Annotated in this window: 50 protein-coding genes and 1 tRNA gene (1 of these 51 running past the window's edge); 32 read left to right on the top strand and 19 right to left on the bottom strand. The window is 62.8% G+C overall.

The genetic code is table 11. The features are described from left to right. The 10 genes from SO140_RS05280 to SO140_RS05235 all read right to left on the bottom strand — a co-directional run. Nucleotides 1-242, bottom strand: partial view of a YciI family protein gene (locus SO140_RS05280; protein ID WP_449378809.1) — the 5' portion only. Its footprint begins 46 nt before the window's first position; the window shows 242 of its 288 coding nt (coding positions 1-242); the start codon lies at nt 240-242; the stop codon falls past the left edge of the window. 67 nt (nt 243-309) lie between these two features. After that, nucleotides 310-1,281, bottom strand: a complete 972-nt coding sequence (locus SO140_RS05275) for a sugar ABC transporter substrate-binding protein (RefSeq protein ID WP_449378808.1) — start codon at nt 1,279-1,281, stop codon at nt 310-312. Between the two features lie 47 nt (nt 1,282-1,328). After that, a complete protein-coding gene (locus SO140_RS05270; RefSeq protein WP_449378807.1) occupies nt 1,329-2,306 on the bottom strand; it encodes an ABC transporter permease in 978 nt (325 codons plus the stop codon). Further along, the gene (locus SO140_RS05265; RefSeq protein ID WP_449378806.1) at nt 2,303-3,253 is read right to left on the bottom strand and encodes an ABC transporter permease; all 951 of its coding nucleotides are present in this window, start codon (nt 3,251-3,253) and stop codon (nt 2,303-2,305) included. The genes SO140_RS05270 and SO140_RS05265 overlap by 4 nt, the downstream gene beginning before the upstream one ends. Continuing rightward, nucleotides 3,246-4,748, bottom strand: coding sequence for a sugar ABC transporter ATP-binding protein (locus tag SO140_RS05260; RefSeq protein WP_449378805.1), 1,503 nt, complete (start codon nt 4,746-4,748; stop codon nt 3,246-3,248). The genes SO140_RS05265 and SO140_RS05260 overlap by 8 nt, the downstream gene beginning before the upstream one ends. Nucleotides 4,749-4,813: 65 nt before the next feature. Continuing rightward, complete coding sequence (locus tag SO140_RS05255; RefSeq protein WP_449378804.1) at nt 4,814-5,698, bottom strand: intradiol ring-cleavage dioxygenase; 885 nt, start codon at nt 5,696-5,698, stop codon at nt 4,814-4,816. Between the two features lie 15 nt (nt 5,699-5,713). Then, nucleotides 5,714-6,616, bottom strand: coding sequence for an NAD(P)-dependent oxidoreductase (locus tag SO140_RS05250; protein WP_449378803.1), 903 nt, complete (start codon nt 6,614-6,616; stop codon nt 5,714-5,716). A 20-nt stretch (nt 6,617-6,636) separates the two neighbouring features. Continuing rightward, nucleotides 6,637-8,010, bottom strand: coding sequence for an amidohydrolase family protein (locus SO140_RS05245; protein ID WP_449378802.1), 1,374 nt, complete (start codon nt 8,008-8,010; stop codon nt 6,637-6,639). 4 nt (nt 8,011-8,014) lie between these two features. Continuing rightward, nucleotides 8,015-9,094 carry a maleylacetate reductase gene (locus SO140_RS05240; RefSeq protein ID WP_449378801.1) on the bottom strand — a complete coding sequence of 360 codons (1,080 nt, stop codon included), beginning with the start codon at nt 9,092-9,094 and terminating at the stop codon, nt 8,015-8,017. Further along, nucleotides 9,091-9,414, bottom strand: coding sequence for a Dabb family protein (locus SO140_RS05235; protein ID WP_449378800.1), 324 nt, complete (start codon nt 9,412-9,414; stop codon nt 9,091-9,093). The genes SO140_RS05240 and SO140_RS05235 overlap by 4 nt, the downstream gene beginning before the upstream one ends. A 106-nt stretch (nt 9,415-9,520) precedes the next feature. On the opposite strand from SO140_RS05235, the gene SO140_RS05230 reads away from it, so the two are divergent. After that, nucleotides 9,521-10,465, top strand: coding sequence for a LysR family transcriptional regulator (locus SO140_RS05230; protein ID WP_449378799.1), 945 nt, complete (start codon nt 9,521-9,523; stop codon nt 10,463-10,465). Nucleotides 10,466-10,589: 124 nt separating this feature from the next. Further along, a complete protein-coding gene (locus SO140_RS05225; RefSeq protein ID WP_449378798.1) occupies nt 10,590-11,498 on the top strand; it encodes an amino acid ABC transporter substrate-binding protein in 909 nt (302 codons plus the stop codon). 9 nt (nt 11,499-11,507) lie between these two features. On the opposite strand, the gene SO140_RS05220 is transcribed toward SO140_RS05225, so the two are convergent. Continuing rightward, entirely contained in the window at nt 11,508-12,734 is a 1,227-nt protein-coding gene (locus SO140_RS05220) for an MFS transporter (protein WP_449378797.1), read from the bottom strand. 92 nt (nt 12,735-12,826) lie between these two features. On the opposite strand from SO140_RS05220, the gene SO140_RS05215 reads away from it, so the two are divergent. Genes SO140_RS05215 through SO140_RS05200 form a run of 4 tightly spaced genes read left to right on the top strand, consistent with a single transcriptional unit; the run spans nt 12,827 to nt 16,414 of the window. Beyond that, nucleotides 12,827-13,300, top strand: coding sequence for a MarR family winged helix-turn-helix transcriptional regulator (locus tag SO140_RS05215; protein WP_449378796.1), 474 nt, complete (start codon nt 12,827-12,829; stop codon nt 13,298-13,300). Between the two features lie 2 nt (nt 13,301-13,302). Beyond that, the gene (locus tag SO140_RS05210) at nt 13,303-15,348 is read left to right on the top strand and encodes an FUSC family protein (protein WP_449378795.1); all 2,046 of its coding nucleotides are present in this window, start codon (nt 13,303-13,305) and stop codon (nt 15,346-15,348) included. Continuing rightward, nucleotides 15,345-15,551, top strand: a complete 207-nt coding sequence (locus SO140_RS05205) for a DUF1656 domain-containing protein (protein ID WP_254094511.1) — start codon at nt 15,345-15,347, stop codon at nt 15,549-15,551. The genes SO140_RS05210 and SO140_RS05205 overlap by 4 nt, the downstream gene beginning before the upstream one ends. After that, entirely contained in the window at nt 15,548-16,414 is an 867-nt protein-coding gene (locus SO140_RS05200; RefSeq protein ID WP_449378794.1) for an efflux RND transporter periplasmic adaptor subunit, read from the top strand. Before SO140_RS05205 ends, SO140_RS05200 begins: the two co-directional genes overlap by 4 nt. Before the next feature lie 106 nt (nt 16,415-16,520). Here the strand turns inward: SO140_RS05200 and SO140_RS05195 are convergent, their stop codons facing one another. After that, nucleotides 16,521-17,642: an asparaginase gene (locus SO140_RS05195; RefSeq protein ID WP_449378793.1), complete on the bottom strand. Its 1,122-nt coding sequence runs from the start codon at nt 17,640-17,642 to the stop codon at nt 16,521-16,523. A 284-nt stretch (nt 17,643-17,926) separates the two neighbouring features. Between SO140_RS05195 and SO140_RS05190 the strand changes: the two genes are divergently transcribed. The 3 genes from SO140_RS05190 (at nt 17,927) to SO140_RS05180 (ending at nt 21,542) form a co-directional block, all read left to right on the top strand. Continuing rightward, nucleotides 17,927-19,786, top strand: coding sequence for a flavin-containing monooxygenase (locus tag SO140_RS05190; RefSeq protein WP_449378792.1), 1,860 nt, complete (start codon nt 17,927-17,929; stop codon nt 19,784-19,786). A 5-nt stretch (nt 19,787-19,791) separates the two neighbouring features. Further along, complete coding sequence (locus SO140_RS05185) at nt 19,792-20,586, top strand: shikimate dehydrogenase family protein (RefSeq protein WP_449378791.1); 795 nt, start codon at nt 19,792-19,794, stop codon at nt 20,584-20,586. 152 nt (nt 20,587-20,738) lie between these two features. Beyond that, nucleotides 20,739-21,542, top strand: a complete 804-nt coding sequence (locus SO140_RS05180; RefSeq protein WP_449378790.1) for a lytic murein transglycosylase — start codon at nt 20,739-20,741, stop codon at nt 21,540-21,542. 507 nt (nt 21,543-22,049) lie between these two features. Here the strand turns inward: SO140_RS05180 and SO140_RS05175 are convergent. The 3 genes from SO140_RS05175 to SO140_RS05165 form a co-directional block, all read right to left on the bottom strand. Further along, nucleotides 22,050-22,523, bottom strand: a complete 474-nt coding sequence (locus tag SO140_RS05175) for a DUF3859 domain-containing protein (protein WP_449378789.1) — start codon at nt 22,521-22,523, stop codon at nt 22,050-22,052. An 85-nt stretch (nt 22,524-22,608) separates the two neighbouring features. Further along, nucleotides 22,609-24,204, bottom strand: coding sequence for a M14 family metallopeptidase (locus SO140_RS05170; protein ID WP_449378788.1), 1,596 nt, complete (start codon nt 24,202-24,204; stop codon nt 22,609-22,611). Between the two features lie 619 nt (nt 24,205-24,823). Continuing rightward, a complete protein-coding gene (locus tag SO140_RS05165; protein ID WP_449378787.1) occupies nt 24,824-25,327 on the bottom strand; it encodes a methyltransferase family protein in 504 nt (167 codons plus the stop codon). 582 nt (nt 25,328-25,909) lie between these two features. Between SO140_RS05165 and SO140_RS05160 the strand changes: the two genes are divergently transcribed. The 15 genes from SO140_RS05160 to SO140_RS05090 all read left to right on the top strand — a co-directional run bounded on the left by SO140_RS05160 (nt 25,910) and on the right by SO140_RS05090 (nt 44,839). Beyond that, the gene (locus SO140_RS05160; protein WP_474797057.1) at nt 25,910-26,191 is read left to right on the top strand and encodes a hypothetical protein; all 282 of its coding nucleotides are present in this window, start codon (nt 25,910-25,912) and stop codon (nt 26,189-26,191) included. Next, nucleotides 26,100-27,491, top strand: a complete 1,392-nt coding sequence (locus SO140_RS05155) for a condensation domain-containing protein (RefSeq protein ID WP_449378786.1) — start codon at nt 26,100-26,102, stop codon at nt 27,489-27,491. Before SO140_RS05160 ends, SO140_RS05155 begins: the two co-directional genes overlap by 92 nt. A gap of 245 nt (nt 27,492-27,736) precedes the next feature. Continuing rightward, nucleotides 27,737-29,092, top strand: a complete 1,356-nt coding sequence (locus SO140_RS05150) for a glycosyltransferase (RefSeq protein ID WP_449378785.1) — start codon at nt 27,737-27,739, stop codon at nt 29,090-29,092. A gap of 307 nt (nt 29,093-29,399) precedes the next feature. Continuing rightward, the gene (locus SO140_RS05145; RefSeq protein ID WP_474797058.1) at nt 29,400-30,419 is read left to right on the top strand and encodes a helix-turn-helix domain-containing protein; all 1,020 of its coding nucleotides are present in this window, start codon (nt 29,400-29,402) and stop codon (nt 30,417-30,419) included. A gap of 112 nt (nt 30,420-30,531) precedes the next feature. Next, nucleotides 30,532-31,257, top strand: a complete 726-nt coding sequence (locus SO140_RS05140) for a response regulator (protein ID WP_449378783.1) — start codon at nt 30,532-30,534, stop codon at nt 31,255-31,257. 307 nt (nt 31,258-31,564) lie between these two features. Then, entirely contained in the window at nt 31,565-32,071 is a 507-nt protein-coding gene (locus SO140_RS05135) for a hypothetical protein (RefSeq protein ID WP_449378782.1), read from the top strand. 258 nt (nt 32,072-32,329) lie between these two features. After that, complete coding sequence (locus SO140_RS05130) at nt 32,330-33,232, top strand: cytochrome-c peroxidase (RefSeq protein WP_498542381.1); 903 nt, start codon at nt 32,330-32,332, stop codon at nt 33,230-33,232. Continuing rightward, nucleotides 33,229-35,751, top strand: coding sequence for a two-component system VirA-like sensor kinase (locus SO140_RS05125; RefSeq protein ID WP_449384050.1), 2,523 nt, complete (start codon nt 33,229-33,231; stop codon nt 35,749-35,751). The genes SO140_RS05130 and SO140_RS05125 overlap by 4 nt, the downstream gene beginning before the upstream one ends. A gap of 595 nt (nt 35,752-36,346) precedes the next feature. Beyond that, entirely contained in the window at nt 36,347-36,802 is a 456-nt protein-coding gene (locus tag SO140_RS05120) for a DUF1127 domain-containing protein (protein ID WP_449384049.1), read from the top strand. Next, complete coding sequence (locus SO140_RS05115; protein ID WP_449384048.1) at nt 36,799-38,226, top strand: [protein-PII] uridylyltransferase family protein; 1,428 nt, start codon at nt 36,799-36,801, stop codon at nt 38,224-38,226. The genes SO140_RS05120 and SO140_RS05115 overlap by 4 nt, the downstream gene beginning before the upstream one ends. A gap of 102 nt (nt 38,227-38,328) precedes the next feature. Further along, complete coding sequence (locus SO140_RS05110) at nt 38,329-39,270, top strand: helix-turn-helix domain-containing protein (protein WP_449384047.1); 942 nt, start codon at nt 38,329-38,331, stop codon at nt 39,268-39,270. Nucleotides 39,271-39,407: 137 nt separating this feature from the next. Further along, nucleotides 39,408-40,121 carry an SDR family NAD(P)-dependent oxidoreductase gene (locus SO140_RS05105; RefSeq protein WP_449384046.1) on the top strand — a complete coding sequence of 238 codons (714 nt, stop codon included), beginning with the start codon at nt 39,408-39,410 and terminating at the stop codon, nt 40,119-40,121. A 10-nt stretch (nt 40,122-40,131) separates the two neighbouring features. Continuing rightward, nucleotides 40,132-41,244 (top strand): NAD(P)H-dependent flavin oxidoreductase, encoded by a 1,113-nt coding sequence (locus SO140_RS05100; RefSeq protein WP_449384045.1) that lies wholly within the window; start codon nt 40,132-40,134, stop codon nt 41,242-41,244. A gap of 1,708 nt (nt 41,245-42,952) precedes the next feature. Then, nucleotides 42,953-43,162: a hypothetical protein gene (locus SO140_RS05095; protein WP_449384044.1), complete on the top strand. Its 210-nt coding sequence runs from the start codon at nt 42,953-42,955 to the stop codon at nt 43,160-43,162. Between the two features lie 894 nt (nt 43,163-44,056). Continuing rightward, nucleotides 44,057-44,839, top strand: coding sequence for an acyl-CoA dehydrogenase family protein (locus tag SO140_RS05090; protein WP_449384043.1), 783 nt, complete (start codon nt 44,057-44,059; stop codon nt 44,837-44,839). Between the two features lie 243 nt (nt 44,840-45,082). Here SO140_RS05090 and SO140_RS05085 read toward each other — a convergent pair. Further along, a tRNA-Gln gene (locus SO140_RS05085) sits at nt 45,083-45,156 on the bottom strand. 312 nt (nt 45,157-45,468) lie between these two features. Between SO140_RS05085 and SO140_RS05080 the strand changes: the two genes are divergently transcribed. The 6 genes from SO140_RS05080 to SO140_RS05055 all read left to right on the top strand — a co-directional run bounded on the left by SO140_RS05080 (nt 45,469) and on the right by SO140_RS05055 (nt 50,721). Continuing rightward, the gene (locus SO140_RS05080; RefSeq protein WP_449384042.1) at nt 45,469-45,834 is read left to right on the top strand and encodes a DUF1428 domain-containing protein; all 366 of its coding nucleotides are present in this window, start codon (nt 45,469-45,471) and stop codon (nt 45,832-45,834) included. 267 nt (nt 45,835-46,101) lie between these two features. Next, nucleotides 46,102-47,355 (top strand): ABC transporter substrate-binding protein, encoded by a 1,254-nt coding sequence (locus SO140_RS05075; protein WP_449384041.1) that lies wholly within the window; start codon nt 46,102-46,104, stop codon nt 47,353-47,355. Nucleotides 47,356-47,416: 61 nt separating this feature from the next. Next, entirely contained in the window at nt 47,417-48,280 is an 864-nt protein-coding gene (locus SO140_RS05070; RefSeq protein ID WP_449384040.1) for a branched-chain amino acid ABC transporter permease, read from the top strand. Next, nucleotides 48,280-49,251, top strand: coding sequence for a branched-chain amino acid ABC transporter permease (locus SO140_RS05065; RefSeq protein WP_449384039.1), 972 nt, complete (start codon nt 48,280-48,282; stop codon nt 49,249-49,251). Before SO140_RS05070 ends, SO140_RS05065 begins: the two co-directional genes overlap by 1 nt. Then, nucleotides 49,241-50,005: an ABC transporter ATP-binding protein gene (locus SO140_RS05060; RefSeq protein ID WP_449384038.1), complete on the top strand. Its 765-nt coding sequence runs from the start codon at nt 49,241-49,243 to the stop codon at nt 50,003-50,005. The genes SO140_RS05065 and SO140_RS05060 overlap by 11 nt, the downstream gene beginning before the upstream one ends. Then, nucleotides 50,002-50,721 (top strand): ABC transporter ATP-binding protein, encoded by a 720-nt coding sequence (locus tag SO140_RS05055; RefSeq protein ID WP_449384037.1) that lies wholly within the window; start codon nt 50,002-50,004, stop codon nt 50,719-50,721. Before SO140_RS05060 ends, SO140_RS05055 begins: the two co-directional genes overlap by 4 nt. A 12-nt stretch (nt 50,722-50,733) precedes the next feature. Here the strand turns inward: SO140_RS05055 and SO140_RS05050 are convergent, their stop codons facing one another. From SO140_RS05050 to SO140_RS05040, 3 genes are read right to left on the bottom strand one after another with little or no spacing between them, the layout of a single operon-like run. Then, on the bottom strand, nt 50,734-51,312 hold the full coding sequence (locus SO140_RS05050; protein ID WP_449384036.1) for an invasion associated locus B family protein: 579 nt from the start codon (nt 51,310-51,312) through the stop codon (nt 50,734-50,736). A gap of 60 nt (nt 51,313-51,372) precedes the next feature. Then, nucleotides 51,373-54,516, bottom strand: a complete 3,144-nt coding sequence (locus tag SO140_RS05045) for a multidrug efflux RND transporter permease subunit (RefSeq protein WP_474797060.1) — start codon at nt 54,514-54,516, stop codon at nt 51,373-51,375. Beyond that, complete coding sequence (locus tag SO140_RS05040) at nt 54,513-55,685, bottom strand: efflux RND transporter periplasmic adaptor subunit (RefSeq protein WP_449383541.1); 1,173 nt, start codon at nt 55,683-55,685, stop codon at nt 54,513-54,515. Before SO140_RS05040 ends, SO140_RS05045 begins: the two co-directional genes overlap by 4 nt. A gap of 403 nt (nt 55,686-56,088) precedes the next feature. Here SO140_RS05040 and SO140_RS05035 point away from each other — a divergent pair, with 403 nt between their 5' ends. Next, on the top strand, nt 56,089-56,328 hold the full coding sequence (locus SO140_RS05035; RefSeq protein ID WP_449383540.1) for a hypothetical protein: 240 nt from the start codon (nt 56,089-56,091) through the stop codon (nt 56,326-56,328). A 241-nt stretch (nt 56,329-56,569) separates the two neighbouring features. Next, the coding region (locus SO140_RS05030) for a TonB-dependent receptor (RefSeq protein ID WP_498542380.1) at nt 56,570-57,671 on the top strand (1,102 nt) is incomplete at its 3' end.

Below are 57,671 nucleotides of genomic sequence, written 5' to 3'. Positions count from 1 at the left end.
ATGCCGGCCGCGGCGAAGGGATCGGCGCGGTTGAAGGCCTCGACCTCGGCCCGTCCGGGCGCCTCGATCAGGAACAGGCTGCCGATCATCTTCTCGCCGTCGTCGGAGACCAGCGGGCCGGACATCACGATTTTGACCCCGAAGCGCGAGGTGTCGCTCAGGAACGCCTTGTGCGCGTCGTAATTGGCGAGCCGGGTCGGCAATGCGTTGGCATGGTCAAGGGCGTGGATGGCAAACAGCATGATGTCTCCGCAGATGTTTTTGGGACGGCCGCATTGAACGGCCGTCCCGGTTTTCGACAGAGCGAGCCTATTTCGTGCCGAGCTTTTGCGCCTCTTCCCAGGTCGGGCAGGTGCGCTGCTCGAGTGGCACGTCGAACGGCCCGAAATTGTCCTTCGTGATGACGGTGGGCTTCAGCACGATCTCGGCGACGACGGGCTGTTCGCGCAAGTTGCGGATCGCCATCATGGTGCCGAGACAGCCCTGCGCAAACCCGTTATAGTCGCCGCTTGCGAGCAGCTTGCCGGACTTGATGGCATCGATGGCTTCCTTGGTGCCGTTGATACCGATCACCTGCGCTTTCCGGTTGGCGCCATCCAGCGCCTCGATTGCGCCGACCGCCATGGCGTCGTTGGCGGCGAGCACCCCGTCGATCTGCGAGTTCGATTGCATCAGGTTTTCCATCACCTGGAGCGCCTGGAGCCGCTGATAATTGCCGGGCTGCGAGGCCAGAAGTTTCGCGCCCGGGGTTTCCTTCAGCGCATCGTTAAAGCCGCGGACGCGGTCGACATTGGTCAGCGAGCCCTTGACGCCCTCGATGATGACGATGTTGCCCTTGCCACCGAGCGTCTTCAGCAGATAGCGCGCGGTCTCGAGCCCGAGGCTGTAGTCGTCGGCGCCGACGAAGGAGACGAACTTGCCTCCGGCGGAGCGATCGGTGATGTTGACCACCGGAATTTTGGCGTCGTTGATCTTCTCGACACCAGGCACCATCGCCTTGTAGTCGACGGGAATGAAGACGATCGCACTGGGCTTCTTCACGACGACGTCCTCGATCTGGCTGAGTTGCTCGGGGATGGAGTCCGGCTTGGTCGGAATATATTGCAACGTCTTGGCATTCAGCGCCTTGGCCGCTACTTCGGCACCGACGCGCACCGTCTGGAAATAGGGGTTGGTCTGGTTCTTTGTAAACACGGCGATGGTTTCGCCGTCGGCATAAGCCGGTGCCGCGAATGTGACCGCAAGAAGCGGCAGTGCAAGATAGCCCAGTCTCTGTTTCATATTGTCTCCATCCCTCATTTTGGTTTGTTGGATCGGTTGCGACGAACTCATTGCGTGCGGCGACGGGTCTTCATGTCGAGCCAGACAGCGAGAATGACGATGATGCCGGTAACGAGCGGCTGCCAGTTGGCGCTGACCGACAAGAGATTCATGCCGTTCAGCACCAGCGTCAGGATCAGCGCGCCGACGAAGGTGCCGAATACCGTGCCGATGCCGCCGAACAGCGAGGTGCCGCCGATCAGCACGGCCGCGATCGCGGGCAGCGTCAGGCTTTCGCCGATGTCGGCCTCGGCCGAATTGAGCCGTGACAGGAAGATGATCGACGCAAGCCCCGCCATGGTGCCGGAGACGGCATAGACCAGCAGCAGCCGGCGCGCGACCGGAATTCCGGAGAGCCGCGCAGCAACCGGGTTGGCACCGATCGCATAGATCTCCTGGCCCCAGATGGTCCGCTGCGCGAACAGCGTGCCGATCGCAAGGAAGATCAGCAGAAGGTAGAGCGGGATTGGCAGGCCGAGGAGATAGCCGCTGCCGATCTGCCGGAAGCCCGCGGGGAAGCCGTGAATGGTGTCGCCGGCCATGTACCAATAAGTGAGGCCGTTCAGCACCCAGAGCATGCCGTAGGTGGCGATGAAGGAGGGGATGCGCAGCGCCGTCACCATGACGCCGTTAAGGAGACCAACGACGCCCCCGACCACCAGCGCGGTGAGAACGCCCAGCACGGGAGAGCCGGTCTGATGGATCACGGTGCCGGCGAGACAGGCTGAGAGAGCGACATTGGCGCCAACGGAGAGGTCGAGGCCGGCGGTCAGGACCACCAGCGTCAGGCCTGAGGCAATGAAGAAGGTCAGGCTTGCCTGCCGCAGCACGTTGAGGATGTTTCCGAGGCTCAGGAAGGAGTCACTGAGGACAGCGAGCACCGCGCAGATCAGCAGTGCCGCGAGCAAGCGGTAGAACACCTGGATCGCGTCCTGCGACAGGAAGGAGCGGGGCGTCGAGAGGGCCTCCTTGGTGATGTCGGTCATGCGCGGTTCCTGATGCCGTCCAGGAACAGCGCGACGATGACGAGAACGCCGACGCTCGCGACCTGCACCGAGGACGGCAGCGAGATCAGATTGAGGCCGTTACGCAGGACGCCGACGGCGATGACGCCGAGCACGGTGCCGAGCAGCCAGCCATTGCCGCGCTCGAAGGAGGTGCCGCCAACCGCAACCGCCGCGATCGCATCGAATTCGAGGCCGAGACCGGCAGTCGGGTGGCCGGAATTCATGCGCGCGGTCATCAAGAGGCCTGCGACCCCGGCCATGGTGCCGCCGAGCGCGTAGACGGCGATCAGCAGCCGGTTCGGCGAGAGGCCGGCATATCTCAGCGCCTCTCGGTTTCCGCCGAGCGCGAAGATGTAGGTGCCGAAGCGGGTGTGATAGAGCAGGGCATGGAAGAACGCGTAGGTCGCGAGCGCCATCACGATCGGCAAGGGCACGCCAAGAAGCGTGGATGAGTAGATGTCACGCACACTGTGCGGGATGCCGACCACGCTCTGGCCGTCAGAGACGATCAGCGACAGGCCCTGCGCCATGCCGAGTGTGCCGAGCGTCGCGACGAAGGGCGGTATTCCGAGGATCGCGACCAGCCAGCCATTGATCGTGCCGAAGGCCGCACCGACCAGCACGCCGGCACCAAGACCCAGCAGCATCGACTTGGTCGCGAGCGACACGATGGCGACGCAGAGTGAGGTCAGCGTCAGCACCGCGCCCATCGAGAGGTCCAGGCCTTCGGTCATGATGATCAGCGTCATCGGCAGCGCGAGCATGGTCAGGATCGTCGACTGCACCAGCACGTTGGAGAGGTTGGCGACCGACAGGAAGCCGGGGGCGATCGCCCCGAACAGCGCGACCAGGAGCACGAGCACGATGGCGACGCCGGGAATGCGCTGGAGCGGATTTGGTTGCGAAATGACCGCGGCCTCATGCATGGTGCATCCCCAGTCGCACGATGTTCTCCTCGGTCAGTTCATTGCGCGCCAGATGCCCGGCGATGCGGCCCTCGCGCATCACGTAGGCGCGGTCGCAGACATGGCAGATCTCGACCTGCTCGGACGAGATCATCAGCGCAGCCGCGCCCTCGGCGACCAGCCGGTCGATCAGGGCAAAGATTTCGGACTTGGCGCCGATGTCGATGCCGCGTGTCGGCTCGTCGAAAATGAAGAGCTTCGCGCCGGCAGCCAGCCACTTGCCGATCACGACTTTCTGCTGGTTGCCGCCAGAGAGCAGGCCGACGGTCTGGCGGGCGCTCGGCGTCGCGATCCTGAGCTGCCGGATCAGGTTGTCGGACGTGCGTTGCGCGCTACGCTGATCGAACAGGCCGCTTGGAAACAACTTTCGCAGCGCCGAGACCACGAGATTGTCGCCGACCGAGCGGAGCAGTGCGAGGCCCTCGCTCTTCCGGCTTTCCGGGATCAGGGCGATGCCGCGGCGTGCCGCGACGTCGGGTTCGCCGGAGATGGTCTTGCCGTCAAAGATGATCTCGCCGGAGGTCACGGGATCGGCGCCGAAGATCGCGCGCGCGACTTCGCTGCGGCCCGAGCCGACGAGGCCGCAGAGACCGACGATCTCGCCCTGGCGTACCTCGATGTCGATCTCGGAAATACCGGTCGGTGAGGTCAGGCCCTTGACGCTGAGCAGCACCTCGCCGGGCTTGTCGGCGAAGTTGCGCGGATAGGTCATGTCGACGGTGCGGCCGACCATCATGCGCACGAGCTGGTCGGGCGTGACGTCGGCCGGCCTGACGCCGTCGATACGCCGGCCGTCGCGCAGGATGGTGATGCGGTCGCCAAGCGCGAACACCTCGGCCATGCGGTGCGAGATATACACGATGGCAACCCCATCGGCCTTTAGCCGTGCGATCAGCGCGAACAGGAGCTCGGTTTCGCGGTCTGACAGCGCCGCAGTCGGCTCGTCCATGACCAGGATGCGCGCATTCTGGCTGATCGCCTTGGCGATTTCGACCATCTGCTGCTGCGCGACGCCGAGCTTGTCGACGGTGACAGAGGGGTCGATCTCGAAGCCGATGGTGTCGAGCACGCGCTTGGCGTCGGCTAAAATCCTGCGGCGGTCGATGGTGCCGGGAATGCGACCCTTCGGCTCGCGGCCGAGGAAGATGTTTTGAGCGATGTCGAGATGGGGGACGAGCGAGAATTCCTGGAAGATGACGGCGATGCCGAGCATCTGCGCATCCGTGGTCGAGGCGATCGCGGCCTTTTGGCCCTTGTAGTAGAATTCGCCGGCGTCGGCTCGGTAGGCTCCGCACAGCACCTTCATCAGGCTCGACTTGCCGGCACCGTTCTCGCCCAGCAGCATATGGACCTCGCCGGGAAACACGGCAAAGGACACGTCGTCCAGCGCCTTGACGCCCGGAAACTCCTTGCTGATGCCGCGCAGCTCGAGCAGCGGTGTGTCAGCCTCCTCCATCGTCCGTCCTCTCCAAAAAGCTCGGCTTGCCGGACTCTTGTCGGTCCTTTCAGCCGTGATCCGGCTTAAGCAGCTCTTGCGCCGCTCGCAACCTGCTTCAGGCCGAAATCATAGTTGAGATGGAAATATTCGCTGTCCACCATGCGACCATCCGGCGCACGGCCGGCCGGATGACGGACGAACTCGCGGATCAGGCTATCCTTGACGCCGAACACCACGTCGCTGTCGAGGTACTGGTCGCCGGCGACGAACACATGCGTCACGAGCTGTTCGAAGCCGGGCGCGGAGATCATGAAATGCACATGCGCGGGACGCCAGGGATGTCGGCCCTGCGCCTCCAGCATTTCGCCGACTGGCCCGTCATGTGGGATCGGGTAGGCGGCGGGCTTGATCGACCAGAAATGGAAGCGGCCGTTCTGGTCGGTGTGGAAGCGCGCGCGCATCGCGAGATCGCCGATCTTGTCGAGCTGCTGCACGTCGTAATAGCCATCGTCGTCGGAGTGCCAGACATCGACCACGGCGCCCGCGAGCGGCCGGCCGTCGACGGCCGAGACCGAACCGGTGACCAGCATCGGATCACCTTCCATCTTGCCCGAGATGTTCTCGCCGCGGGTCTTCTCCGGAGCGGCTTGCACGAAGAAGGGGCCCAGCACCGTGGTCTCGGTCGCGCCTTCCGGCACTGGATGGTTGATGGCGTCGACCAGCATGGAGACGCCGAGCGTGTCCGACAGCAGGATGAACTCCTGGCGCTTGTCGTCGCACATGTGGCCGGTGCGGGTGAGGAAGTCGATGCCGTACTCCCATTCCTTCTGGGTGGGCCGGACCTCGCGCACGAAGGCATGAAGGTGGCGCACCAGCGCCTCGCTCACTTGCTTGACGCGCGGATCGGTCGCGCCCGTGATCCGCTCCAGCACGGCGTCGGTGATCGTGTTCTCGTTGAAGTTACGCAACGTTGCCTCCGTTGATCAGAGTTTTGGCTCGCCAAGCCCGGACAGCCGTTCCAGGTGCTTGACGGTCGCGATGAAGTCGGTCTCGCCGTCGCCCTGCGCGACCAGCGAGCCGTAGGTCTCGCGCACCTGCGCTGCGAGTTGCAGCGGGACGCCGACGGCATGGCCGGCACCAAGGATCAGATCGAGATCCTTGGCCATCTGCTTGCAGGAGAATGTCGACTCGAAATCGCGGGTCCTGAGCGGCGCGGTCTTGTACTTCACCATGGGCGAGGCAACCGCGCTGTCATCGAGCACCTTCAGAATGTCCTGCCAGGCGATTCCGCCCTTGCGCGCGAGCGCGAGGCTCTCGGCCATCATGGCGGCCGACACCGCAATCATCAGGTTGACAGCGAGTTTTGCGTAGCGCGCCTCTTCGCCGGGCCCGAGATATGACTGCGCACGGGTGAAAGTTGCGAACAGCGGCTTTGCGGCCTCGAAAGTGTCCTTCGGGCCCGAGACGAAGCAGGTCAGCGCGCCCGTGTGGACGATGCTGGCATTGCCCGAGACCGGTGCACGCAGATAGGCGACACCGCGCGCCTGTGCCGCGGCACCAACCTCAGCGGAGGCCTCCGCGCTGACTGTGCTGGTCTCGATCAGCACGGCTCCCGGCGCCATCGAGCCGATCAGGCCGGTTGGGCCGAGCATCACGGCGCGCAGCGCAGCATCGTCGGGCAGGGAAGTGATCACAGCGGCCCGGCCGCTGACTGCGTCAGTCGGTGACGCCGCAACAGCGATGCCCTGTTCACGTGCGGCAGCGATACGAGCCGCACTTGGGTCGAAGGCGGTCACGGCACAGCCGGCCTTGGCGACGAGCGTCGACATCGGCAGGCCCATCTTGCCGATGCCGATGAAAGCGATGTTTCTCGAAGAGTCTGTCATTCTTGTTGTCCATTGGCGCCTCAGGCGGCGCGTCCCTGTCGTTCGATGTCCTGCACCAGCCGCCGCCCGGATTGCGCGAGCAGCTCCTTCTTCGGCTCCAGCCCGTCGACCAGAAGCCTGCTGTTCCGCTTCTTCCAGACGCCGTCGATCATCACGGCCTCGATATTGGCAAGGCTCGTCTGCATGACGACCGTGGCGACGGGATCGTGGACCGGAAAGAGATTGAGATCGGAGGCATTGATGACCACGAGGTCGGCAAGCTTGCCCGGCGTCAGTGAGCCGATCTCGCTGTCGCGGCCAAGCATGCGGGCGCCTTCCAGCGTGATCCAGCGCAGCGCCTCGCGCGCCGGAATCGTCGTCGTCGCCGGAATGCTGCCGCTGGCCTTGCGCGACTCGGCATTGTCGAGCGCCCGCTGCATCGACAGCGCGACACGCGCGGCGGAGAAGAGATCGCCGGCCAGCACGGATTCGAGATCAATGCCGATCGTCGGCCGGACGCCGCGATTCAGGAGCCGTCCCGTAATCGGGAAGCCGTGACCCTGGATCATCTCGTTTTCCGGCGTCACCGAGAACGACGCACCGAGATCGACGAGACGTTGCAGGAGGTCGTCGGAGAGATCGTTGCCGTGGACGATATTGACGCCCGCACCGACGAGGCCGACCTCGATCAGCTTCTCCCAGCCGCCAGGGGTCTTGGGCGGACCGCCGCCCTGGTGCATCGATGCGATCAGGCCAAGCTCCCGCGCCAGGCCGAAGTCATGCATGGCGACGTCGAGCGTCGAATAATGCGGGCCGAGAATGGCAAGTCCGAGCGTGACGAGGCCGCCACGGTTGGCGAGGGGACCCGCCAGCAGCCGCTCGACCTCGCGGCGCGGATGCGGGATCTCGGAGAAATGCGGCTCGCCGGGTTTTGGCTCGGGCTTCGGTGAGCCGTGGAAGAAAGCGGCCCGGATACCGCTCTCAATCAGACCTCGCACCGCGGCATCAGTGTGGTCAGGTGTCGGATTGTTGTGGCACCAATCGACCAGCGTCGTGGTGCCCTGATTGATCTGATTCAGTGCGCCGACGAGGGTTGCGATATAGATGTCGCCGGGCCGGAACACGGTCGCCAGCCCCGCATGCATGCGGCGGAAATATTCGAGTAGCGTCCAGTTCGCGGCAAACCCGCGCAAGCCCGTCTGCCAGGTGTGCATATGCGCGTTGATCAGACCCGGGATGACGATGCGCCCCGTGCCGTCGATGACATCGGTGCCGGCCGCTCCGCTGCCAAGCTCGATGCCGGTGCGCACGTCAACGATCCGGTTGCCCTCGACGAGCACATCGCCGGCCCGGAGATCGCCGATGGCTTCATCCATGCTGATGATGGTTGCCGATTTGATCAGCGTGCGCCGCATCGCCTCAGGCCGTCGCTTTGGTTGCGACCGGCGGCTCGCCCGCCCAGGCGCGCGCGATGAGGTCGCGAATGGCGTTCCGCTCGAGCGGGCGCGGATTCCAATAGGCGTTCGTGACTGCGAGATCCGCCGCCTTGTCGATACCGCCCTCGGGCATGCCGATGTCGCGCAGGGCCAGCTTTGCATTCAGCCGCTTGGCAAGGTCGTAAAGCCCTCGCGATGCATCGGCCGCGCCGATCGCGCGTGAGATGCGCATCATGGCATCGGGCACGGCGGGCGCATTGTAGGCCAGCGCATGCGGCAGCACGATGGTGTGGGTCTCAGCGTGCGGCAGATCGAACGTGCCGCCGAGCGTGTGGCAGAGCTTGTGATGCAAGGCCATGCCGACGGTACCGAGGCAGACGCCGCAGAGCCAGGCGCCATAGAGCGCTTCGGTGCGGGCCTCGCGGTCGTCGCTCTTCGCGGCAATGGCGGGGAGGGCACGCGCTAGCGCGCGGATGCCTTCCTCCGCCATCAGCGAGGTCACGGGATTGGCGTCGCGTGCATAAAGCGCTTCGACCGCGTGCGCGATCGCATTGATGCCGGAGGTCGCTGCCAGGCCGACCGGAAGCGTCAAAGTGAGGTCGACATCGTAGATCACGGTCTCCGGCAGCACGGCCGCGTCGCGCACCGTGGTCTTAAGGCCGTTCTCGGTCTGGCCGATGATCGGCGTCATCTCCGAGCCGGCATAGGTGGTGGGGATGCAGAGCTGATTGACGCCGGTGCGTAACGCCAGCGCCTTGCCAAGGCCCGTGGTCGAGCCGCCGCCGAGCGAGACGACGCAGTCCGCCTCGCAGACCTTCATCGCGGCGAGCGCCTGCGCGGTGACCTCGACCGGCGTGTGCATGGTCGCGCCGGCAAAGAGGCCGGCATAGAGCGGGCCGAGCGCAGCGCCGAGGTTCTTGCCTTGCGCCTCCTGCTGCGGCGTCGTCAGCACCAGCGCGCGCTTGCCGCCCAGCCGCTCGACCTCGGCCTTGGCTGCCGCAAGCGTTCCGCTGCCGAATACGACGCGGCAGGGGAGATTTTCAAAGGTGAATGAACCGATCATGCGCCGGTCTCTTTGATGGGATAATCGACCTGGAAGCGGCCGATCCGCAAGTCGCCGAGCGCCTCGCGGACGCGCAGGTGCTCCGGATGGGTTGCATAGGCCTGAAGGGCGGCCTGATCGGCAAATTCGGAGAACAACACGACGTCGCAGGCGTAGTCGACATCGCTGACGTCGAGGCCGACCTCAATATGAGTGAGGCCATCGATCTGGCCCTTCAGGCCCTCGAAAAGGGTTTTGACCTTGAGCCGGGCCGCGGAGCGCTCCGCGGGCGTCTCCCCGCGCAGCCGCCACATCACGATGTGCCTGATCGGGCCCGACATTTTCCTGATTTCCTCGCCGCTCGTCTTGCTGTTTGGGGTATTTTGCCTTGCAGAAATCGGAAATAAAGGCCAAAAATCGTAAGTCTCTTTTCCGATTTATGCAAAAATGGACCGTCTTCTTCAACTCGAGGTCTTCTCCAAAACGGCCGAGCTCGGCAGCCTTTCCAAGGCGGCCGAAACATTGCGAATGTCGAATGCCGCCGCGAGCCGGCATCTCAGCGCGCTGGAGGAGCGGCTCGCGGTGAGGCTGATCGAGCGCAACACGCGCCGGCAGTGGCTGACGGAAGCAGGGCAGGAACTCTTGCAGCGTTGCAGCACGCTCTTGAACGAGCTTGCCGAGGCCGAAGACGCGGTATCGGACCGCGCGCTGTCGCCGAAGGGCGTGCTGCGGGTCACGAGTTCGCTGTCGTTTGCGATGATCTATCTCGCGCCGATGCTGCCGGCGTTCCGCGCGCTCTATCCAAAGCTCAGCGTGCAGATCATCACCGCCAACCGCTATCCCGATTTCATCGAGGCGGGCATCGACGTCGCGATCCGTACCAGGGAGCACGAGCCCGACTCCAACATCGTCGTCCGCCGCATCGGCCAGATGCGGCGCGTGCTGGCGGCAGCTCCCTCCTATCTCGCGAGGCAGGGCCGGCCGGAGCACCCGGCAGATCTCGCCCGCCACGACATGCTGATCTACAACCTCGCCAACGATCCCTATTCGCTGCGGCTCAGCAAGGACAATGCGGCCCAGACCATCCGCATCGCGCCGACGCTCGACAGCAATGACGGCCAGGTGATCCGCGGCGCCGCGCTCGCAGGCCTCGGCATCCTCGTCCAGCCGCTCTATATCGTGCAGGGCGACATTTCCTCGGGACAACTCGTGCCGCTGTTGATGGACTGGGAGCTGCCCTTGCTCACCATGAACATCGCCTACCAGAACCGCGTCAGGCTGCCCGCCAAGATCAGGGTGTTTTCCGACTTCCTGGTCAATCACATCCGCGAGCATTCGCAGGCGGGAATCTGGATGGAGCCGAAGGAGCGCGTCCCCTATGAAACGCGATAGCTGGTAGACGTAGTCTCGCAGCGAAGGTGGCCCAGCATTTGCGAAGGGTTGCGTATCGGCTCAGGATCTCATTGTATGGCTTGGGCATGAATGCCCGCAGTCGATATGATATCAGGAGAGATTGATGCGCTTGGGAGCCGTGCTTTTCGCTCTTGCCCTTGTGACGGGCCCGGTTGCAGCCGAAGACCTCGGAGGCACCCTCGAGAAGGTCAAGGAGACGAAGAAGATCACTCTGGGCTACCAGGAAGCGTCCATTCCCTTCAGCTATCTGGACGGGGACCAGAAGCCCGTTGGCTTTGCGCTCGATATCTGCCTCAAAATCGTCGATGCCGTGAAGAAGCAGCTCGGCCTGCCTGACATCGCTGTCGAGTTCACGCCGGTGACGTCGTCGAACCGTATCCCGCTGATGGTCAACGGCACGCTCGACCTGCATTGCTCGGCGACCACCAACAACGCCGATCGCCAGAAGCAGGTGGCCTTCACCAACACGCACTTCCTTAGCGCGACGCGATTTGCCGCTAAGAAAGCGCAGAAGCTCGATACGATCGATGACCTCAAGGGCAAGTCAGTCACAGCGGTGGCGGGATCGGTGAATTTGAACCAGCTTGCCAAGGTCAATACCCAGCGCAACCTCGGGATCAATATTCTGCCGGCCAAGGACCAGGCCGAGGGTTTTCTGATGCTGGAGACCGACCGCGCGCAGGCCTATGCGCTCGACGACGTGCAGCTCGCGGTAGCGATCGCGCGTTCGAAGGAGCCGTCGCTCTACATGATCAGCGACGAGAGCTTCTCGAAGGCTGAGCCATTCGGGATCATGCTGCGCAAGGACGACGCGCCGTTCAAGGCGCTTGCCGACCGCGCGACCGCCGAGCTCTACCAGAGCCCGGAGATCGAGGTGCTCTACAAGAAGTGGCTGCAATCGCCGGTGCCGCCGAACGGGATCAATTTCAACGTCCCGATGTCGCCGGCGCTCCGCAACGCCTTCAAGAAGCCCAGCTCGAGCTACGATCCGGAGGTTTACGACGCCAACTGAGGCAGGCGCCTAGCGCGCCCGAGGCGAGGCGGGCAAGCGGCAGGCCAGTGCCGCTCCCATTGCCGCGATGCCCGCCATCGCGAGCGCCCAGACGACGAACAGCCGATGACCGATCAGCGCGCCGCTCAGGAGCGGCGCGGTGATGTTGGCGCCCGACATCAGCGACTGGTTGAGGCCCATGATCATGCCCTGGCGGTTGATCGCGGCGCTGCGTGACAATTCCGCCGTCAGCGTGCTGCGGGTGAACATGGTGCCGATGATGATTAACGTCAGGAATATGGCGAGCAGGCTGTTGCTGTTTCCGATCGCGAGGCCGGAAAATCCCAGCGCCATGCATGCGAATGCCAGCAGCACGATGCCGCGGTCGGATGCAAAGCGGTTCGCGCGCGTAATCAGCAGGCCCTGGACAACCATGTTGATGAAGCCGGCATAGGCGAATACCCAGCCGAGCTCGCGCGCGCCGAAGGGATGCCCGTCCCATGAGAACCGCGCCGACAGGAATAGGCCGATCTGCGACAGGAACATCGAGTTGACGAAGAAGAACACGATCAGGAGGCCGAGCACCCGCCACGCATGACGCATGCCGACGATCGCGCGTGTCACCTCCGCTTGGGGAACGCGGTGATGATAGAGCGGCTCGGAGGCAGGATGGTCGGGCGGCAGCAAGGCGACGGTCGCCAAAATGCTGATGAGCGATAGTGCCGCGGCGGCCCATACCGGCGCGGTGTCACCGTAATGGACGAGAAAGCCGGAAAGCGCCGGTCCCAGCAACAGTCCCGTTCCGATCGCTCCGCTGGTCATCCCGAGCGCCTGCTTGCGCGTCGACGGCGCGCTGTGCTCGGCCGCATAGGCATGCGCCACCGAGATATTGCCCGAGGTCAGACCGTCGATGATCCGGGCGAGAAAGACCAGGGTCAGGTTGGTTGCAAGCGCGAGCAGGGTAAAGCCGACGAACGTACCGATCTGGCTGACGAGCAGGACCTTGCGGCGGCCATAGCGGTCCGAGAGCATGCCCACCACCGGTCCGGCTATGAGTTGGCAGACGGCGTAGGCCGAGATCAGCATGCCCAGCATGAACGGTGTCGCGCCGAGCCGCAGCGAGTAGAATGGGAGCAGGGGCAGGATGATCCCCAATCCCGTGGCATCCACGGCCACCACGACAAAGGTCGGCACGAGCGACAGGCTGCTGTCGCCGTGCAGCGCCTGGCCTGCCTCCGTCGTGGAACCCGCGCTCATGGTGCGTCGGTCTCGTTCGCTTTCCCGTGATCAGTCGCAATAATCCGACGTATATAGTTGCCTCCTAATAGTTTGTGTCCTATCTAATTTGCATGGCTCCCTCGCAGTCCCATATCCACGCCGAGATTGGCCGGTTGATTGCGCGCCTTGGCCGCATCTGGCGTCGCGAGTCGGACCAGGCGCTGTCGGATCACGACCTGTCCTATGCGACCGCGATTCCACTTCTGTTGCTGTCCCGGCAGGGAACTTCGGTGCGCCAGGGCGTACTCGCCGACGAATTGGGGATCGAGGGCCCCTCGCTGGTGCGGCTGATCGATCTTCTGGAGGCCGAGGGGTTCGTAGAACGCCGCGAGGATCCGACCGACCGACGTGCCAAAACGCTACATCTCACAGCAACGGGTGACGCCAAGGTCGAGGAGATCAATCGCGTGTTGCGGCGGGTGCGGGCGAGCCTGCTCAAGGATATCGGAGCCGAGGAACTTGCGATAACCTTCGCGACGCTCCAGCGCATCGAGCAGCGCGCCAACCGCCTGCATGACGCGAAGACTGGTTCAGAGGCGAAATAGTCATGCGCGCTGACGAGCCGTTCCTGGTCCGCCACGCGGACCTCATCTTTGCCTTGAAGACGTTTGCCGCGTCGATGCTGGCGCTCGTCATCGCACTGTGGATCGACCTGCCGCGGCCCTATTGGGCGATGGCGACCGTCTACATCACCTCGCAGCCGCTCGCCGGCGCGACCAGTTCGAAGGCATTCTTCCGTGTGATCGGGACGCTCGTCGGAGCCACGGCGACGGTGGCCATGGTGCCCAATCTCGTCGACGCGCCGGAGCTGCTCTGTCTCGCAATCGCACTTTGGGTCGGTCTTTGCCTTTACGTCTCGCTGCTCGACGGCACGCCGCGCAGCTACCTCTTCATGCTGGCCGGCTACACGGTTGCGCTGATCGGCTTTCCCTCGGTTTCAGATCCCGGAAACATCTTTGACATCGCGATTGCGCGGGTGGAGGAGATCTCGCTCGGCATCATCTGTGCGAGCCTGGTCTCGACCATCGTGTTTCCCCGCAGCGTCGCCCCGGCTGTCGCTGCGCGGGTCGACAACTGGCTCAGGGACGCGCGCCTCCTGAGCCACGACACATTGCTGGGTCGCGGCACCGTTGAGGCGCGCCGCGCGCTCCGGCTGCGCCTTGCCACCGACATTGTCGAGATCGGCACGCTTGCAATCCATCTCGGCTATGACCGCGTGGCGGACGCCGAAGCCGTGACCGGCCTTCGCGAGATCCGCATGCGGATGCTGATGCTCTTGCCCGTGATCGCCTCGACTGAGGATCGGCTGGCCGCCCTTGGCGAACGTGGCCTCCAGGCACAGCCCGAGCTGAAACGCCTGCTTTGGGATCTCGGCACATGGGTCTCGGAGGACGCGCGGCTGCCGGCCGGCCCGATCCGCGCCACGATCGAGGCGCGGCAGGCGGCACTCGACGGCAACGCTTCCTGGGAGCGGATCATCACGACCAGCCTCCTATCGCGGTTGCGCGAGTTCGTCGATCTCTCCCGTGACTGCCGCGCGCTGAGCGAGGCGATCGCGGCAGGCCGCAGGATTTCGACGGTCGATCTCGCCTTCCAGCCCGAGGCTGGTGCTGCGGCCGTGCGTCATCGCGACCGCGGCCTCGCGCTGTGGTCGGCGGCCGGTGCCGTCATCGCCATCCTGATCTGCTGCGCCTTCTGGATCGGGACCGCCTGGCCGGACGGCGCCTCGGCGCCGATGATGGCGGCAGTGGCCTGTTGCTTTTTCGCCGCCCAGGACGAGCCCGCACGCTTCATCCGTCGCTTTGGCCTGTGGTCGCTGGTCGCGATCGTCGTGGTCGCGATCTATTTGTTCGCGGTGGTGCCTGCGATCTCCGATATCGAGGTCTTGATCCTCGCGCTGGCGCCGACCTTCCTGCTCTACGGCCTCCTGATCGCGCGGCCAGCGACTGCAAGCAGCGGCTCGGCGCTCGCGGTCAACACCGCGACGCTGCTCGCGTTGCAATCCACCTACAGCGCGGACTTTGGTGCCTTCGCCAATTCCACCATCGCCTTCTTTCTCGGCATCGTCGCCGCGGAGGTGGTGACCAGGATCGCGCGCGGGGTGGGGGCCGAGTGGATCGCCAAGCGCTTGGTGCTGTCGAGCTGGAAGACGCTCGCGGTTGCCGCCGAACGCCGCGGCAAGCATGATCGCGCGGAATTTGCGGGCCTGATGCTGCACCGAATGGGATTGCTCGTGCAGCGTATCGCCTTCGTCTCGGAGGCCGACCGTCGCGACACCGAGAGCCTGGCGCAGCTCCGCATCGGGCTCAACATCATACATCTTCGGCGGGCTCGCTACGGCCTAGCTGCATCCACGCTCTTCGTTCTCGACGACATGCTCGACCAACTCGCCGTCGCATTCCGCAGCTATGCCGGCGGCGGCATGCCGACTGAGCTCCTGACGCGCATCGACGCTGCGCTCGCCGCGGCCGTCGAGGATCCCAACCCGCAGGCGCGGGAGGACGCGCTGCTCGGGCTCGTGGGCATCCGGCGAGGGCTGTTTCCGGGAGCGCCGGCTTATCGCCCGCAGCGAGGGGAGAGCTTTGCGGCATGAGGTATGAGATCGACATTTATGGCGTGCTCGTCCCGGCGCTGCTCTTGTGGCTGATTGTGGCCTTTGCGCTCAGCGCTCTCTTGCGCCGGCTGATGCAGCGCTTCGGCCTCTACCGGCTGGTCTGGCATCGCGCGCTGTTCAATTTCGCGCTGTTCGTCTGCATTCTCGGCGGCGTCGTCTATCTTTCGGAGTTTCTGCCATGAAAGGGAGTTTTGGGTGGCTCGGTCGCGTGGCTCTGACCATGCTGGTCGTCGTCGCGGCGCTCGCCGTTGGCCGCGGGCTTTGGGCCTATTACATGGAGTCGCCCTGGACGCGCGACGGGCGCGTCCGCGCCGACGTGGTCCAGGTTGCGCCCGACGTGTCGGGTTTCGTGACGGAGATTCTGGTCAAGGACAACCAGAAGGTTCATCGCGGCGACGTGCTGTTCCGCATCGATCGGGAACGCTTTGCGTTGGCACTGCAACAGGCCGACGCCGCACTTGCCGGCCATCGCGCGACGCTCGACCAGGCCAATGCCGACCTCAAGCGCTACAGCGCGCTCACCACCGACGCGGTCTCGCAGCAGAAGCAGGAACAGGTGCTGGCCACGCAGTTGCAGGCCAAGGCGGCCTACGATCAGGTGGTCGCCGACCGAGCGGTGGCCCAACTCAATCTCGATCGCAGCGACGTGCGGGCCTCAGTGAACGGCATCATCACCAACATGGACTTGCGGCCCGGCGCGTATGTGACGGCCGGGAAGGGCGTGATGGCGCTCGTCGACACCGACACGCTACACGTCGAGGGCTACTTCGAGGAGACCAAGCTCGCGCGCATCCGCATTGGCGACAAGGTGCAGGTCCGCCTCATGGGTGAGCCTACCAGGCTCACCGGTCATGTCGAAAGCATTGCGGCCGGGATCGAGGATCGCGACCGCGCTGCGGGCGCGAATTTGCTCGCTAACGTCAACCCGACGTTCAGCTGGGTGCGCCTGGCGCAGCGCGTTCCCGTGCGAATCGCGCTTGACCAGATCCCCGACAACATCGCACTGGTCGCCGGCCGCTCGGCGACCGTCGAGGTGCTGAACTAGAGCATGATCCGGACCTGAAGGGCCTCGTTAGCGCAAAGTGTGAAGCGGTTTTCCCTCGCGACAAACGCGGAACGCGTTTGCGCGGAGATCTTGCTCGAACAAAAAACTACCAGGTCGCGGTGAAGGCCTTCTGAAGCTCGGCCGGGGCGGTGACGCCGCTCGCGATCAGGAGCTGGGTGAGGACGCGCGCCTTCTGCGGGTTCAGGTCCTCGGAAACGACAAAGCCGTTCTTGTCGTCGTCGACTTCGACGTTGCGCGTGACGAAGCCGGAGCGGACGCGCGTGGCGCGGACGATGATGATGCCCTTCTTTGCGGCCGCCTCGAGCGCGTCAAGTGCGGACTTCGACGTGTTGCCGTCGCCGACGCCTGCGAGCACGATGCCCTTTGCGCCGTGCGAAATCGCGTCCTCGATCGGAATGGCATCCATGTTGGCATGGGAGTAGATGATCTCGACGCGGGGCAATGGATCGCTTGCCGGCAGCGTATAGGTCGCACGCTTCGCACCCGGCGCCTGCGCCATGAAGCGAACGCCACCGGCGGTGTCGACATAGCCGATCGGCCCGTCGTTGGGCGACATGAACGTCTCGATGCTCGTGGTGTTGGTCTTGGTCACCGAGCGGGCGCTCTGGATCTTGTCGTTCAACACGGCCATGACGCCCCGCCCGCGAGAACGCGGATCGCCGGCGACCTGGAAGGCTTCATAGAGATTGCCAGGACCATCCGCGCTGACCGCCGTGGCCGGACGCATCGAGCCCACGATGACGACCGGCTTGTCGCCCTTGACCACGTTATCAAGGAAAAACGCGGTCTCCTCCAGCGTATCCGTGCCGTGGGTGATGACGACCGCATCGGCCTCGTTCTTGTCGAACGCCTGCTGGATGCGACGGGCTAGCGCAAACCAGACCTTGTCGTTCATGTCCTGCGACCCGATCGACGAAATCTGCTCGGCATTCACGCTCGCGAGCTTGTCGAGGCCCGGGACCGAGGCGACCAGTTGCTCACCGGTGATCTGACCGGATTTGTAGGCGCCTGCTGCGCGTGGATCGGCTTGACCCGCGATGGTCCCGCCGGTTGCGAGCACGAGAATACGCGGCAGATTACCCGAGTCTGCGGCATGTGCCGCCGTATTGATCGTGAACGATGAGGCCGCAAGCGCGATCACTAGAATGGAGAGCATCGCGATCAGGCTCTGGCGGCGGCTTGCTGATGTCAGGGTGTCCTTCGTCATTGAAATGATCTCCCGTCAAGGCTTCGATGCCTGAATGGTCCCGCCGGCGCCGATCATGTTTTCCATCTGGCGACATTTTGTCAATCGATGATTGCCTTCCGGGATCGGTACGCGTCGCGACGAGGGCGGCTGCGGCACATCGGGATACGACAGCACGACATCCTCGAACGGGATCGATGGTCCCTTAGCCGCCCAAAAGCGCGCCCGCGTTGCGCATCCCGGCCTTTGTGGGCTAACTGGCGTGAGTTGTCGGAAGAGCAACGTCCGCCCCGGAGGAAGCATCGATGTCATTGGACAATCACAAGACCGGCACAGCCGGTGCATCCAACATCGACATCGCGACGCTCCGGGCGCGCTATCGCGACGAGCGCGACCGGCGTTTGCACGCCGAGGGCAAGGCGCAATATGTCGAGGTGACCGGCGAATTCGCCCACTATCTCGACGACCCCTGGGCCGAACCCGGCTTTACGCGACAGGCGATCAGCGAGGAGACGGAGGTCGTCGTTGTCGGTGGCGGCTTCGGTGGCCTGTTGTGCGGCGCGCGCTTACGTGAGGCCGGCGTCGACGATTTCCGTATCGTGGAAAAGGCCGCTGATTTCGGTGGCACCTGGTACTGGAATCGCTATCCGGGGGCTGCCTGCGATACCGAAAGCTACATCTATCTGCCGTTGCTGGAAGAGACCGGCTACATGCCGGTGCGCAAATATGCGCGCGCGCCGGAGATCTATGAGCACTCGCGCCGAATCGGCCGTCATTTCGGTCTTTATGAGCGCGCGTTGTTTCAGACCGTCATCTCGCGGATGGAATGGCGGGAGGAGGAGGCCCGCTGGCTGGTCGAGACCGACCGCGGCGACAGGATCCGTGCGCGCTTCGTCATTCTCGCCGGCGGTCCGCTAAGCCGGCCAAAGCTGCCGGGCATTCCCGGCATCGAAATGTTCAAAGGCCACAGTTTTCATACCAGCCGATGGGACTACGCTTACACCGGCGGCACCGCGGAAGGCGGGCTCATGGGACTGGCCGACAAGCGCGTCGGCATCATCGGCACCGGCGCGACCGCCGTGCAATGCGTGCCGCACCTCGGCCGCGCGGCAAAGGAGCTCTACGTCTTCCAGCGCACGCCATCGGCGATCGGCGTGCGCGACGATCGGCCGACGGATGATGCCTGGGCGAAGAGCCTGAAGCCCGGCTGGCAGCGCGAGCGGATGGACAATTTTACCGCTGTCATCTCCGGCGAGCCGTTTGAGGAGGATCTGGTGCAGGACGGCTGGACCGGTCTGCTCGGCGAAATCCTGCTCGCACCGCGTCGTCAGCCGGAGCCGGTGATCTCGCTCGAGCAGGCGCTCAAGGTGATCGAGCAGGCCGACTACCGGAAGATGCAGGAGATCCGCGCCCGCGTCGATGCCGTGGTGAAAAACCCCGCGGCCGCCGAAGCGCTGAAGCCCTGGTACAAGGCGTTTTGCAAGCGGCCGTGCTTCCACGACGAATATCTCGACACCTTCAATCGCCCCAACGTGCATCTGGTCGATACCGAGGGCCACGGCGTCGAGCGGATCACGGAAAACGCCGTCATCGTCGACGGCAAGGCCTTTGAGCTGGACTGCCTGATCTACGCCAGCGGTTTCGAAGTCGGCACCGATTATGCCCGCCGCATGGGGTTTGAACTCTATGGCCGCGGCGGCCTCAGCCTGACTGAGCGCTGGCGCGAAGGCGTGAAGACGATGCACGGCTTTTACAGCCGGGATTTCCCCAACTGCTTCCTGATCATGACGGTGCAGGCCGGCCAGAGCGCCAACTTCCCGCACATCATCGACGAGCAGTCGCGCCACATCGCCTACGTGATCAACCAGGCGCGCAAGCGCGGCGCGAGAACGCTGGAGCCGACGCTCGCCGCCGAAAACGCCTGGGTCGAGGAGGTCGTCAAGGCCGCGATCGGCCGGCAGACCTATCTCGCCGAATGCACACCCGGCTATTACAACAACGAAGGCGTGTTCGATCCGATCGCCGCGCGCAACAGCCAGTATTGGCGCGGGCCGGTGGCGTTCCTGCGGCTGCTCGAGAAGTGGCGCAAGGAGGGCAATCTTGAGGGGCTGGAATTGACCTATGCGACCGCTGCCGAGATCGGCAGCTCTCCGGTGCCGGCTTGAGCGACATGTCACCGACGCTCAGCGGCGCGACGCGGCTCTATGTCATCGTCGGCGATCCCATCGCCCAGGTGCGCTCGCCCGCAGGGCTCACCGCCGCCTTCGCCGCACGTGGTCATGACGGCATCCTCGTCCCCATCCAGGTCGCGCCAGCCGATCTGCCCGATTTCCTCGCGGTGGCGAGGCGGCTGAAGAATCTCGACGGCATCGTCGCAACCATCCCGCATAAGTTCGCTTGCTACCAGGCCAGCGCCAGCGCCACCGACCGCGCGCATTTCCTGCGTACCGTGAACTTGATGCGCCGCCGCGCGGATGGCGCCTGGCATGGCGACATGGTGGACGGGCTCGGCTTCGTCGGTGCGGCGCGTGCGAAGGGGATAGAGCCTGAGGGGATGCGCGCGCTGCTGGTCGGGGCGGGCGGTGCCGGCTCGGCCATTGCACTCGAACTGGTCGAGGCCCGCGTTCGCGAGATCGCCATTCACGATGCGGCGACGGAGCGCCGCGATGTGCTGATCGAGCAGTTGAACAAGCTCGGCAAAGGTCGTGCGTCGGCCGGGTCGATCGATCCCGCCGGCTACGACTTCGTGGCCAACGCCACGCCGGCCGGCATGAGGGAAGGCGACCCGCTGCCGGTCGACGTCGCAAAACTGGCGTCGTCAACCTATTGCGGCTGTGTCATCACCAAGCCGGAGGTCTCGCCCTTCATCGCCGCCGCGCGAAAGATCGGCTGTGTCACGGCGACGGGCGCCGACATGTATCAACAGCACCAGAGCATCATGGTGGACTTTCTGCTCGGCGGATGACCTCGCCAATGTCAAGCGTCGCACCGAGCGTTGTTTGCGCGCGGTGGGGCTTGAGCGATCGGAGCTGGCGTAGGATCATGCCGTGAAGGCAGGCGAATGCCGGCCGTCGGTTGGTTGCGAGCAGGGCGGATGCCCCGAACAGAGGAATGAAAATGAACAGGGGCAGCATCATTGCAACGGCCGCGCTCGGCGCGATCGCACTGTTCGCACAACTCGGGGCAGCCGGCGCCGCGCAGTGTGGCAACGGGCCCGGCGGCTTCGAAGGCTGGAAGCGTGCGTTCGGCGAAGAGGCCCGTGGCAAGGGCATCGGCGCGACCGGCATCGGCGCGTTGATGCAGACCAATTATGCCAGCGCGACCATTGCGGCCGATCGCAGCCAGCACAGTTTTTCGCTCTCCCTCGACCAATTCATGGCCAAGCGCGGTGCCTCGACCATCGTGGCGCGTGGGCGCTCGCTCAAGCAGTCGCAGGCTGCCTTGTTTGCCTCGATCCAGCAGCGCTACGGCGTGCCACCGGGGCCGCTGATCGCAATCTGGGGGATGGAGACGGGCTTCGGCAGCCAGCGCGGCAACCAGAACATGCTGTCCTCGATAGCGACCCTCGCCTATGACTGCCGCCGGCCGGAGTTCTTTACCGACCAGCTCTATGCTGCTCTGAAGCTGATTGATCGTGGCTCGATGTCGCCCGGCCAGCGCGGCTCGATGCATGGCGAGGTCGGCCAGACCCAGTTCATGCCCAAGAACATCCTGGCCTATGGTACCGGCAATCTCGACAATGCCGCCAACGCGTTGAGTTCGACCGCGAATTTCCTAAGGGCGCATGGCTGGCGCGCGGGAGCCGGCTACCAGCCCGGCGAGCCGAACTTTGCGGCGATTGAAGCCTGGAATGCCGCCGGGGTCTACCAGAAGGCGATCGCGCTGATGGGGCGGCAGATCGATGGGGAGGGGGCGCGTTAGGCTTGATCCGGAAAAGTGCGGAGCGGTTTTCCGAAAAGATCATGCCCAAATTGGCGCGCCCCGTCTCAATAGTGCGACGTACGATAGGCGTCGAACGCGTGCGCTGCAAAAACGCCGATGCTGCAGAGGGCGAGGACGGCGGAGATCAGCTCGATCATAGCTCGTCCTCCCGCGTAGGAAGGGCGACGAGGTATTGGCCGCAGGAGTAGTCCCAGATCAGCTCGAGGAAGAATTGCATGGTGGCCGTCCCTGTATGATTTTGACGACCAGCATAGTGGGCGGTCTGTTTCAGGCGTGTTTCGTGGGTTCAGGGAAAGGGTTTCGTCGGAACCGCCAAGGACTCCACAGGCGGTGCGCGCATTCGCACCCGTTAACCACGCTATCACAGGTTGCGCCGTCCGTTGGGGTGTCCAAACCTTGCCGCTCTCCTGCAGGTGCTGGGCACGCCGAAAGTCTGCGAGGAAGTGGGGGCAGGGGCGGCTAGTCGCGTAATGCCATCGCCTGGCATCATGGCGCCGTCAGCGTGAACTCCATCTCTGCGACTTTCTGCTCGCCCACCCAGGTCTGCAGGACCCAGGTGCCGGGAACGGCTTCCCAATCCTCGTCGAGGCTGTAGCCGTGCAGCACGGTGCTGCCGATAGCCCAGCGCTCGGTGACATCGCCGCGCGAGAAGACCTCGCCTGTGCGCGGGCTGCGCACACCGCCGGATGGGAAGATTGTGATGCTCCTGACCGGCACCAGCGCTCCATCCGGTTTGCCGGTGAGGCGATATTCATAGCCGAAGCGAATGCCCTTGCGCGCCGGCACCGTCGTGGTGCTCAACGTGAATTGCCAGGCGACGCGATCGATCGTTCCGCTCGGCGGTCCCGCTGATTTGTCGGCGGCGAGGACCCTGGCCTCGTAGATCCCGAACTGCGGGATGTCGGCGCCCGTGACCGTCGGCACTCCGGCAGAGCCCGCTTGCGAGAAGACTGCGAACACGAGGGCTGCCGTCCCCCAAACATATGTCCGCGCACGCTTCGTGGACGCGCTCGCCGACCGGCGCACCGCGAAGGACCTGAATGCGTTACGGCGCACGATCGAGTCGCGAAATCGACAGGACTTGTCCGTTGGTAGCTGGAATAAACTTGTTGGCGACCAGGCCGGCGTCGCTTTCAGGCTCCAGCAGTGCGACGGCAAGGCCCGATAAGGGCTGATTGAATGGAATGAAGACATCGTTCGGCGTCAACACGATATCGGCCTTCTCCAGCGCATAAGTTCCCTTGATGATCGCTCCGGCACCTGTGTCGTCGCCGCGCACATCTTCCTTCACTCCCGAAGTAACGTCGGTGACCCGATAGTGTTCGCCTGGGACCACCGCAGCATTCGAAACGAGCTGAAAGGTCAGGCCAGCCCGCTTGATCGCGTCGATGGCCTGGGTGTCATCACGGCTGATGAGATAGCCGGCTGGTCGGGGGCGAGTCAGCGCCGGGTCGATCTTCAGCGCCGAGACCCACGTGACCGTAACGGGTTTATCCGCACCGGTCTTGGGGTCGACGAACACCATCTCACGCGATTCGGGATGTCCATGCGCGACGACCACGAGGGGCTTGTCGGACGTGGTCGCCTCGATTGAAGCCTGCTTCGACAACTGCATGAATGCGCCGGGATCCCTGGCCGCGAGTTGCAGGATGGCTTCGGCCGCAACGACATGCGTCTCGACCCGGCGCGCCAGATGCGCGCGCCCGAGCCCCACGCCGCGGGTTTCCAGCAGGAAACTGACGGCATTGCGCAAGCCGGCGACGTTGCGTCCGGTATCCGGTCCGATCCCGCCCATCGCGACGGGTGCGTCGGGACGACTGCCGTCGGTCGTGTGATACCAGTCATGCGTCAGACCATGCGTATCGAAGGCCTGCAAGATCGCCGGAAGGAATAGCTGGGATTCGGCCTTCTCCAGGCTCGGCGGAAGATTGGGGACCGTGGCGTATTGGATCATCGCGTCGATGCGCTGGACGCCGCCGACTTTCTCGATCCAGCGGCCGCCCACGGTGAATTCATGGCAATCCAGCACGAGTTGCGGATGGAATTGGTTGAACAGAGCGCCGATCGTCTGGATTTCCGGGGTTCGCAGCAGCGTATGATCCCGGTTGGGATCCATGCCGTTCGCCAGTCCGCGGACAAACGCTTCAGCGCCATCCGGATTGGCACGCGGGACCATGATGACGTCGATCGCAGCGAGGAGATCGGCGAGATCGCCAGCGCCGAGGCGCTGCGCCAGAACCAGGGCCGCTTCACCGCCGGCAGGTTCATTGCCGTGCTGCTGGCCGATGATGAGAACCACCGGCTTCGCTCCATTGCCTAGCGCGTTCTGATCGCGGGAGAAGAACAGAACGGGGAGCACGCGTCCTTGCTGGGAGCGGGCGCCCATCTCCATCCGCATGGTCGGCGACCTGGCCGCGAGCGCCTCCAGGAAGGCCATCAACTCGCGATGCGAGGTGAAATCCTGCTTTCCGGGCGCAAAGGCCGGCGTGGTGTAGTGCACCTCCGCATCGGGATAGCGCGCGGAGACCTCCGAAGTCTCCTGATAGACGGATGCGGGATTGAATTCCGCACGCGATATGGCGAAGGAGCCCAGAAAGACTGCGGCGGCGAACGTGCCGCGGACATAGCGCCGATAAAGCATTGATCACCCCCAGCGACATCGCAACTCTAAAGCAAATTGCCACAGCGGGGTGCCGGGTTATGCGCGATCCATGAGTAAATTGACGAATTTCGATGGCTGGTGAATTTGGATTCCCAGCCAGACTCCAGGTTCGCGATAATCTATTGATCGATCTTCGCTTTTTGTGGCAGCCGACGGTCTAGGTGAGCTACTTTGGACCACATCGGTGGACCATGCAACCGGCACGCTGCTAAAGCATCCGAAGCGCCGCATTACCGATCACCAGGAGTGTCGGATCGCCATTTGCCAGAGTCGCATCGAACCGGCCGTGGAGCTCGACCCGCCGCTAGAGGAGGGCGCTGTGGCGTCGAAATCGCCGGCCTCGCGTTGGGAGGCCGCGATTGGCCCTCATTCTGTGCCCGGGGCAAAATCCAAGCGCCACGTGTTGAAAGACCTGCCGACGGCGTGGGACCAAACCCTGTGGGAAAAAGGCGGTCGAAATCTGGACCCGTCCCGCGGATGTCGCAGAAGGGCCACTCAGCCAGGCAGTCACGGGGCGAGGCCGCTAGGCGGGCTTGCTACGCTTCGCCGTCTCGCACTGCTTGTTGCAGCCGGCATCGAGCCGCTTGCAGGGATTCCTTCATGCGCCTCGCCATGGCGTCAATCGCGGAATCCAGCGCGGCACATTAGTCCGAAAGCTCTCGTACTCCGTGCCGAATGTTTGCTTGAGCGTCGGTTCTTCGTACATCACCACAAAGAGATGAAAAAACAGCCAGAGTAGCGCGCCGTACCAAAGGAGATGTCCATCACCAAACAAAAGGGCCTGACCAAAAATGACTGCGACGACCGCGATGTAGATCGGATTTCGCACGTAGCGATAAAGGCCAGTCACTACGAGCTTTTGTGTCGGCGCGATCGGGGCGGGCGTCCCAAGCCCCTCCAGCGCAAAACGGGCAAATGAATCCACAAGTCCGGGCACTCCGACGATGATCAATATACCGCCGAGGATGCGGGTTAGATCGACGCCGAAAAAAGCTGGCCGAAATTCCCACTGTGTGACCCACCACGGGACGAAGCCTGCCAGCACCAACGGCGCAATGACGAAGAACAGAGCGGAGCCCAGGACAGCAATTGCTTTCGACATTGCGTACTCCTACGACCCGACAAGAATAGCTCAGCAAATCACTTTCTGCTTCGAGCATTGAACATGGCTCCGCAATTAGCTGTGCCGGCCGTCGAGTTCTCTTCACCTCGCTTCTGATCTTCAGGCTGAGTTCCTGTATGGGGCAAGCTGCGACTTAGCCGGGAGGGCCGTTCTTGGCGCAAAGCGGACCACAGTTGATCACTCCCGATCTTCCTTGTCTGAGCTAGATCAAATTGGCCTATGATGGATTGGATCGAGAGTTGAAGGGTTTCAAATAGTTAGAAGGTGGCGTGTGCACGACGTGTGCACCGGGAGATCAAGAGAAATCTATCGTCAGCAAGTGTGAGCGGTCTCTCATTTAAGTGATGCAGGCCAAGTGATGCAGGCGCTCGGCACTGTCATGGTGCTCGATCGATCCCTCTCAGAGACGGCCTTTCCCTCTCGCGGGCAGATTACGGCTGTAGTCGTTTCGCGCCGCCCGCAACATGCGTTCGTAATCTCACCGTCGGAAGGTGAGCACCTCAAGACACACGTCGGCCGCGTCACAAATGGCGACGCACGCATATTTCGGGAGAGGTGAACATGCGAAACCTAATCAAGACTGTGGCAGTGCTGGCCTTACTCGGCAGTCGCGGGGCCATCGCGCAGACGGTGGGAATTGCGAGATCACCCGCCGGATTCTCCACCGCTGCGACCGCACCCTCGTCACTGACGCAAGACACCCGGTTGATCGGTCGGGCGCCGGTCGGGCACCGCCAACCGCGAGTGCGCGATGTGCCGTCGCAGAGTCCCGGTGAGCTCGAGCGCCTCACTGACGAAGACGCAGCCATCGATCGCAAGCTCATCATCTGCCACGGTTGCTGACGTGGTGACGGCAGGCGGCGAAACGGTCGCGGGCAGCAAACCACTTGGACTGGTGGCGGAGGGACGAGAATCCGTTCCAACCCGCGCGCTCGGGTGCAGCGAGAGATTCTTCCATCTTTACTCGCTTGCCTTTCCCGTGCATTTTTGCCTCGTCGCCGAGATCGACGGAGCGTTGGATTCAGCCCGGCTCGCAGCGGCGCTGGACCAGGTTCGCAGGCGGCATTCCGCGCTCAGAGTCTGCATCGTCGACGATACCGAAACAGGACCAGCCTTCCATCGCGTCGACAATCCAATCGAGCTCCACACGGCTCCGGTCGCGGCAGCTCTAGCCTGGCGCGCCGTCGTGGAAATGGAGCTGAATGTGCCATTCGATGCTGCTCGAGGCCCGCTCATGCGAGCAATGGCCTTGTGGGCACCCGACGGTGCGTCGATCGTCCTGACGTTTCACCATGCGGCAATGGATGCCTTGTCCGCAACGCGTGTCCTCCATGACGTCTTGCGCGCGCTCGCCGGCGAAAGTCTCGGGGTCTTGCCGCCGTGTCCTCCGGTCGAAGAGATGATCGCGGGCTTTGCTCCTGGTCTGACCTTCGTCGGAAAGGACGTCTCACGCGCCGAAACCTCGTCGAAAGCTGGCGCTCAGGCCGCACCGGTCCCCGATAGGTTCATGGCGAATTTGGCGACCATGAAATGGGATAAGGAAGAGACCGCCCGCCTTCTACGATCCTGCAAGGCGAACGGAACGACCGTGCATGGCGCAATCTGTGCGGCTGCCTCACGCCACCTTCCAGCTTCCGACGCCAATGTCATCAGGCTGCACTGTCCTGTCGACCTAGGCAGGATCATGAGAAGCGAAGCCACCGGTTGCGGTGTATTCATTACCGCAGGTATCGTCGAGATTGCCACCTCCGAGCGGAGGTCGCTCTGGCAAGATGCTCGTGACATCGTGGATCGCCTCCGGACGGCGCGCTCACCCGCGGCGGTGGCCGGAATGTTGCAGTGGATCGCAGCCGAGATAGCGCCAACCGCAGGCAAAGAGAGCGTGGCGGCGTTGTTTGCTTCCCTGCCACAAAGCTCCGCAGTCATTTCGAACCTCGGTGTTTTGCCGCTTGCGGTTGAATACGGGACGTTGAAGCTCAAGGCAGTCTGGGGGCCGGCGCTGTTGACCAATCTTCCAGCCGACCGACAAACGATCGGCGTCAGCACGTTTGCCGGCCAGCTCCGTATGGTTCATCAGAGTTACGAGCCGATATCAGGCCTTCTGGAAGCCATCCGTGAGACGCTTCTCACCGCCTGTGGCTAGAGCTGCGGCAGTAATCGGCGGGCCGCCGGCTTCTCGAATATCAAACTCATGCTTTGTTGCTGGCCGTCATGTCGAGCGCGCGGTTGCGCGCCTTCCCAAAGCCATCCCGCATTGCAGCCGTAACCATGTCGAACGTCCTTGAAGTCGCGGGGTAATTGCGAGGCGCCATCCTGTGTCTTGCATGAGCCGCCCCTTCGGACGCCCCGAACAGCGGCTGGGTTTCACCAACGAGAGTGACAGATCACATGAAAATCCTCCTTGCTTCGACTCCCGCCACCGGCCATCTCAATCCGCTGCTTGCGATCGGACGTTTCCTGATCGCCGAAGGCCACGAGGTTGCCTTTCTGTCGGGGAGTGCTCTGCGCAGTCCCATCGAACGCATCGGCGCGAGATTTTACGCATTTCCGGCCGGCGCGGATTTCGACCTGCGTGACTTCGCGACGGTGGCTCCTGAATTGAAGACCATTCCGCCGGGGTTGGAATGGTTCCGCGTCGCCATGGAGCGGGTGTTCGTCGATGCCGTTCCCGGCCAGCACAAGGGCATGCAGCAGCTGCTGCAGGACTTCCCGGCCGAAATCATCGTCGGCGACGACATGATGTTCGGGGTCTTGCCCATGCTGCTCGGACCGCGATCGATGCGGCCGCCGATTGCGCTGTGTGGCACGTCGTTCTTGCATTGGCGTCGCGAGGATGGTGCGCCGAATTTTGCCGGCTTGCCGCCCGCAACCACGCGAGCGCAGCGTGACGACTACGCAGCAGTCTATCGTGAACATGACGAGCACCTTTATCAGCCGGTGGGCGATCGGTTGAACAGATTGCTGCAAGCCATGGGCGTCGGGCCATTGTCGATGCCCATGTTCGATTCGGTTGTCGAACTCGCCGATGCTTATCTGCAGCTCACCGTTCCGAGCTTCGAGTTTCCACGTAACTTTCCGGCCTCGGTACGTTTCGTCGGCAGGCCTCCAATCATTCCGGATCAGGCGCCGCTGCCACCCTGGGCCCATGAGCTCGACGGCTCGCGTAGGGTGGTGCTGGTAACCCAGGGAACGCTGGCCAATCACAATTTCGGCCTGCTGGTTGCGCCGACGCTGGCGGCGCTCGCCGATGAGCCTGACCTGCTCGTCGTTGCCACCGCAGGCGGGCGCCCCGTCGACGCCATCCCGGGTCCAATTCCGGCCAACGCGCGCCTTGCCCAATACCTGCCGTTCGAATGGATACTGCCCAAGGTCGACGCATTCGTTACCAATGGCGGCTACGGCAGCGTCAACCAGGCGATGAGCTTTGGCATTCCGCTTGTCACCGCCGGGTTGACGGAAGACAAGGCGGACGTGAACGCGCGGGTCGCATGGTCCGGCGTAGGGATCGACCTCGCGACCAACGAGCCGACGCCTGCCGCGCTGCGCCACGCCGTGCGAACCGTGCTCGATACCCCGACCTATCGTAGGCAGGCTTCTTCGATGGCCGACGAGTTCAACGGGATCAACACGCGCGCCGAGATTCTTCGGATCATTGGCGAGCTCGTGAATGCGCCGAAACATTCGGCCGCGCGGCAGGCCACGGCGACCGTAGTCACGCGCCGCCGCCGTGTCAGCATCCAGTAGGCATCCAACGTCGGACGGCGACGATGTTACGGCTGTAACACAACATCTCCCAATCGTCGCCGTTTCGCATTTTGCCGGCTTCAGGTCTCCGCGGGCGCGCCCCGCGGATGACCGCGGCCTTTCGGACTGTGAATACCCGACCCACTTGCCCGATGCCTCACGAGACGTTCCCACAGGGAAGCGCAACATATGCGGCATATGGCAAACTGATCACGATTCATCACGTCTCTGAGACCTTATGCGGTTCACTGCAGCAAGATGTTGCCAGAAGCCATAAATACCGCCCTTAACTCGGACGGAGGCAATGATGCTTCAGAGTGACGATCTCGACGGCGCGCCTGTTTTGGATTTCGACGCGTGGCGAGCATTGCTTCGATCGAATTGCGGGCGCGACGTCGAGGTCACGACGCCTAATGCCTTTGCCGGTTTGATTCGTCCCTTCAATGCGTGTGGGCTTGAGGCAACCTCGGTAAAGATCAGGTGGGGGTCCGCCGATCCAGGCTACCCTGATCACCGGGTAGAGCGGAGTTACCGCGATGTTCGCTGCGATGGCGCGGATCATTACCTCTTAATGTTTCAAGTCGCCGGGAGGACGGAAATGAGCCAGATCGATCAGGCGGCGCGACTCGCGGTAGGCGATGTTGCACTGGTCGATGCGGCGCGGCCGGTGACTTATCTCTCGCGCTTCAGCAGCCCAGAGTGGCTGACGCTTCGGCTGCCGCGGAGAGCGCTGCGCTCTCACTTGGGATTCGAGCCGCAAGGGGTCGTTAGCAGGCCGATAACTCGCACCAGCCGTCTGCTCTTCGACCTCATTCGTGACGCGGATATGGAAGCCGCGTCATCGTCCGCCGATCTCTACATGCAGTTCGCCGTCTACGACCTGGTCGGCGCGCTATTTGCGCCGTCGGATCCGCGCCCCTTCTCACGCTCCGCGGACAAGCTGTTCACGCGCATCAGCGGGGCGATGAAGGATGGCCTTGCAGATCCGGATTTCGGCCCCGCCGAGTTGGCCGGTGAAGTTGGAATTTCGCTGCGCTACCTTCAGAAGCTTTTCACCGAGCGCATGACGACATGCAGCGAATTCATCTATTCGCATCGCCTGGACCACGCCGCCTATCTTCTCCATCGCCGGGCGCTAAAGGGCGCTGATCAACCTTTGAGTGAGGTCGCCTACGCCTGCGGCTTCCGCGATTATGCGCATTTTGCGCGGAGATTCCGCAAGCGGTTTGGCTATTCGCCTAGCGCCCACCTGGGAGAGGGCACTGTGCGCGCTGGTACCGCAGAAAGTGCGTTCTGGGCACGCGACGCCCATTTTCGGAGGTCCTAGATAATACGGCTTGATCGCTGTCCGGTTGGGAAGCGGGCGTGAGGGCAGGGATTTGCTGAAGGTTCGAATTGCAGGGGCACAGTCTGACAAGAAAAGTTGAGAGACCAAATTTATGCTTGCCGATGCTGGCCATATCCTTGTTGTTGATGATGATCCTTCGTTGCGGCAATTGGTGATCGGATACCTGGAGGATCACAATATCCCGACGAAGCCCGCTTCAAATCGAACCGAGCTCAATCGCTATCTGACCGGAGCCGAACCCAGCCTGATTATTCTGGATCTGCGGCTAGGCCAGGACGACGGGCTCGACATGTTGCGGGAGATCCGATCTCATTCGGACGTTCCGGTCATCATCACGACTGGCCATCGCCCTGACGAAATCGACCGCATCGTCGGCCTCGAACTCGGTGCAGACGACTACATCATCAAGCCGTTCAGTCTCAGGGAATTGTTGGCCCGCGTCCGTGCGGTCCTGAGGCGGCAGGAGATGGGACGCCTCGCACGCGCTAACAATCCGGAACGGGGCGGATACAGGTTCGACCGTTGGCAACTCGAGCGGCGTGGTCGCAGGCTGCTTGACCCCAAGGGAACGCCGGTTGCGCTGAGCAAGGGCGAGTATGCATTGCTGCTGGCGTTCCTCGAAGCGCCGCAACGTCCGCTGTCGCGTGAGCAGCTATTGCAGTCGACCCGGATGCACGAGGACATCTTTGATCGAAGCATCGATGTTCAGGTGTTGCGTCTACGGCGCAAGCTCGAGATTGATCCGAGTGCACCGCGTGTGATCCAGACCGAGCGGGGGATAGGTTATGTGTTCGCATTACCGGTCGAACCCTTCTGAGCGAGATCGAAATGTGGCAGTGCGGTTACGGTTGTAGCCGAGTTATCGGTGCAGCTGATCATCGCGTAACGGGCAGCCATCAGAGTCTCCGTATTGGTCGACGGAGAATTCAAAGATGAAACACCAGTTCCTTCCATTGACCCCCTCGCTTGATCGCAGGGGCCCCTCTTTGCCGGCGGCATCTGGCTCTTTGCCAACGCCGCGCAATGACGCGCGCAACAGACGCGGCTCCCGACCCGAAGGATCGGGGCAAATTCTGGAACCTTCCGATATCGGAGCTAGATCGCTTCCGGCGACGAGGCCCGCAATGGGCCGAGCCGACGCTATCTGGCGGTCGGTGCTTGGGTTTTTTATCGAAGGATTTGCGCTCTATGGCGCTTCGGTGCATTGGGTTGCAACGACGGCGGTGGCGACGATCGCCAACGAGGTTGATGCTCGGCAGCGACAGATGTCTGCCCGGAACGAACGACGAAAATCTGTTTCGCCTGGCTCGTTTCCTGCGCGCGCCGTGGTCACGTTGGTCAAGCGCGATGGCGCTGCCGATCAAACCGCATTTGAAACCTGGACAACATCCACCAGCGGTGCCTTCGCATCTTCTGCGGGCGAAGTCGACCGATACCGGTTGGTCCATCTTGGTTGGCCGACCATGATCTGGCGCGCCGTCGCCGGCAGATGGGCAAGGTGGCGTCGCGAGCGGGAGATCAAAAAGGCGGTAGCTGCCTTGGCGGAACAGGATGACCGGATGCTGCGGGATATGGGAATTCTCCATCGATCCCGGATTGAACGGATCCTCCGATATGGCCGGGACGACTGACCCTGCCGGAGGCAAGGCGGTGGACGCGGCCTATGCGTTGCAAGGGCCGCGTCCGCGAGCTTCACAACTTCAACATCCACGCGCGCCCGGCGCGAATGAGCCCAAACGTGAGCGGAGTATGATTGCGCTGACCAGATATCGCCAAACCTGCCGCGCAGAAGCGCGTCGCCTCACGTGACCATGCGCGGCAACAAGAGAAGTTCTGCCCATCGTTCGCCCTGGATCGCGATGACCTGTATCCTGATCCTGGGCGGCCTGTTGGTTTCGCCGGCGGCGCAGCAGGCGCTTGTGCAGCCTCCCGAGGCGAACAGCACCTTCTTCGATGAGCCGATCACTCCTGTTCCCAGACTTCCCCAGACCGATCCCTTGAAGGTCAGGCTTGGCGAGCGTCTGTTTAGCGATCCACGGCTGTCTCGCGATAATTCGCGCAGTTGTTCGTCGTGCCACGATCTTGGGACCAACGGCGCAAGCAGGTCGAGCTACGACGCCGGCCTCGACGGCTCGAGCCTTCCGCTCAACACGCCGACCGTGTTCAACGCCGTGCTCAGCTTCCGCTTCGGTTGGGAGGGAAAGATCCGCAACATCGAGTCGGATATCAAATCCTCGCTGGAAAATCCGCAGGTCATGGGCGCCAATATCTCCGATGTCGCGGAAAGGCTGGGCATGGATCCTGGCCTGCGCCGGGAGTTCACGACTGCCTACGGAAGTGAGCCCGACGCTGCGAATGTTGTCGATGCCCTCGCAAGCTTCCAGCGAACCCTGATAACGCCGGGTAGCCGGTTCGACCGTTGGCTGACGGGAGAGGCCGAGGCTCTGTCGGTCCAAGAGCAGGATGGGTATCACCTGTTCAAATCACTGGGTTGCGTTTCCTGTCACCAGGGCGTGAATATCGGCGGAAATCTCTTTCAGCGGCACGGAATTTTCCACCCGCTCGGATCGCCGACGCCGGAAGTTCTGCGCGTACCCAGCCTGCGCAACGTTGCGACCACAGCGCCCTATTTTCATGACGGCAGTGCCGCAACACTCGATGACGCCGTTCGCAAAATGGGCGTGGCGCAGCTGAACTCGACGCTGACGGACGAGCAAGTCAAGGCCATCGTTGCCTATCTGGGAACCTTGACCGGGAAATACCGCGGCGCGCAGGTCGGAGCTGCACCATGAGAATGACGCCTGTCGTGGTCTTCGTGTCATTTTTGCTTCTGTTGCTGACCTGGCTATTGCTGGGCGGGTTGAACTTCAACTCGACGCGCTTTGACCAGCAGCTCGAGGCGCTCGATCATTTCTCCAGGCTCGAGCGCGCCCTGAATCGCGAAGTATTGACGGCACGCGCGGGCTTGTCACGAAACTACGATGAGCTTGCGCGCCTGACCGACGCTTACGATGACTCTGTCCACCAGTTGCGCGATGCCGCCAGCTCAGACGCAGAGGAGGAGGCCGCAATCGACGTTCTGGCCGTAGGCGCGCATCGGCAGCAAGACCTTGTCGAGCAGTTCAAGAGCAGAAATGCACTGCTGCGAAACTCCTTCCTCTATTTTGGTATGTTCAGCGCCCGTCTCGCCGCCTCGGACCGCACGTCGGTCGTCGCTGCTGCCACCACGCTGTCGGCGGCCATGCTGCACCTCACGCTGGACACATCGCCGGCCGCGGCGCGCGACGTCAAGGATCGGTTGGAACAACTGGCACGCTTGCCAGATCCGGGCGACGACGCTGCCTCAATACAGGCTGCGATTGCACATGGCGGCCTGCTGCATGACCTGCTGCCGGCGACCGACGCCGCGCTGAAGGCGTTGATCGCCGCAGCAACCACGCGCGAGCAGGATGCGGTTCGTGCACTGGTTATGAAGCGCCAGCTCGCCGCACGTGCATCGGCGCGTCGGTACCGGGTACTACTCTACGGCACGTCCTTGGCGTTACTTGGTGCGCTGATTTATCTTGGACTGCAATTGCGGGCGCGCGCGATTGCGCTGCACCGGCGTGCCGCGTTTGAGCACGTGATCGCGGGCATATCGATGCGCTTCATCAATGCGCAGCCGCACGGTATCGACGCTGGGATCACGCGGGCTCTCGCCGACATGTCGGAGTGCATCGGTTGCGACCGCGCCTATTTTGTGTCGAGCGGTGCCGCGCCGCGGGAGCACGTCTGGTGTAGGCCGGGCATAAGTTCTCCACCGGACTGGCCGCGACGCGCGATGGCGCTGACGGCCCGGTTTGAGCCGTCCGCCGATGGAATCATCCATGTTCCGCGCGTCGACCGCATGCCGATCGGTGAAAACAAAGAATCCTGTGTGGCCCTGGGCCTGGGCGGATGGGCGTGCGCGACGCGCGTTACCAAGGACGGTGTCGCCGTCGCCCTGGGGTTCGGCGCAATTGATCGAGCCTGTCGTATCACCTCCGCAAGCGAACTCAGCCTGCTCCGGATGGCGCTTGATACGATCGTGTATGCGCTGGAGCGGCATTGCATGGAAAACGAACGCTCGCGGCTGGAGGCGCGCCTGCAGGAGGCCCGTCGCATGGAGACGGTGGGCACCTTCAGCAGTGGTATCGCACACAACTTCAACAATATTTTGGGTGGCATTCTCGGCCATACCGAGATGGCGGAGGAACATCTCGATCCAGATGCAAGATCGCGCCGCAATCTGGATGCCATCCGGCGAGGCGCGGAGCGGGCGCGGGATCTGGTCGACCAGATCCTTACATTCGGACGTCGTCGCGAGGGGAGGCGGGAACCTGTCTGCGTCAAGACATTGGTCGCCGAAGCGAAGTCGCTACTCGCGCCATCGTTGCCTGCCCACATCGAAATCGCGGTGAGCGAAACGTCCGAGACGGCGGTCGTTTCGGCCGAGCCCGCGCAATTGCAGCAGGTCATCCTGAACATCTGCAACAATGCCGCTCAGGCGATGGACAAGCCGGGCGTCATCGAGATTCAAATCGCCACAAGGGAGATGACCGATGCCGCAATGATTGGCCGGATCGCGATCAATCCCGGTCGCTTCGTCGTGGTCTCGATTTCCGACCCGGGGCGCGGTATGGACGAGGCGACATTGCCGCGGATCTTCGAGCCATTCTTCACGACGCGCCTGAACGGCAATGGCTTTGGACTTGCCACTGCGCGCGACATTGTCCTGGAGCACAATGGGGCGCTGCAGGTGCAAAGCGCCCCGGGGGCCGGAACACGATTCGACATCTGGCTTCCATCAGTCCCGTCCCTTGCGCCGATATCTCTTCAGCGTGCGCCCGGCTCGGATGGTCGCGGTGTCGGTGAAGCCGTGCTGGTGCTTGAGGCCGACCGCGAGCGCCTGCTGCGGCACGAGGAAATTCTGGCGGCGCTCGGTTACGAAGGAGTCGGCTTCACCGGGCTGCAGGAAGCCGTGCAGGCTTGCGCGGTGCCCGGGCGCTTCGACGCAGCCCTCGTGTGTCACCAGCCCGGCTCGAGTCTTGCCATCGATTTCGCCACGAAAATGCGTAAGCTTGCGCCCAACCTGCCGATCATCTTGGCGACGAGTTCAGCGCGGGATCTGGAAGCGCCACTGCTAGCTGCTTCCGGCGTCTCCGAAGTGGTTCACCATCCGCTCACCTCTGCGGACCTGGCCGGCGCCTTGTCACGGTGCCTGACGAACTCGGCAGGCGCGCGGCTGCAATCGTGGACCGCACGCGGTAACGTTCGATCTTTCAGGCAATGACAAAACGGGCAACCAAGATTACAACTGTAGTCTTATTTCCCGCGTCGGAGACAATGCCGTAGCGGATCTCCTGCAAATTCTTCGCATCAGCTTGCGGAGAATTTTGAATTGCCAACGTATTCCTTATCACGCCGGCCGTCGCTAGCGGTGCATCGACGCTCCATCCCGTTCGACCGGGCGCCGACAAGCAGGCGATTCATCGCCTCGGTGGGCACCGCCATGCGCCGTACGGCTATTCATTTACTCGCCAGACTGGCGATCGCCGCGACATGCACGAATTCGGCAGCGGCATTTGATGCCATGCACATCTCCCGTGTGACCGTTGCGACTGTCACCGGCACACATTCGCTTGAGCCTGGACGTGTTTCCCTCGCTAGACCGGTCGCAGGTCACGCGCGGTGGTTCTCCAGCGGCCGCCCGCCCTTCCACCGGCTCAATCAAAAGGGGAGACGCCAGATCATGACGCCGAAGACCGAAGAAGTTCGGGCTGATAGCCGCAGCTCATGCGCGCACGAGAGTGCGCGTTGCCGGCCGCCTGTGCGGGAAACAGACGCAAACTGCGTTTCGGTGAGAAAATGATCACGGAGAAAGTGCAATGGAAATGCAATCACGACAATCGCTCTGCGAGATCCACGGCATCAGAACTCAGCCACGGCGTCCGTCGCGATGGGGCACGATCGCGCGCTACGCCATCACCCGGCTCCGTGCGCTCCTGAAAGGAGTCAGGGCGGCTATCGAAGCCGAACTGGCGGCTCATCACGACATCGGAGAAATCGCCCGCATGAGCGATTACATGCTGCGCGATATCGGGATTACCCGAAGCGAAATTGAAGACAGGGTGCGCCGGCCCTGGACGAGTATGGATGACGAACCGGTCCGCCCGAGTGATGCCGGCCAGAACACCCAGGCTTTGCCGGCGGTCAACTCGCCCGGTCTTGTATCGGAAGGTCGGCCGGTACTGCAGGTAGGCGTGCCCACACATCCAGCGGCCAGCGGGCACTCAATGCCTACGAGCGGGAGCGTCGGGAGAAAGTCTATGCGATCGTCATGAGCAATCGTCAGGGTGGGCCAGAACGCGTGATCGACTTCGTTCTGTCGCGGCTTTCGGGATGCGATACCAATCTCGAAGACGCTGCGCCCTTCGAGGAGCGCAAGGCGATCGTCCAGGAATATTCGCACATAGCTGGTTATTCGGCTGATCAGTTGCGCGGGACGTCCCGCATCGCTGCATCGTTGAAGACTTGGAACACGGCCGCAGCTTCAATCAGGTTACTTAAACTAACACGACGAGGAGCAAGCATGACGACAGGAATAGAAGCTCTGGCTGCGTCCCTTGCAATTTCCACGAATTCCAAGGCTGCGATCGGTTCGGATCATGGCGCCCTCACTACCGAAGCGAAGCGATGTTGCGTTGCAGAGTCCTTGGCGAGATCCAGTTTCGATGCGACCTTGATTGCCCCGATACGCCACAGGTCACGCGCGATTGCGAGCGAAAGGGGCGCGGGAAGAGAACCTGATCCGGTGAAGCTCCTTCAGCCGCTTGTGGCGCAGGCGCACGCCATCTTGCGTGAGCGCTTTGAAGCAGGCGGCTCAGTCGAAGACTATCTACGCGACCGGGCGAAGCTTGCCGACAGCACGGTTGTCGGTCTGCTCCACATTGCATCGATATCCACTGGGCTACGTAGTCACAGCATGGTCGCTCCTCTCGGAGCAGTTGCAGTGGGCGGCTACGGACGAACGGAGCTGGCACCGGGCTCCGACCTCGACTTGCTATTTCTTCTCCCTGAAACCAGCCGGGCTTGCGCCGACGGCTGCGCGCCGGCGACGAAGGCCTGCATCAGTGCAGTGGTCGGCAGCCTCTGGGACCTCGGATTCAAGCTGGATCACGCGGTGCGATCGGCCAGCGAGTGCCTTGAGCTTGCACGGAACGATGCCACTGTTCTTTCCGGCTTGCTTGACCGGCGTTTTCTGTGGGGCGGTTTCGGTTTGTTCACTTCCCTCGACACCGCTGTCATGGCCCTCCTGTCCGGACCTGACACAGGACATTGGAGACACACGGTCGGGAGTTCCCTGTTGAGCACGGGTCGTTTGGCATTGTGCAAAATGCAGGGTCTGGAGGAGGAGCCTGATCTTAAACGGAGCCCCGGTGGCCTGCGAGACTTGCAGCGCGCAATCCGGATGAATGCGCGCGGATCGCGCCATTCAAGGTCATTCATCCACCCATCGCTTGTCGATGCGCACCGCTTCTTGTGGTCAGTGCGGTGTCATCTGCATTTGCTCGCCGGTCGGGCTGAAGATCGTCTGAGCTTATCTTTTCAACCCGGCATCACACGCCGGCTCGGATTGGATGCCTCACAGAGATCCGCTGTGCCGCTTCTGATGGACCTCGTTCGTTGGCACAGGCGGAGTGTTCTTGCGGCTATTGGCGGACCAGCCAGCGCTGGCGGCTACGCTGCCTTGATCGCAGTTGCGTGATAGGGGTCGGCGAGAATTGCGGCCCGCCTCGAGGCGAGCCACATTGACCTAATGAGCTGGTGACTACCGAGTGTCAGGCATGTCAACAACGGTAACGTTCGCATGAATCCATATGGTGGTAACGAGGAATCAGCGTCTCGCCCGACCGGGTCAGGCGACTGCAGCTTAAATAAATATGGCGGTGCCGGGCTGCTGACCTCATCCGCTGCGCGTGGTTGGTCGAATCTCGCGGCAGAGCTTCGTAGCCACAGCGGTACGGTCACTTGGAACAAGCCGCAGCCTGATGCCGAGATCTGCGTTGATGTCCGCGGCAGTCGGTCCGTCGTCACGCGAACGCTGGACGGGGTCACCGACTCGACCATCTCCAAACGCGGCACAATCTGGCTCCGGCCGGCCGGCGTGCAGGAGGGCCTGATTGACATGTCCGAGCCGCAGCCGGCGATCCTGCATCTTTACCTTTCGCCTTATCGATTCTCGGGCGACAGTTTGGGTCAAGATTTCGACACCACGGCGATCAGGTCGCTCCGCCACGAGGGCGGATTCCACGATCCGCTGCTGGCCGAGATCGCCTTTGCGATCATGTCCGAACTGGAGCACGAGACTTCCGCGGGCGGGCTGCTCGCCGAAACCCTCGCGCTGAGCTTGATGGCAAGACTCGTCCAGAAGCATGCTGATGGGGCGTCGTCCGGCGTCGTCACCCCAACTGCACGGGAAGGGCTTGAGCCGCGCAGACTTGCGCGAGTGCTTGACTTTATCGAAGCAAATTTGGAGGGCGATCTGACCGTGCCGCGGCTGGCGTCGGTTGCCTGCCTGAGCCAGTTCCATTTCGCGCGTGCCTTCAAGGCCGCCGTCGGTCAATCGCCGCATCGGCATGTCAGCGCAAGGCGCTTGGAGCGCGCCAAGGAACTGCTCTTTGACGCGGACCGGGCCTTGGTCGATATTGCCCTGTCGCTCAGTTTTTCATGTCAGGCCAATTTCACTCGTGCATTCCGGCAAGCCACGGGGCAGACACCGGCGCAATATCGGCGCAGCCTGATATACTGACGCCGGTGTCGATGTTGCGATCTGCGTTCGGTTCACCGCAAGAAATGACAACAACTGAGCAGGCGATGCGAAGCCACATTGCCTCGACAGGGATAATTGTTCGCTCATCCGTACACTGATCGCATGAAGGAGCGAATATGAAATCCGAACGGAAGGTTGCCATCATCACCGGCGCGTCGCGAGGCATTGGCGCGGCATTGCTTAGGGCCTATCGTGATATCGGCTATCACGTCGTTGCCAGCGCTCGTTCGATCGACAAGAGCTGTGATCCGTCGATAGCTGCGGTCGACGGCGATATCGCGAGCGCACAGACCGCCGATCGCATCGTGGGACTTGCCATCGAGCGCTACGGACGGATCGATACGCTCGTCAACAATGCCGGCGTGTTCATTGCAAAGCCGTTTACCGATTATTCCGAAGCGGACTTCGCCGCGATGGTCGGGGTCAATCTCGCGGGGTTCTTCCATCTGACACAGCGGGTGGCGGCGAGAATGCTGCTCGCGGGTTCCGGGCACATCGTCAATATAACGGCTACGATCGCCGTGCAGCCGATGACCTCGCTGGCGGCGGCGCTCGCGGCCCTCACCAAAGGCGGACTCAACGCGATCACCCGCTCGCTGGCGATCGAATACGCAACCCGGAACGTCCGCGTGAACGCCGTCTCGCCGGGGGCGATCGCAACGCCGATGCATGCGCCGGAGGCGCACGGCTTCCTCGCAAGCCTGCAGCCGATGGGCCGTATGGGCGAGCCACAGGAGGTCATCGATGCCGTGATGTATCTGGAGCGAGCGGCCTTTGTCACCGGTGAGATCATGCATGTCGACGGCGGCGCGTCCGCTGGTCGCTGGTAGGAGATGTGTCATGTGGTCCGAGAAACGGATTGTTGAACTGTTTGGAATCGAGCATCCCATCGTGCTGGCGCCGATGGCGGGATTGGGCACGGTCGACCTTGCGGCCGCGGTCTCGAATGCCGGCGGCCTCGGCTCGATCGGCTGCGCTATCATGGCGCCGGAGCTCATTGCGAAGAGCGTCGCGGAGCTCCGACGATCAACGCCGAAGCCGATCAACCTGAATTTCTTCTGCCACGATCCGGCAAAGGCCGACGCCGCTCGCGAGCGTGCCTGGCATGAGAAGCTTTCGTTCTATTATCGCGAACTGGGTATCGAAGCTGCAACGTTGACGCCGCGCCTCGATCTCGCTCCGTTCGGCGACGCGGCGTGCGCCGTGATCGAAGAGGTCAGGCCGGAGGTGGTGAGCTTTCATTTCGGTTTGCCCGAGCCCGGGCTGGTCGATCGGGTCAAGGCAGCGGGCTGCAAGGTGATCTCATCGGCGACGACGGTCGACGAAGCATGCTGGCTCGAAAAGCATGGCGCCGATGCGATCATCGCTCAGGGGTATGAAGCCGGGGGACATCGAGGCATGTTCCTCGAATCTGACCGCAAGCGCGCAGTCGCCTCGCAGGCCGGTACATTCGCCCTCGTGCCACAAGTCGCTGACGCCGTCAGCGTGCCCGTGATCGCTGCCGGCGGGATCGGGGATGGGCGAGGGATCGCGGCGGCGTTCGCGCTCGGAGCCGCCGGCGTGCAGATGGGGACTGCCTTTCTGCTTTGTGCCGAGTCGGCAACGCCCCCGGTCCATCGCGAGGCCCTGCGAAATGCGCGGGTGAACCAGACTGTCGTGACAAACGTGTTCTCCGGGCGGCCGGCCAGGGCTCTTGTCAATCGCCTTATCGCCGAGGTCGGTCCCTGGTCGGACGCGGCGCCGGACTTTCCGCTGCCCATGGGCGAACTGCCGCCGCTGCGTGCTGCGGCTGAGCAGAACCGGAGCACCGACTTCACGCCGCTCTGGTCAGGCCAGGCGGCCGCGCTTGCCCGGGTGATGCCCGCCGAAATGTTGATCGACATCCTTGTGTGGGAAACCGCCAAGTTTGGGTGGGTCTGCGGCGGCCCAGATAGCGTGCACGGGATCGCGTGACTTTGCGCAAAGCTGACGTCCGTCCGCTTTGTTGTATTGTAGGTGGGATCGTCCTCAGAGGACTGCGAAGAATCGGCGAACGAGATGTCAGAGAATGCTGAGAAACGAATGACACTAAACCGGACCGGCGGTCACGGTGCGTGCCTTAGAGGCTCAGGATTTGTGATGGCATCACCCGCGGCGTCCCGGTTAATGGCGCGTCAATCCACTTGGGCGACTGACCCAAGCATCCTTTCCAAAAGTCGGTCTGTCCGCAACGTCGGCATTTGAGAGGGATTGCAATGTCGGGCAAGGTCTCGAAGATCACGGTCTCCGTGTCCAGCCCGGTCGGTACAGCCTGGCCCATGATAGGGCAATGGATCAAAATATCTGGCATATAAAATGCTCATCGAAAACTTTCCCCTGCCGCCGATCCTGTTGCCTGAGTTCCTATGGTTGGCCGGTTGGTGGGGGCAACAACGCCGCCCGCTTGATACAACTACGGGCGGCGTTGCTCAACCGACATCGGCCCGAATCTGTTCAAGGGTTCGGGCCGAAGATACCACGGTATTTCACGGTGCAGGCTAGTTTCGCTGCGCGGTCCAATAGCCCGAGCAGCGCGCGCTTCCCGAATAGCCACTCCACGACCCTCGGCCGGAAGCGCCCGACAGCCTTCCAGAGCCCGAGGCATATTTGTCCTGAACCGTCACCGAAGCGCGAACGGCGCCCGACCGCGCGACGTAGCCTCTGAACCTGACGAGATTCGGATGCGAGACAATTCCATCGTTGATGTTGACTGAGAAGTTGTAGCTTGCATCGCAAGCGCCTCTTTGCGTCACAAAGACAAGGTCCCAGGATCCATCGTAGGCGGAGCGGGCCTCTGCTGCGGACGCAAAGGCGACAAGACAACCCCCGGCTGCCGCATAAGTGAAAATCTTTCTCATCTCTTTCTCCAAAGTTGTCGTCATCCAGCACCAAGCCGATTACCGGAAGCGCGAGACAGAATGCTTGTCCAGAGTTGCTCCAAAAGGTTCGCGCGCGTCGGCGCTCGTTCGCTGGCTCGGTTCATATGTGATGCGAGGGCCGCACCGCCCCAGTCCGTCGCGATGCACGATTGCTCACATCGGCGGCATCATTCCATTCTTTACCGCGCGTGATTTGACGCGCATGCGCTGTCATTGCGAGTAAAGCCGCGCAAATTGCGCCAAATTGCTGCTAACGAGAAGGCGGGCTCAGCGCATTTCGGATCAAGCAAGATCAACGGACGCAGCATTCGGCGGTCTGTCAGCGCGGCGGGTGAAGGGTCGCCGCTACGGCTGAGGGAGCGCGCTCCCAGACCTTGGTATGGTTCCGTGATCACTTCAGGTGGCTGACAGCTACCTAGGTTCGATTGAGCCGTTCGTCCCGATGGTCTTAGGGTGCATGCGTTGGAAGAACGCGGGCTCACCGCGTGCAGCAACGAAAGAAGGAAGATCGGCGAATAGCTACGATAAAGCCAAGAGGAGACGACGATGCCCAACTGCACCGAAAATCCTGGACATCGCAAAGCAACGCGATGCGCACTCTGTGACGGCAGGTTTGGTCTCGTCCGGTACTACTCGTGGCGGACCCCTCTTTGTTCCAAGACGTGCGTCGATCGCTTCAGAACTCGCCGGGAAAGTGATCGCAATTGGCTGACCTGGTTCCAAATCGCCTTGAACGAACTGCCGGAGAATCGCGCGAGGGCAATATGACTTTCCAGATCTCACAGCGAGGTAAGCAGTACTTGCAGACAGCACGGACGCTGCTTCGCGCTGCCCAAACCATGACCGACGAGGTGGTTGTGGCTCAGCTCAAGACCCTTGCCGACGACTACGAGCGGCGAGCCGAGAAGGCATCGCTTGCTGACGCGACCAAAGCGTTGGCCCGCGCTGCGACGTTGTCCGAACCCGAGTGGTAGGGTCAGTCGTGGCCAGCGCGGTTACGAGCCTCCTATTCCTTTGTTACTACATGCGGGGCTGCAAAAGCGGCCCGCCATACGTGATGCCGCCGACGTGACTAGTCGTGAAGGAGTTCTAGGTTGCGGCGACGCAGCACGATCCTCACTTGGCTAGTGCGAGGTAGATCTATCGGAGAAAAACCATGCGTTCTGTTCTGGCCCTGGGCCTTTTGATTATGCTGAGTGCCCCTGTCACCGCCGCTACGGCGCGTCATGCACACCGGCAGCATGCCGTTGTTCATTCCACCCGCGGCTTGATCATGGGTCCCGTTTCGGGTTGGGCCTATTCACCTCCGCCGCGCGCCCTCTATCAGCCGGACCCTTACAATGACCAACCAGAACTGGGTCATAATCCCTTTGCGGGCTGGGGTGGTTAAGATCCGTCAAGTGCGGATTTAGCTCGAAACCGCTTTGCGGCGATCGATTTCCGCCGGCCGGCCCGCGTAGACGGCACCGGGATCGGTTAGCGAGAGATGGAGCCAACCATGAAGTGCCTGAGACTACTGAGCGTGACCGCGGTGATGACCGCGATTTTGTCCCTCGCTACAGCAAGCACGAGTCTTGCTGCATCGCGTCACCACCAACATTGGGGCCGCGGATATCACAACTATTATGGTGGTGGCGGAGCCGGCTCTTGGAATAGCAATCCAAGGAATGCAGAGAGCGCCTGATAGATTGGACGCGACGAACGACCCCAGCGTCTGCCTTCCAGCGAAGCGGCGAGTCGTTGCCAATGGCAGCGGCGCTCTCCCGAACTTAAATCAAAGTCAAATAGTGAGCTGAAAGCGCATTTTGGGCGACCGGTAGACTATTCGGTTCTGATCTCGCTGGGCGACTTCTTCGTCCAGCGGCGAAATGCACGGCTCAATCTATCTGTGCGGCGACGAAGCGCAGAAGCAGCGCTGGCTTCCGCCCATGATGCGCTTCGAGAAGATCGGCTCGTTCGGCCTGACCGAGCCTTTGGTCGGCTCTGCCACGTCGGGGGGCATGCTGACGACCTGCCGGCGCGAGGGCGACGTCTGGATACTCAACGGCCAGAAGAAGTGGATAGGCAATTCCACCTTCGCCGACATCAACGTGATCTGGGCCCGCGAGGAGGGGTCGAACCAGGTCAAGGGCTTTGTCGTCGGAAAGGACAATCCGGGCTTTTCCGTCGAGAAGATCAGGACCAAGATGGCGCTCCGCGTCGTGCAGAACGGGCTGATCACCCTGAAGGATTGCCGCGTGCCTGAGGCGGACCGTCTGCAGAATGCCAACTCGTTCAAGGACACCGCCAAGGTGCTGAGGATGACGCGGACCGGAGTGGCATGGTTCGCCGTGGGCTGCCAGACGGGCGCCTACGAGCACGCGCTGCGCTACGCGACCGAACGGATGCAGTTCGGAAGGCCGATCGGCGGATTCCAGCTGGTCCGGGATCTCCTGGTGCGCATGCTCGGCAACGTCACGTCGACCCAGACGATGATGCTGCGTCTCGCCCAGCTCCAGGACGAAGGCGCGATGCGCGACGAGCACGCGTCGCTGGCGAAGGCATTCTGCACCGTCAAGTGCCGCGAGACCGTTGGCTATGCACGCGAGCTGCTTGGCGGCAACGGCATCTTGCTCGAGAATCACATCGGCCGTTTCGTGGCCGACGCCTAGGCGATCTACTCCTATGAAGGCACCAGGAAGATGAACACGTTGATCGTCGGCAAGTCGATCACCGGGTTGAGTGCCTTCGTCTGACGCGACGCAACGGAATTCCATCAGGGCGAGGGAAGATCAACACGACGGATCAACAAACTCACCGGCCAAGTTGGATTGTCGTGGACAGCCGGCCCATCGGGTGCCAGCTTTCAGCGGTGCCGATCTAAGCTATTGAAATTGGGGCGCTATTTCCGAGTGTGGCTGGGGAACCTGGATTCGAACCAAGACAAACAGAGTCAGAGTCTGTTGTGCTACCGTTACACCATTCCCCAACGGAATTGCCTAACGAATTCAACTATTTATTGAATTGTCGGGCGATGGCCGGCGACGCGCGCGGCGCAAATCACGGCTCAGGCGTGGTGGGTTTCTACCCGCTCGCCTCCAGGCTTGCAAGCGCTGCTGTGGAGCGGATTTTCGTGCCGCTCCAAGGGCGCAAAACCAGGCGATCAAAACCGCGGCCGGCGCGGGCAGGCGAGGTGGCGGCGCGCGCGACGGTTTGCCCCATCTTCAAAGCCCGAGACCGGGGTCGGGACGGCGCCTCCTCAATCGTCCTCGGGGCACGCAACCCCCAGAGGAGACCCGTGATGCCCTATGTCGATGGTTTCGTGCTCGCCGTGCCGAAGGACAAGATCGACGCCTACAAGGCGCTGGCGCGAACGGCGTGCGAGGTCTGGATGGAGCACGGCGCGCTCGGCTATGTCGAATGCATCGGTGACGACGTTCCCTATGGCAAAGTGACCTCGTTTCCGCGCGCGGTGATGGCGAAGGAGGACGAGATCGTCGTGCTGTCCTGGATCGTCTACCGCGACCGCGAAAGTCGCGATGCCATCAACAAGAAGGTGATGGAAGACCCGCGACTGAAGAACGCCGGCATGCCCTTCGACGGCAAGCGCCTGATCTTCGGCGGCTTCGAAACATTCATCGAGGTGCATCGCGCAAGGGCGAACTGACCGCCGGTAAACCTCGGGCGAAACGCGCCGCGAGCGCGAAAGCGTGTTCGCGATTGCGACGGACATTGCAAGGGTGACCCACACTCCGGTGCGCCGATGTCGTCCGCACCTGCCTATCCCGCATTGTGCAATCGCGTTCACCTTGCTGGTTCCGGACTGGCATGCCATCCTCCGCGCGCCAGGAAAAATCAAATGGAAGCAGGCTGCTCGCCGAAGCTTTCAAGCCTTAAAAATCTGGCCGGGGAAACCCTTTGGGAGGTCTGGTTCATGACATTGAAGTTCGCTACCCGGCTGCTCTGTGCGGCCGCGATGTGCGTTGTGCTTGCGGCTGGGGCGCAGGCTGAGGACAAGGTCGTCAAGATCGGAGTCATCTTGCCGATGTCCGGCGGCACGGCGTCGATCGGTGCGCATGCCAAGGCCGCGCTCGAAGTCGCGACCGACATCATCAACAACGCCCATCCCGAGCTCGACAAGCTGCCGCTTGCCACGAACGCCGGGCTCGCAGGCCTTGGCGGCGCGAAGGTCGAGGTTGTCATCGCCGACAACCAGGGCAGCCCGGCCACCGGGCAAAACCAGGCACTGCGTCTGATCACGGAAGAGAAGGTGGTCGCGATCCTCGGCGCCTACCAGTCCGGCATCACGCTGACCTCGAGCGCGATCGCGGAGAAATATGGCATTCCTTATCTGACGCCGGAATCGGTCGCCGCCAATCTCACCGAGCGCGGCTTCAAATGGTTTTTCCGCACCACGCCGATCGCGCCGGATTTCGTTCGCATCTACGATGATTTTTTGAGCGACATGAAGGCGGCCGGAGCCAAGACCGATACTATCGCGCTGGTCCATGACAACACCGAATACGGCACCTCCGTCGCCAACACGATCGCCACCGGGTTCAAGGCGAAGGGGCGCACCGGCGTCATCGACGTCGCCTACGCCGTCAACGCCACCGACCTGCAGGCGCAGGTGCTTCAGCTCAAGGAGAAGAAGCCCGATGTCGTGCTGATGATCTCCTACACGTCGGATGCGATCCTGTTTGCGAAAACCATGCAGTCGCTCGACTACAAGCCGCCGATGCTGCTGGCGGATGATGCCGGCTATTCCGATCCGTCCTTCATCAAGGCGGTCGGAAAGCTCTCGCAGGGCGTGTTCAACCGCTCGTCCTGGGCAGTTGGCCCCGCCGGCTCGCCTAGCGCCGTCATCGCCGACATGTACAAGAAGAAGAGCGGCGAGGAGATGGAGGATACGGTCGGGCGCGAGATGCAGGGCTTCTTCGTGCTGGTCGACGCCATCGACCGCGCGGGCTCGACGGATCCCGCGAAAATCCAGGCGGCGTTGAAGGCGACGGACCTCAAGCCCGAGCAACTCATCATGGGCTATAATGGCGTGAAGTTCGACGAGAAGGGGCAGAACGTGCAGGCGTCGGCCTACATCATCCAGCTTCAGGACGGCGAGAATTACGTTTCGGTATGGCCGAAGGGCAATGCCGAGAAGGTGCCGGTAATGCCCTACAAGGGCTGGTGACGATTTCGGAGGCGGGACCGGCGGTCCTGCCTTTTTGTTGATTTGAAGAGCAGCGCGGCTCATGTCCTTTGTCCTCGTGCAGGTGATCGTCGGCGGGCTCCTGCTCGGTGCCGTCTACGCCCTGTTTTCCTCCGGCCTCACGCTGGTGTGGGGCATGATGAACATCGTCAATTTCGCGCATGGCGATTTCGTCATGCTCGGCATGTACGTCGCCTATGTCGTCTACACCTTGATGGGCGCCGGGCCGCTTATGGGCGCGCCGTTGGCGGTGCTGGTGCTGGCGACGCTCGGCGTCGTGGTCTATTTCGGCCTGATCCGCGACATCATGAAGGGGCCGATGCTGGCGCAGATCCTCGGCACCTTCGGTCTCGCATTGCTGCTGCGCTATTCCGTGTTCTGGTGGTTCGGTGCCGACTTCAAGTCGTTGCCGCAGAATATCGTCGGCGGCACCTATGCGGTTGCGGGGCTGCGCCTCGAGGCCTCGCGGCTGCTCGCCGGCGTCGTCGCGTTGCTGGTGACGCTCGGCCTGCACCTGTTGCTGACGCGCACCTCGCTCGGCTCGAAAATGCTGGCGGTGGCGGAAGATGCAACCGCGGCCCAGCTCATGGGCATCCGGCCCGACACGATGCAGGCAATCGCCTGGGCGATTGCCGCGGGTGCAACGGGACTTGCCGGCGCGCTGATCGCGAACTTCTTCTACATCGTGCCGACGGTGGGCGAAACGCTCGGTATCGTCGCCTTCGTCACGGTCTCGCTCGGCGGCTTCGGCAGTGTGCCCGGTGCGCTGGTCGCGGGCCTCCTGATCGGCGTCATCGAGTCGCTGTCGGGATTCCTGATCGGCGCGGTCTACAACGACATCGTCGTCTACATCCTGTTCCTGTTCTTCCTGTGGTTCCGGCCGCAAGGCCTGATGGGGAAGATATGATGCAGCGCTGGCTCTGGCTGTCGGTGCTATCAGCGGTCGCGATTGCCTATCCCCTGCTGCTGTCCTCGCCGTTCCAGCAGCGCCTCGGCGCGTTGGTGCTGCTCTATGCGATCGCGGCCTCGGCCTGGAACATCGTGGGCGGCTATGCCGGCCAGGTCTCGGTCGGCCATGTCGTGTTCTTCGGCTGCGGCGCCTATGCGGCGATGGGAGCCTACGCCAAGTTCGGTCTGTCGCCACTATTCGGTATTCCCGGTGGCATCGTGATTGCGGTGGCGCTGGCGGCCGTCATCGGCGTGCCGACACTGCGCCTGTCAGGCCACTATTTCAGCATGGCGACGATTGCGGTTGCCGAGACGATGCGGCTGATCGTCACCAACACCGATTATCTCGGTGCGGCGGTGGGATTGAGTGGACCGACGGTCGCCCGCAACATCTTCGATCTCTCGTTCATCTCGTCGTTGCCCTACTACTATCTCTTCCTCCTCGTCCTTGTGATCACGCTCGTCATCACCTGGTGGATGGCCAACAGCCGGATGGGATTTTATTTGCGTGCAATCAAGGATTCCGAGCGTGCCGCGCGCTCGCTCGGAGCGCCCGCGAGCCGCACGAAACTCTACGCATTCATGCTGAGCGCGGCACTGACGAGTGTCGCCGGGGCGCTTTATGCGATGATGTTCGGTTTCGTCGACCCCGAGTCCGGCCTTGGGATCCTGATCTCCGTGAAGATCCTGATCATGGCCGCGCTCGGCGGAGCGGGGCTTCTGTTCGGCCCGCTGGTCGGCGCAGCAATCCTCGTGCCGCTGGAGGAAATCTCCAACAGCGTGCTTGGCGGCAAGGGCGCAGGCCTCACCTTCGTGGTTTACGGCGCGATCATCGTGCTGATCGCGCGCTTCCAGCCCGGCGGGATTTTGAGCCTCTTCAAGCGACGGTCCAAGCCGGGAAGCGAAGCGGGAGCGCCTCATGCTGCTTGAAGCGCGCGGTATCACAAAGGCCTTCGGCAGCTTCAAGGCCGTCGACGATGCTTCCGTGTCGCTGGAGCAGGGCGATATCCTCGGCCTGATCGGGCCGAACGGCGCCGGCAAGTCGACCTTTTTCAACTGTCTCACCGGCGATCTCAAGACGACCTTGGGCCGCGTGCGGTTCGAAGGCCGTGACATCACCGATCTCGCGGCGGAGCGGCGCGCACAGCTCGGGCTCGCGCGCACCTTCCAGGTGCCGCAGACGTTCGAGGGCATGACAGTGCTTGAGAATGTCATGATCGGCGCCTTCCTGCGTGCCACGCATCGCGCTGAAGCCGAAGCCAAGGCACGCGCGGTGCTGGAGCGGGTCGGGATGATCAGGCTGGCGGATGCGCCGGCGCGCTCGCTCGGCACGCCCGGCCGCAAGCGGCTGGAGATCGCCCGCGCGCTTGCGACCGAGCCGAAGGTGCTGCTGCTCGACGAAGCCATGGCCGGCCTCAATGCGCACGAGGTCAAGCTCGCGATCGATCTCGTGCGCGACATCCATCGTGCCGGCATCACGCTCGTCATCGTCGAGCACATCATGGAAGTGATCATGTCGCTGGCGAGCCGGGTGATGGTGTTCCACCAGGGCAAGGAGATTGCTCGCGGCAACCCGCGTGAGGTAACGGCCAACCCGGCGGTGATCGCGGCCTATCTCGGCACGCGTGCCGCCAAAGCGGCTGCCGGCCACACACCGATCGAACTGATGGGCGGCCCCACATGAGCGGGCTTCTGCTGCGGATCGAGCACCTCGAAGTGCGCTATGGCGACCTGATCGGCGTGTCCGACGTGTCGCTGGAGGTGCCCGAGGGCAGCATCGTCGCGCTGCTCGGCTCAAATGGCGGCGGCAAGACCACGACGCTGAACGCGATCGCAGGCCTGATCCCAGTACATGCCGGAACGATCAGCTTTCGCGGCGAGGCGATCGCCGGCCAAAGCGCCTTTGCGATCGTGCGCAAGGGGCTCGCACTCTCGCCGGAGGGCTGGCGGCTGTTCGTGCAGCAGAGCGTCGAGAACAACCTCCTGCTTGGCGCGACGCCATTGCACGACAAGTCGCGCAAGGCGGCGCTGCTCGAGCGCGTCTACGAGATCTTTCCGCGGCTCAAGGAGCGCCGCAACCAGTGCGCCGGCACCATGTCCGGCGGCGAGCGGCAGATGCTCGCGGTCGGCCGTGCGCTGATGAGTGACCCAAAACTGTTGATGCTGGACGAGCCGTCGCTCGGGCTGGCGCCGGCGGTCGTGGAGTCCATGTACGAAACCTTCGGCCGCCTGCATCGCGAGGGCCTGACCATCCTGCTTGCCGAGCAGTCGATCGAGCTCGCCCTCGAAGTCTCAGATTTCGCAACCGTGTTGCAGGTGGGCAGAAGCGTATTGGCCGGCACCGCGACGGCGCTGGCGAACGATCCGCAGGTGCAGAAGGCCTATCTGGGGGCAGGGTAAGGGGCGGATCCGTTACTTGATCCTGTCGTAGGCGGCCGCAAAGTCATTCAGCGGCATCGGAATGTTGATGGTCTCCTTGGACATGTTCTGGAAGGAGACCTTCAACTGCTTTCCGGATTTCAGCGCTGCGAGCAGCTCCGCGGAAATCGGCGTTGAGACGTAGCAGCCGCGATTCTCGCAGGTCTGGATCGGCAGGTCGACCGTCTTGCCCTCGTCGACCTGGAGCTTGGCGCCGACGGGGATATTGAGGCCGAGCGGGAGCTGGATCAGCGCGGTGGGCACGCGGGTGTCGGCGGGCACGCGGATGTTGATCAGCACGATGAGCTGCCCCGTCTTGGTCAGCACCGCGTTTTGCTCGATCGCGCATTCCAACGGCGCTTCGCGGCTCGCGCTGGTGCAGCGCGCGGCCCAGCCGGCCTGCGGTGCCGGCGCGACGTCGGCCTGCGGCTGCGCCGCAGGAGCCGCGGGCTGCGCGGCCTGGGGCGGAGCAGCCTTGGGCTCGGCCTTGGACTTGGTGCCCTGGGCGTATGCGGATCCGCTCCACAGCAAGGCAACCGACAGGAGGGCGGCAAGATTGGAGCGCACGGGCATGAAATATCGCTTTGGCTTGAAAGGAGGAAAACGTGCCGGAATTGGAAGCGCGGCGTTGGCTTACTCGGCTGCTTCCTTGACCGTGCCGTGTTCGGTCGTCTCGTGCTCGCTCTCCTTGGAGCGGCCCCAGCCGGAGAACCAGTTGGAGAACTCGTCGAGATAGAGATAGACCACGGGCGTCGTGAACAGGGTCAGGGCCTGGCTGACGATCAAGCCGCCGACCATGGCATAGCCGAGAGGCTGGCGGATTTCGGCACCGGTGCCGTGCCCGAGCATCAGGGGCACGCCGCCGAGAAGGGCCGCCATCGTCGTCATCATGATCGGGCGGAAGCGGAGCAGCGCGGCCTGGCGGATCGATTCCGCCGGAGTCTTGTGCTCGTCGCGCTCGGCCGCGATCGCGAAGTCGACCATCATGATGCCGTTCTTCTTCACGATGCCGATCAAGAGGATGATGCCGATCAGCGCGATCAGGCTGAAGTCGAACCCGGCCGCCATCAGGATCAGCAGCGCGCCGACGCCTGCCGAAGGCAGGGTCGAGAGAATCGTGATCGGATGGATGTAGCTCTCGTAGAGAATGCCGAGGATCAGATAGACCACCACGAGAGCTGCCAGGATCAGCAGCGGCACAGTGCCAAGCGACTGCTGGAAGGCCTGCGCGGTGCCCTGGAAGCTCGAATTCAGCGTTGCCGGCGCGCCGAGATCGGCCATGGCCTTCTGCACGGCTTCCGTGGCCTGTCCCAGCGCCACGCCCTGCGCGAGGTTGAAGCTGATCGTGATCGCCGGGAATTGGCCCTGATGGCTGATCGAGAGCGGTCGCACCGGATCGGTCGTCCAGGTCGCAAAGGTCGACAGCGGCACCTGGTCGCCGGTTAGCGGCGATTTCAGGTACAGCTTGTTCAGGCTGTCGAGATTACCCTGCATCTCCGGCAGGATCTCCAGGATCACGTGATAGCTGTTGAGCTGCGTGAAGTACTGCGTGACCTGGCGCTGGCCGAATGCGTCATAGAGCGTGTCGTCGATCAGCTGCGGCTGGATGCCGTAGCGCGAGGCGGTGTCGCGATTGATCTTGAGCTGAACCGTGGTGCCCTGGGTCTGCTGGTCGGTCGCGACGTCACGCAGCTCCGGCAGCGTCTGCATCTTGGCGAGGATCTTGGGCGCCCAGCCATTGAGCTCGCCGAGATCGGCGTCCTGCAAGGTGAATTCGAACTGGGTGCGCGTCGGGCGGCCGCCGAGTCGGACGTCCTGCGCGGCCTGCATATAGAGGCGAGCGCCCTCGACCTTCTCGAGTTTCGGACGCAGCCGCGCGATGATCTGCTGCGCGGATGCCTCGCGATCGTTGCGCGCCTTCAGCGTGATGAACATGTTGCCGTTGTTGCCGGCGCGTCCGCTGCCGCCGATGTTCATCGCGATGGAAGCAACGTCAGGATCGGCCATCACGATCTTGCCGAGCTCCTGCTGCTTCTTCTGCATCTCGGCAAACGAGATGTCCTGAGATGCTTCGGACGTCGCGGTGATCAGGCCGACGTCCTGCTGCGGGAAGAAGCCCTTCGGGATCAGGATGAACAGGTAGACCGACAGGCCGAGGGTGGCGAAGAAGATGGTGAGCGTGGTGCGCCGCCAGCTCAGCGCGTGGTCGAGGACGTATTCATAGCCGCGCAGCATCGCGTCGAAGGCGCGCTCGCTCCACGCATAGAACTTGCCGTGCTTCACCTCGCCATGGGCGCGCAGGAAGCGCGAGGCCATCATCGGGGTCAGCGTCAGCGACACGAACATCGAGACGAAGATCGTCATCGCGAGCACGACGGCGAATTCGCGGAACAGGCGCCCGATGATGCCGCCCATCAGCAGCAGCGGGATCAGCACCGCAACCAGCGAGATGCTGATCGACACGATGGTGAAGCCGATCTCCTTGGCGCCCTTGTAGGCGGCGGCGAGGGGCGAATCGCCGTTTTCGATGTAGCGCGTGATGTTCTCGAGCATCACGATCGCGTCGTCGACGACGAAGCCAACCGCGATCGTGAGCGCCATCAGCGACAGATTGTCGAGCGAATAGCCGAACACCCACATCAGGGCGCACGCGCCGAGCAGCGCCAGCGGAACCGTGACGGTGGGAATGACAGTCGCCCAGAAGCTGCGCAGGAAGACGAAGATGACCATGACCACCAGGACGATGGTCAACAGCAGCGTGAACTGGACGTCCTCGACCGCGGCGCGGATGGTCGTGGTGCGGTCGCTGATCACCTCGATCTTGATCGCCGGCGGGATCGCCGCCACCAGCCGGGGCAGGGTTGCCTTGATCCGGTCGACGGTCTCGATGACGTTGGCGCCAGGCTGCTTGAACACCACCAGGAACACGCCGCGCTTCCCGTTGGCCCAGGCGGCTTGCTTGGCGTCTTCGGGCCCGGTGACCGCCTGGCCGATATCGCGGATTCGCAATGGGCCGCCGTTGCGGTAGGCGATGATGACGTCGTTCCAGTCCTTGGACTGGAGTAGCTGGTCATTGGCGTAGATGGTGTAGGCGCGTCTCTCGCCGTCGATATTGCCCTTGGGACTATCGACCGTCGTGATCGCGATTGCGCTGCGGACGTCCTCGAGCGACAGGCCTTTGGCGACCAGTTTCGCCGGGTCGATCTGCACACGGACCGACGGCTTCTGCTGGCCGCCGATGAAGACCTGCGCGACGCCGGAGATCTGGCTGATCTGCTGGGCGAGCTGGGCGTCAATCGCATCGCTGACGGTCGTCAGCGGCAACGTCTCGGATGTCGCGGACAATAGCAGGATCGGCGAATCCGCCGGATTGACCTTGCGATAGGTCGGCGGCGAGGGCAGGTTTTTCGGTAACTGGCCGCTCGCCGCGTTGATGGCGCCCTGCACGTCGTTGGCGGCGCCGTCGATGCTGCGATTGAGGTCGAACTGGATGGTGATCGAGGCCGTGCCCAGATAGCTCGTCGACGTCATCTGGGCGATGCCGGGGATCTGGGCGAATTGGCGTTCGAGCGGCTGGGCGACCGAGGAGGCCATCGTCTCCGGGCTGCCGCCTGGCAGGTTGGCGGTGATCTGGATGGTCGGGAAGTCGACCTGCGGCAGCGGCGCGACCGGCAGCAGCGGGTAAGCGACGAGGCCGACAAAAAGAATGCCGGCCATCAGCAGCGAGGTGCCGATGGGATAACGGATAAAAGGTGCCGAAATCCCGCCGTCGTTCATTCCTGTCGAACCTTGTTCTGGCCCGGATTCGAACTCGCGACCGCCGTAGAGACGAGGCTTCCGGGCTGCACCTTGAACTGACCGCCGGTGATCACTTGTTGTCCCGGGCTAAGTCCTTCATCGATCACCGAGCGTCCATCGATGGAATAGCTGACCTTGAGCTTGCGCAGTTCAGCCTTGTTCTCCTGATTGACCGTATAGGCGTAGAGACCGTTGGTTGAATGCTGGACCGCGTCGTCGGGGACCACCGTGGCGTCTTTCAGCGTCCGCACCAGAAGACGCGTCGAGACCGATTGGCCTGGCCACAACGCGTGGTCCTTGTTGTCGAACACCGCTTTCAGCCGAATAGTCCCGCTGGTCGTGTCGACCTGATTGTTGATGACGGCGAGCTTGCCTTCCGCGAGCGCCTTCTTGCCATCGGTGGTCAGCGCGATCACCTTGAGCGCGCCGGCCTTCTGACCCTCATTAATGTAGGGCAACTGGTCCTCGGGCGCAGTGAAGATCACCGTGATCGGCTCGATCTGGGCAATGGAGACGATCGCCGTCTGGCTGGAGGCATTGACGATATTGCCGATATCGACCTGGCGCAGACCCGCAACGCCGGTGATCGGCGACTTGACCTGGGTGTAGTCGAGCTGGGTCTGGGCATTGGAAATCGCGGCCTCGTCGGCCGCGATCTGCGCGGTGAGCTGGGCGACGGTGGAACGTTGGGTGTCAGTCTGCTGCCGGGTCGCGAATTCGCCGAGCTTGGTATAGCGCTGGAGGTCGAGATTGGCGTTGGCGAGATTCGCCTCGTCCTGCGCCTTCTTGGCCTTGGCCTGATCGAGCGCGGCCTGGAAGGGGCGGGGATCAATCTCGACCAGAAGGTCGCCCTGGTTGACGATCTGGCCCTCGGTGAAGGCGATCTTGTCGATCTGGCCATCCACGCGAGTCCGGACTTGTACGGTGTTGAAACCCTGAACCGTGCCGAGACCGGTCAGATAGACCGGAAAATCGGCCTGCTGGACTGGTGCGATGGTAACGGGAACTGCGACCGGTCGCGGCGGGCCTTTTTGCGCGGCCTGGGTCTTGGCGGCGTCGGGACCATAAAAGCGTTGCCAGCCGAAGTAGCCTGCCACGGCCACGGCTGCGATGAGGGAAAACCACAGAATCGGCCGCGACTTTTTCATATCGGCTTCGTATTGGCTCGCTTGCCCAAAAGGTTGAATAATGGGTCTTCGAAAGGGTTCCGGCGCGGAGCCTGTATAATACACGCCAAGTTCCAGTGTAAACAACACTGTCGCTTGAGAATCCTAAACAATCGGAAAGCTTTGCATCCGATCCGGGCGGCGTGCGCGTATCGTGAACAGCCGCTCCGTTGAGCAGCTTGTCGGGCAGTAGCATCGATCAACGTGCAAAGGTTTCGCCAGTCGCGCACCGCGTGCGCGATCCGCTGCGCCGATGCTGAAGGGGAGACCTTTCGGATGTGGCTGCGCCGCCCTCGCCAGAACGGTTCTAAATAGATCGCGCCGTGTTTCCGTTGTCAGCCCATGCGACGTCGTCCATATCACCGCCGCACAACGGGAGCGCATGATGGACGAGCTGAACGGCAAGCTGATCGCGTGTCAGATTCTGATCGCGGGCCTGATCGCGCGCGTCGCCAACGAACAGGGCGATCCCTTACGCTTCCTGACCGACTTTCGCGACGAGATCAAAGCCGTCGTGAAGGGCGTCAACATCGCCGGCATGGACGATACTGATCGCGTTCGTTCCGTCGCACAGCAAACGGTCGACGAATTGTTCTCGCTGATGAAGCCGCCGAGCAGTGATTGATGGGCTGCTACATGTAAGTGCCCAAGCGCAAGATGCGTATCGGCCTGCTGCATCACTTTGTCGCGCTAGTTTAGAGCAATATCAGACTCGAATTTTAGAATTGATTTGATCTGGAGGTATTCAAGCGGTTTCGTGCGCGCTTCGCATTGACCCAATTTTTTCCGATCGATAGCACCGCCCCATCGCTTGACGCACATGTTGCGCGTCAACGATCAGAAAATTGAAATTGGGGTGCATTGGAATGGGGCTGGTGGTAGCGCCGCGATCGCTGCGTTCGATCGCTGCGATCGATTCGGTTGGACACAAGTGTGATGGAAATTCCGGCAGGGCGGTTTCGACTGTTGCTGGCTTGATTGCAGCGGCATCGTTTTCGGGGGCGGCCGAAGCGCAGCAGTCGAATCTTCCCCCCGTCAGTGTCGATGCGCCCGTCGAGCGCCCGCGGCCTGCCGCATCGAAACCGTCGCCGGAGCAGGTTCGTGCGCGCAATGCGCTTCGCCGCGCGGCGCAGCGCCAGCAGGCGCAACAGGCCGCAGCCGCGCCGTCCCAGAGCGCAGGCGCGCCGGACCGCAATCCGTATGCCGATCCAGCAGCTCCCTACAAGGTCGATCACGTGCAGGCCTCGGGCAAGTTTCCCGAGCCGATGTTGAACACGCCGAAGACCATCACCGTGCTCAGCAAGGAAGTGCTGGAGGACAAGAACGCCACGACGCTGAAGGAGATCGGTCGCTCGACCGCCGGTGTGACGCTGGGCTCCGGCGAGGGTGGCAACGCGTTCGGCGACCGCTTCTTCATCCGCGGCTTCGATGCGCGCAACGACGTCTTCATCGACGGCATCCGCGATCCCGCCGTCAGCATCCGCGAGAACTTCTTCACCGAGCAGATCGAGATCCTGCGCGGGCCGGCTTCGTCCTACGCCGGACGCGGGACCGCGGGCGGCGCCATCAACATCGTGACCAAGCAGGCGGGTGACCAGAACTTCAAGCGGATGGATACCGAGTTCGGCACCGACATGACCAAGCGCGTTACGCTCGACGTCAACCAGGTGATCGACCCGACTTTCTCGGTCCGCACCGGTGGACTGTTCCAGGATGCCAACGTTGCCGGCCGCAATTACGTGACCGACGATCGTTGGGGCACCTTCGTCTCGACCAAGTACACCCCGACGAGCGATCTCAAGATCACGACGAATTACGTGCACACCGATCTCAGCGGTTTGCCGGATTTCGGGGTGCCTTACTACAAGCAGGGCAACGTGCCGGTCACCGAGGCCGGGATCCCGCGCCAGAACTGGTACGGCTTCGTCAACCGCGACTTCCAGACTGCGCGGCAGGACTTCGGCACCG

The sequence above is a fragment of the Bradyrhizobium sp. UFLA05-108 genome (assembly GCF_059803455.1).
The sequence above is the reverse complement of the archived record's forward strand: the minus strand, read 5'-3'. Positions and strand labels throughout refer to the sequence as shown.

What these genes read in the sequence shown, in the direction of transcription:
- SO140_RS05275 (WP_449378808.1), bottom strand. Translation starts at nt 1,281, where the DNA reads ATGAAACAGAGACTGGGCTATCTTGCACTGCCGCTTCTTGCGGTCACA.
- SO140_RS05270 (WP_449378807.1), bottom strand. Translation starts at nt 2,306, where the DNA reads ATGACCGACATCACCAAGGAGGCCCTCTCGACGCCCCGCTCCTTCCTG.
- SO140_RS05265 (WP_449378806.1), bottom strand. Translation starts at nt 3,253, where the DNA reads ATGCATGAGGCCGCGGTCATTTCGCAACCAAATCCGCTCCAGCGCATT.
- SO140_RS05260 (WP_449378805.1), bottom strand. Translation starts at nt 4,748, where the DNA reads ATGGAGGAGGCTGACACACCGCTGCTCGAGCTGCGCGGCATCAGCAAG.
- SO140_RS05250 (WP_449378803.1), bottom strand. Translation starts at nt 6,616, where the DNA reads ATGACAGACTCTTCGAGAAACATCGCTTTCATCGGCATCGGCAAGATG.
- SO140_RS05245 (WP_449378802.1), bottom strand. Translation starts at nt 8,010, where the DNA reads ATGCGGCGCACGCTGATCAAATCGGCAACCATCATCAGCATGGATGAA.
- SO140_RS05240 (WP_449378801.1), bottom strand. Translation starts at nt 9,094, where the DNA reads ATGATCGGTTCATTCACCTTTGAAAATCTCCCCTGCCGCGTCGTATTC.
- SO140_RS05235 (WP_449378800.1), bottom strand. Translation starts at nt 9,414, where the DNA reads ATGTCGGGCCCGATCAGGCACATCGTGATGTGGCGGCTGCGCGGGGAG.
- SO140_RS05230 (WP_449378799.1), top strand. Translation starts at nt 9,521, where the DNA reads ATGGACCGTCTTCTTCAACTCGAGGTCTTCTCCAAAACGGCCGAGCTC.
- SO140_RS05225 (WP_449378798.1), top strand. Translation starts at nt 10,590, where the DNA reads ATGCGCTTGGGAGCCGTGCTTTTCGCTCTTGCCCTTGTGACGGGCCCG.
- SO140_RS05220 (WP_449378797.1), bottom strand. Translation starts at nt 12,734, where the DNA reads ATGAGCGCGGGTTCCACGACGGAGGCAGGCCAGGCGCTGCACGGCGAC.
- SO140_RS05215 (WP_449378796.1), top strand. Translation starts at nt 12,827, where the DNA reads ATGGCTCCCTCGCAGTCCCATATCCACGCCGAGATTGGCCGGTTGATT.
- SO140_RS05210 (WP_449378795.1), top strand. Translation starts at nt 13,303, where the DNA reads ATGCGCGCTGACGAGCCGTTCCTGGTCCGCCACGCGGACCTCATCTTT.
- SO140_RS05205 (WP_254094511.1), top strand. Translation starts at nt 15,345, where the DNA reads ATGAGGTATGAGATCGACATTTATGGCGTGCTCGTCCCGGCGCTGCTC.
- SO140_RS05200 (WP_449378794.1), top strand. Translation starts at nt 15,548, where the DNA reads ATGAAAGGGAGTTTTGGGTGGCTCGGTCGCGTGGCTCTGACCATGCTG.
- SO140_RS05195 (WP_449378793.1), bottom strand. Translation starts at nt 17,642, where the DNA reads ATGACGAAGGACACCCTGACATCAGCAAGCCGCCGCCAGAGCCTGATC.
- SO140_RS05190 (WP_449378792.1), top strand. Translation starts at nt 17,927, where the DNA reads ATGTCATTGGACAATCACAAGACCGGCACAGCCGGTGCATCCAACATC.
- SO140_RS05185 (WP_449378791.1), top strand. Translation starts at nt 19,792, where the DNA reads ATGTCACCGACGCTCAGCGGCGCGACGCGGCTCTATGTCATCGTCGGC.
- SO140_RS05180 (WP_449378790.1), top strand. Translation starts at nt 20,739, where the DNA reads ATGAACAGGGGCAGCATCATTGCAACGGCCGCGCTCGGCGCGATCGCA.
- SO140_RS05170 (WP_449378788.1), bottom strand. Translation starts at nt 24,204, where the DNA reads ATGCTTTATCGGCGCTATGTCCGCGGCACGTTCGCCGCCGCAGTCTTT.
- SO140_RS05165 (WP_449378787.1), bottom strand. Translation starts at nt 25,327, where the DNA reads ATGTCGAAAGCAATTGCTGTCCTGGGCTCCGCTCTGTTCTTCGTCATT.
- SO140_RS05160 (WP_474797057.1), top strand. Translation starts at nt 25,910, where the DNA reads ATGCGAAACCTAATCAAGACTGTGGCAGTGCTGGCCTTACTCGGCAGT.
- SO140_RS05155 (WP_449378786.1), top strand. Translation starts at nt 26,100, where the DNA reads ATGTGCCGTCGCAGAGTCCCGGTGAGCTCGAGCGCCTCACTGACGAAG.
- SO140_RS05150 (WP_449378785.1), top strand. Translation starts at nt 27,737, where the DNA reads ATGAAAATCCTCCTTGCTTCGACTCCCGCCACCGGCCATCTCAATCCG.
- SO140_RS05145 (WP_474797058.1), top strand. Translation starts at nt 29,400, where the DNA reads ATGCTTCAGAGTGACGATCTCGACGGCGCGCCTGTTTTGGATTTCGAC.
- SO140_RS05140 (WP_449378783.1), top strand. Translation starts at nt 30,532, where the DNA reads ATGCTTGCCGATGCTGGCCATATCCTTGTTGTTGATGATGATCCTTCG.
- SO140_RS05135 (WP_449378782.1), top strand. Translation starts at nt 31,565, where the DNA reads ATGGGCCGAGCCGACGCTATCTGGCGGTCGGTGCTTGGGTTTTTTATC.
- SO140_RS05125 (WP_449384050.1), top strand. Translation starts at nt 33,229, where the DNA reads ATGAGAATGACGCCTGTCGTGGTCTTCGTGTCATTTTTGCTTCTGTTG.
- SO140_RS05120 (WP_449384049.1), top strand. Translation starts at nt 36,347, where the DNA reads ATGGAAATGCAATCACGACAATCGCTCTGCGAGATCCACGGCATCAGA.
- SO140_RS05115 (WP_449384048.1), top strand. Translation starts at nt 36,799, where the DNA reads ATGAGCAATCGTCAGGGTGGGCCAGAACGCGTGATCGACTTCGTTCTG.
- SO140_RS05110 (WP_449384047.1), top strand. Translation starts at nt 38,329, where the DNA reads ATGAATCCATATGGTGGTAACGAGGAATCAGCGTCTCGCCCGACCGGG.
- SO140_RS05105 (WP_449384046.1), top strand. Translation starts at nt 39,408, where the DNA reads ATGAAATCCGAACGGAAGGTTGCCATCATCACCGGCGCGTCGCGAGGC.
- SO140_RS05100 (WP_449384045.1), top strand. Translation starts at nt 40,132, where the DNA reads ATGTGGTCCGAGAAACGGATTGTTGAACTGTTTGGAATCGAGCATCCC.
- SO140_RS05095 (WP_449384044.1), top strand. Translation starts at nt 42,953, where the DNA reads ATGACTTTCCAGATCTCACAGCGAGGTAAGCAGTACTTGCAGACAGCA.
- SO140_RS05090 (WP_449384043.1), top strand. Translation starts at nt 44,057, where the DNA reads ATGCACGGCTCAATCTATCTGTGCGGCGACGAAGCGCAGAAGCAGCGC.
- SO140_RS05080 (WP_449384042.1), top strand. Translation starts at nt 45,469, where the DNA reads ATGCCCTATGTCGATGGTTTCGTGCTCGCCGTGCCGAAGGACAAGATC.
- SO140_RS05075 (WP_449384041.1), top strand. Translation starts at nt 46,102, where the DNA reads ATGACATTGAAGTTCGCTACCCGGCTGCTCTGTGCGGCCGCGATGTGC.
- SO140_RS05070 (WP_449384040.1), top strand. Translation starts at nt 47,417, where the DNA reads ATGTCCTTTGTCCTCGTGCAGGTGATCGTCGGCGGGCTCCTGCTCGGT.
- SO140_RS05065 (WP_449384039.1), top strand. Translation starts at nt 48,280, where the DNA reads ATGCAGCGCTGGCTCTGGCTGTCGGTGCTATCAGCGGTCGCGATTGCC.
- SO140_RS05060 (WP_449384038.1), top strand. Translation starts at nt 49,241, where the DNA reads ATGCTGCTTGAAGCGCGCGGTATCACAAAGGCCTTCGGCAGCTTCAAG.
- SO140_RS05055 (WP_449384037.1), top strand. Translation starts at nt 50,002, where the DNA reads ATGAGCGGGCTTCTGCTGCGGATCGAGCACCTCGAAGTGCGCTATGGC.
- SO140_RS05050 (WP_449384036.1), bottom strand. Translation starts at nt 51,312, where the DNA reads ATGCCCGTGCGCTCCAATCTTGCCGCCCTCCTGTCGGTTGCCTTGCTG.
- SO140_RS05045 (WP_474797060.1), bottom strand. Translation starts at nt 54,516, where the DNA reads ATGAACGACGGCGGGATTTCGGCACCTTTTATCCGTTATCCCATCGGC.
- SO140_RS05040 (WP_449383541.1), bottom strand. Translation starts at nt 55,685, where the DNA reads ATGAAAAAGTCGCGGCCGATTCTGTGGTTTTCCCTCATCGCAGCCGTG.
- SO140_RS05035 (WP_449383540.1), top strand. Translation starts at nt 56,089, where the DNA reads ATGGACGAGCTGAACGGCAAGCTGATCGCGTGTCAGATTCTGATCGCG.